This is a genomic window from Alcanivorax sp. DG881 (genome assembly GCF_000155615.1).
GTDB lineage: Bacteria > Pseudomonadota > Gammaproteobacteria > Pseudomonadales > Alcanivoracaceae > Alcanivorax.
Genome location: NZ_DS989915.1, coordinates 408,495 through 465,814, shown reverse-complemented (window position 1 = coordinate 465,814; position 57,320 = coordinate 408,495). Strand labels below are relative to the sequence as shown.

Sequence of the window (57,320 nt, the reverse complement as noted above, 5' to 3'; positions counted from 1 at the left end):
TAGAGTACGCGCTCTCCGGGGTAGGTGGCTGCCAGCCCGTGCCGGTCGGCAATGCCGCCGTCCCAGTAGTAGCGCCCGCCAATCCGGGCCGGCTGAAACAGCAAGGGGACGGCGCAGGAGGCATATACCGCTTCCACCAAATTGCCTTGTTGTAACACCTGCGTACGCCGGCTTTTCGCCTGCCAGGCAGAGACCGCCAGCGGGGTGCGGGCATCTTCCACGCGCTGGGTGGGTAGCAGGCCTGCCAGCATTCGGCGAAAAGCCTGACCGGATAACAAACCCAGCCCGGGGGAGGGGTCCCAGAACTGGGATCGATCCAGACCGAGCAGCATGTCTTCGATGGCATTGATGCTGGCGCCAGAGGCCACGCAGGCGCCCACTAGCGCGCCGGCGCTGGAGCCACAGAAACGAGCAGGTGCCAGACCGTGCTCAAGCAGGGCGCGCAGGGTGCCGAAATGGGCAAAAAAACCGAAAAACCCGGATGACATGGCGAGGGTAAAAGGCGCCTCGGCCAGCCAGTCCGCCAGCACCCTCTGATGCGATGCGCCCCGCAGCGGTGCGCAATCTGCCACACCTTGAACCGGAATCTGTAATGTCACAGCTTGACCCTTCCACCGAAATCGCTGGCAAGCCTACCTCGCGGGCCTTCAGTCACACAATGCTGTTGGCGGCTGTGGCGGTGACAGCACTGGGGCAGACGCTGGTTTTTACCCTGCTGCCGTCATTGGGGCGGGCCACTGGTATGACGGAAATGCAGGTAGGGCTGATCATCAGTTGTTCGTCACTGGTGTTCGCCCTGGCCAGCCCAGTGTGGGGCACCTTGAGTGAATCGCTGGGTCGCAAGCGGGTCATGGTGATTGGGCTGTCGGGGTATTCGCTGGGTACGCTGTCGTTCGCCGTGGTGTTTGATCTGGGCCTGCGCGGGGCATTGGTGGGGGGCGGGCTGGTGGCGGCTCTGGTGCTCAGCCGTATGCTTCAGGCCGCCATCATGGCGGCAACCCCGGCAGCGGCCGCTGCGTATACCGCTGACATTACCACGCCGGAGCAACGCACCCAGGGCATGGGCCGCATCGGGGCTGCCAACAATATTGGTACCGTGGTCGGCCCGGTGTCCGGCGGTATTCTGGCCGCCATTGCGCTGGTGTTCCCGCTTTACGGCGTGGCGGTACTGACCGCCCTTATGGCGATCGGCGTGGCCCTGTGGCTACCACCGTCACCACACCGCCCCACGGCACGCACGGTGCCGCTGCGTTCCGTGCTGCGTCACGGGTTGGCCGCCTATGCAGACCCGCGCTTGCGCGACCTGTTGCTGACCGGGGTGATGCTGTTCATGAGCTTTGCATTGATTCAGCAAACCCTGGGTTTTCTGTTTCAGGACCAGTTCCTGATGAGTCCTGCCGAAGCGGCAAGGGCGCTGGGGCTGACCATGATGATGGCCGCACTGACATCGCTGTCGGGACAGTTGATTGTGGTGCAGTGGCTAAAAGCCCCGGCGACCCTGTTGATCGCGCTGGCCGTGCCCAGTATCGGGGCCGGTGCCGTTATTCTCTGGCTGGCGGACACGGAGGCCTTGATGAGCGGGGCGGTGCTGCTGGTCGGGCTGGGGCTGGGGTTTGGCATGCCGGCAATCATGTCCCTGGCCAGCCTGCGGGTGCCCACGGAGGAGCAGGGGCGAGTGGCGGGCCTGGCCAGTGCCTGTCCGGCCTTGGGGTTTATTGTCGGGCCACTGGTGGGAACCGGCCTCTACACCCTGGATCACCGCTGGCCCTATCTGTTGGTGATCGCGTTGCTGTTGCCCATGTCTATTCTGGCCTGGCGCCTTGCCCGCAAGGCTTGAAACGCCTCAGGCTTGCACCTGTAACGACTGCCACAGATGCGCCGCCACCAGCGCCCGCCATGGCGTGAATGCGGCCAGCCAATCCTGGGTCGCTTTCGCAGTCGGTCGCGCCTTCATGGCCAACAACTGTTGCAGTGCTTTCTGCACCGCCACATCGCCGTGCAGGCTGCCATCCAGGTAGCCATACCCTCGTAACAGGGTGTAATTCACACTCCAGGGCCCCAGCCCGCGAATGCCAAGCAGGGCCTGCTCCGTGCTCTGTGCGTCGGCCACTGAGTGTAATGCGTCGGGAAGCAGGGCGTGCTCACAGCAGCACAGTGACACCGTCAATAACGTCTCTGCCTTGCTGGCTGAAAAGCCGACACTGCGCAGTGCGCTGGCATCCAGCTGGTTCACCGCGGCGGCGTCAGGGTAGCAGTGCAGGCCGCTTATTCTCGTTTGCCCCGCCAGCTGAATAAACCGTCGTCGGATTGCGGTGGCCGCGCTGACACTGATCTGTTGCCCGATGATGGCCCAGCTCAATGCCTCGAACGGGGTCGCCGATTGCGGCACACGCAGCCCGCGTTGCCTGTCCACCAGCTGGCCGAGTGGTGTCGCCTGGCCTGTAACCGCTTGTTCGAACGTGTGCACAGCTTGGTCGAGGCCAAGCATGGCGCGAGTCTGTCGGGATAATGCGGTACGGGTGAGTGTCCTGGCCGTGGCGCGGACCTGCCCGGGCTGATTGAAATCCAGAGCCAGCAAGCAGGGGCGGCCATCAAGGGTCACGGCTTTGCGAAGCACATTACTTTCTACCTGCTCGGAAATGGCGTGCTGGTCACGGCCGTGGAAATCGAGGAAAGCAGGCACACTAAAGTGAGGCGGCAAGGCAAGGGTGAGGCTGCTCACGCCTTTTTATTTCCCTGTTCCCGGGCGAGCAAGGCGGCCTTGCGTTCAACCCCCCAACGGTAGCCAGACAGACCGCCGTCGGCGCGGACAATACGGTGGCAGGGCACCAGTACCGCCAGCCTGTTACTGGCGCAAGCCCTGGCCACGGCGCGGGCGGCAGTGGGTCGCCCCAGCGTTTCCGCCAACGCTTGATAGGACAGGGTTTGTCCTGCCGGAATAGCCCGGAGCGCGGCCCACACCTGTTCTTGAAAAGCTGTGCCGCGTATATCCACAGGCAGGGCATCCGGCAGCGGAGTCTGTGTGCCAAGGGGGGCATCAATCAGCGTAATGACCATGGCGACACGCTTCTCGAATGCCTTGTTGCCGGGTAACAGTTCTGCACCGCTGAATTCCTGTTCGAAATCGCCCAGCAGGGCATCCGGATCATCGCCCATGGCAACGGCACAGATACCGTTTTCGCTTTCTGCCACCAGCACGGCGCCCAGTGAGCTGTCAGCAATGGCGACGCGTAGCGCCAGGCCCTGGCCTGCCTGACGATACTGTCCCGGTTTCATGCCCAGGGTTTGCCCGGCGGAGCCATGGAGATGGCTACTGGAATCAAAGCCGGCGTGATGTGCGGCGCGGGTCAGCGGCTGGTCGTCGCGTAACTGTTGGCGGACCCGGCGGCGACGGACGGCAACACCGTATTGATGCGGGGAAATTCCGGTAATGGCCTTGAACTGGCGCTGAAGGTGGGAGGGACTCCAGCCGGATTGCACGGATAATTCCGCCAGTGTGGGTTTGTGTTCCGCCGTGTCTATGGTGCGGCACAGGGCAATCACTGTGGTCACGATGGGCGACGGGGAATCCCCCAGAGGGTGACAGCGACGACAGGGACGATAACCGCTCTGCAGGGCTGCCCTGGCATTATCGAACAGACGAACATTCTCACTGCGTGGACGACGCGAAGGGCAGGTGGGCAGGCAGAAAATGCCGGTTGTAACGACTCCATACACAAAGGCATCACCCGGGATGCACCGGTGTTCATTGATAGCTTGCTGCCGTTGCTGGTCTGCATTCATCGTTGTGCGTTGGCCTGTTCGCATGGGCCCTGCCCCCGTAGTTACGAAGTGAAGTATGAAGGGAAATGAAGCTAACGGGGAGCATGGCGAAAAGGGCGCGGGCGTACATTCGAAATGTTGCGGTTGTATTGGAAAAAGTTGCAGTGGAAAAAACGGGGGCTTAAAACAACGGGGAGGGCGTAAAACAATGGCGGCGAGCCAGGCTCGCCGCCATGCGGGAATCGCTGCTGTGCTTACTTGGTGTAAGGCAGCAGTGTCAGTTCCACGCGACGGTTCTGTTCCCGGCCGCTGGCCGTATTGTTGCTGGCAATCGGCTGGGTTTCACCAAAGCCCACGGTGTCCAGGCGAACCTGCTCAACGCCGTAGCCAGACAGCTTGTTGGATACCGCCTGGGCCCGTTGCTGGGACAGCAGCAGGTTGTAACGGTCGCCGCCAGTGCTGTCTGTGTGGCCGGCCACCTGAATCATGGTGGACTTGTATTCATTAAGCACTTCGGACACCGCATCCAGCACTGGATCGAAAGAAGACTTCACATTGGTGCTGTCGGTGGCAAAGGTCAGGTTGCCCGGCATGTTGAGGATGATGTTCTCGCCATCACGGGTAACGGAAACACCGGCGCCTTCGAGCTTCTGGCGCAGCTTGGCTTCCTGAACGTCCATGTAATAGCCCACACCACCACCGGTAACCGCACCGATGCCAGCCCCGGCCAGCGCACGCTCTTTACGTTCTTTGGCGCTGTCTGAGGTGGCGATACCGATCAGGGCACCCGCTACCGCACCAATTGCCGCACCGGATGTGGCTTTGGAGGTCTGTTTTTCACCCGTATAGGGATTAACCGTGCTGCAGCCCGTAACGGCAATCGCACTCGCCAGCGCAAGTGACCCGGCAAATCGTTTCATGAAAGCTCCTTGGGATTCGATAACATATTGGTTTTTTTACTGGTTTAGGCCTGAATGAACCATAGCGGTAGTGTAAAAGCTGGTAAAGTGCCGGCGTCACGACTGCACCCAATTTGATCAAATCATTACAGGATATCGCTTGGCTATTCAGGATTTTTCTCCACCATCGCTGGCGACCATGGACCGGCTGCTGGCTGTGTCCCGGCACTATTTTGCTCCCCGGTTATTGGGTGCCGACAATGTAGACCCACAGCGCCCGGCGCTGTTTGTGGGCAACCATGGCCTGTACGGCCTGATTGATTCCCCGCTTTTCGTACTGGAGCTGTACCGGCAAACCGGCGTTTTTCCCAGGGCCCTTGGAGACCGGGTGCATTTCCGCGTGCCGGGCTGGGGGCCATTGCTGAAACGCTGGGGGGCAGTGGAAGGCAATCCTGACAATTGCACACAACTGATGCAGGCCGGACAGCCGGTGCTGGTCTTTCCCGGCGGCGCCCGGGAAGTGGCCATGCGCAAGGATGAAGTGCACAAGCTGGTGTGGAAGCAACGTACGGGATTTGCACGCATGGCCATTGAGCACGGCTACCACATTATTCCGTTTGCCTCGGCCGGTTGTGACGAAGCTTACCGCGTACTGGTTGACGGTAACGATTTCCAGCAATCCTGGCTGGGCCGCACTTTGCTGAAGCGCCCACGGCTCGACAAGCTATTACGTGGCGGGGACATGTTCATGCCATTGAGCCGGGGCGTGGGGCCGACCCTGATTCCCAAGCCGGAGCCGCTCTGGTTCCAGATCGGGGAGCCCATTTCTACCGCTCCCTGGGCCGGCAGAGAAGGGGATGCAGAGGCCTGCTGGGCGGTGCGTGAAACCGTCGCGGCCTCGATTGACGGCATGCTGGATTCTCTGAATCAGGAGCGCGCGATGGCTCGCAAGCAAGGCTGGCGCCGCTGGTTGCTGTGACCTGCCCCTGACCGTTGTTGCTCCCCCCAAACCTCCTTTGTCACAAATAGTCCATGCAATGTCCTGCCACGCCAGTGAAAGCCCGGCGTGTCAGGACTACTATGGGGAAAAATAAGGAGTGTATGCATGCGACGCTGGAATGGCTGGGGTGACAGTAACAATCACTATCCGTTGAAACCGTCAGGGCTGGCCTTTATTCAGTCCCGCCTGGGCCGGGCGGAGCCGCTACCGGACGCGGAAATGGCAGCCGTGATTGCCCAGGTGCCGGCGTCCCGGTTGCCGGACCATCCGGGCGTGAAGACAGACCCGGAAACCCGTCTGCGCCATGCACGCGGGCAAAGCCTGCCAGACTGGCTGGCCATGCGCTCCGGCGAGTTCGAGCGATTCCCGGATGGGGTTGCCACACCCTCCAGCAGCGAGGAAGTTCGCGAACTGCTCGATTGGGCTCTGGCCCAGGGCATTACCGTGATTGCCTATGGCGGCGGCACGTCCGTGGCAGGGCATATCAATCCCCCGGATGGCGATGCACCGGTTCTGACCTTGAGCCTGGCGGCCATGGACCAGCTGATGGATCTGGATACGCAAAGCCAGATCGCCACGTTTGGTGCGGGAACACCGGGCCCCAAGGTCGAGCAGCAGCTCCGTGAGCGGGGCTACATGCTGGGGCACTTTCCCCAGTCCTGGGAGCTGTCCACCATTGGCGGCTGGGTGGCCAGTCGTTCCAGCGGCCAGCAATCCATGCGTTATGGCCGCATCGAGCAAATGTTTGCCGGTGGTCGAGTGGAAACGCCCAAAGGTACATTGACGATTCCTACCATTCCGGCCTCATCAGCTGGGCCTGACCTGCGGGAAATCATCCTTGGCTCGGAAGGGCGCATGGGGGTGATCACCGAAGTGAAAGTGCGGGTCACGCCCTTGCCGGAAACGGAAACGTTTCAGGTGGCCTTCGCCCCCGACTGGGATACCGGCAAAGAGCTGGTGCGGCAGATGACCCAGGCGAAGATACCGCTTTCCATGCTGCGCCTGTCCAATGCAGAAGAAACCCGTACACACCTGATGTTGGCCGGCCACGAAAAATTGGTCGGTATTTTGCATCGTTATCTGAATGTGCGTGGCTGTGGTGACGGCAAATGCATGATCACGTTCGGCGTAACCGGCGACAAGGCCCAGGCGCGTCACGTGCTTGCTCAGGCTCGCAAGCGGATCCGTCAGGCTGGTGGCGTCATGGTGGGTACCCTGCTGGGGAAAAAGTGGGAAGAGTCCCGTTTCCGCTCACCGTACCTGCGCCACGGTTTGTGGGAGCATGGTTATGTGGTCGATACCTTTGAAACCGCCGTGGACTGGAACCGCGTGACCCCGGCCATGGTTGCCATGGAACAGGCGGTGCGTGATAACGCGGGAGACGGCGAGCAAGTGCATGTCTTTACGCACCTGTCACATTTGTACTCGCAAGGTTCCAGTATCTATACCACTTACGTGTTTCGCTGCGCGGACAGTTACGAAACCACGCTGGCTCGCTGGCGGGTGCTGAAGCAGGCAGCCTGTGAGGCCATTGTGGCGAACGGTGGCACCATCAGTCACCAGCATGGCGTAGGTCGTGATCACGCGCCCTGGTTGCACCATGAAAAAGGTGAGCAGGGAATGGCGGTGCTGAACCGGCTGGTCGATCACTTCGACCCCCAGCATCGCCTGAATCCCGGCTGCTTGATCGACGACTGATACAGGCACGATTCGCTTACGACCAACAGGAAAAATTTTATGCTCGGCCAACGCCGCACGCTGACAGAACTGGCCACACCCGCCACACAGGGCAAGCCGCAATGGGACCTGATCGTCATCGGTGGCGGCATCACGGGCGCCGGTGTCATGCTTGAAGCGGCCCGTCGCGGGCAGCGGGTGTTGCTACTGGAACAAACCGATTTCGCCTGGGGTACCTCCAGTCGTTCCTCCAAAATGGTGCACGGCGGCTTGCGCTACATTGCCCAGGGCGACATTGCCCTGACACGCCATTCCCTGCTGGAGCGTGAACGGTTGCTCAATGAGTTGCCGGGCCTGGTAGAGCGGGCGACCTATCTTTTCCCGTTGCGCAAGGGGGTATTCCCCGGGCGCTGGCCCATGAAGGCGGTGTTGTGGCTGTATGATTTTCTGGCCGGTATTCGCGACCACCGTTACCTCAACCGGGCGCAATTGTTAGAGCGGGTGCCCGGGCTGCGGGATCAGGATCTCACCGGGGCCATGTGCTATACCGACGCACTCACCGACGATTGCCGCCTGGTCATGCGCACGCTGCTGGAGGGCGCGCGCCATGGCGGGGTGGCACAGAATTACGCTCGTGTCGTTCAGGCAGAGCGGAGCGAAAAGGGGGAACAGGGCTTCTCTGTTACTGTTGAAGACCGGGTCAGTGGTGAACTGTCCACCCTCAAGGCGACTGCGGTGGTGAGTGCCACCGGGGCCTGGGCGGATCGTTTTTCCGGTACCGAGGCCAGGGTGCGGCCATTGCGTGGCAGCCACCTGTTTATCGACCCCGCCGTATTACCGGTCAACGATTGCCTTACGGTGATGCATCCCGAGGATGGCCGGCCGGTGTTTGTCTTTCCCTGGGAAGGGGTGACCTGTGTGGGCACCACGGACCTGGATCACCCCCAGGACATGGATATTGAGGCCGCGGCCAGTGATCGGGAGGTGGTCTACCTGCTCAAGCTGATCAATACCCAGTTCCCCGGCCGAAACGTAACCCGTGAACACATCTATTCGACCATCGCTGGCGTGCGCCCGGTTATCGCCTCAGGCAAGGGTGTGGATCCGTCCAAGGAGCGTCGGGACCATGCGGTTTGGGGGGAGAATGGCATTGTCACCGTCAGCGGCGGCAAGCTCACTACCTTTCGGTTGATTGCACTGGATGCGCTGTTGGCCACCGGTTTGATTGACGATAAAGAGCACCGGCGCAGCCAGAAAAGCAAAGCGCGGGGTTTTGAGCCCATCGAGAATGCCCCCGAAGCGGTGGAGGCGTTTCTGCATGCAGACCAGACGAATCCAGCCTTTATTGAGTGGATTCTGGCCCATGAATCGGTGGTGCATCTGGATGATCTGATGTTGCGTCGCACCCGCCTTGGGCTGCTTAAGCCCGCCGCAGGGATCGCGGTGCTGGCGACATTGCGTGCGCAAATCCAGCAGGCCCTGGGCTGGGATGACACCCGCTGGGACAAGGAGCTGATCCGCTACCGGCAGATTCATCAGCGCTACTATGGCGTGCCCACACCTGCTGGTGCCGCTGCTGAGCCGAACGTTTCGGCCGAGATCCGGGAGAAGCAGGCAGGATGATGGATGAGCCGCTGGTACTGGCGCTGGATCAGGGCACGCAAAGCGTGCGTGCCATGCTATTCAATCGCGACGGCGAGCTGATCGCCCGTTACCAGCAGCATATCGAGCCTTATTTCTCCCACGAGCCGGGCCAGGCAGAACAACATGCCAGCTATTTCTGGGAACAGCTCGGACTCGCTTGCCAGGGGCTATGGGAGCAGCACGGCGCACTCAAACATCAGGTTAAAGCGGTGGCACTGACCACGCAGCGGGCTTCGGTGGTGTGTCTTAATGAACACAAGCAACCGATGCGCCCGGCGATTATCTGGCTGGACCAGCGTCGCACGGATTCCATCCCCCGGCTGCCCTGGTGGCTGGCCGCCCCGGTGACAGTGATGGGGCAGGGGGAAACCCTGCGGCAGTTCCAGGCCAAGGCCGAATGCAACTGGCTGGCCGTGGATGAGCCTGCGCTGTGGCAGAAAACCCGACACTTTTTGCTGCTGTCGGGCTACCTGACCTATCAGCTTACCGGCCAGCTGCGTGACTGCACTGCGTCGCAGGTGGGCTACATTCCTTTCGATTACAAAGGGCGCTGCTGGGCGCCGGCCCATGACCTTAAATGGCAGGCCTTGCGGGTTCAGCGTGAACAGTTGCCGGAGCTGGTGGTGCCCGGCAAACCACTGGGGGCGATCACCGAACAGGCCAGCCAGGCCACAGGCATCCCCGAGGGGCTGCCCCTGATTGCCTGCGGCGCCGACAAAGCTTGCGAAGTGCTGGGGGCGGGCGCGTTCACCCCGGAAATCGGCAACCTGAGTTACGGTACCACCGCCACGTTCAACACCTGCAACGCGCGCTACGTGGAGCCGATCACCTTTGTCCCGGCCTACGGTGCCGCCGTGCCCGATCGCTATAATTCCGAAATCATCGTTCAGCGCGGTTACTGGATGGTCAACTGGTTCAAACGCGAATTCGGGCAACAGGAAGTGCAGCAGGCCGAGACACTTGGCGTGGCACCGGAAACGCTCTTTGAAGCCTTGCTGGAAGAGTCTTCGCCGGGCGCCATGGGGTTAATGCTGCAGCCATTCTGGAACCCGGGCGTGCGCATTCCCGGTCCAGAGGCCAAGGGGGCCATTATCGGGTTTGGCGATGTACACACCCGCGCTCACATGTACCGGGCGATTATCGAAGGCATTGCCTATGCCCTGCGCGAGGGGAAAGAGCGGCTGGAAAAACGTAACCGCATTCCGGTCACCTCCCTGCGCGTGTCCGGCGGTGGCTCGCAAAGTGATGCGATCATGCAGATCACCGCGAACATCTTCAATTTGCCTGCAGTGAGGCCCCACACCACGGAAACATCCGGTCTGGGAGCTGCGATCAATGCGGCTGTCGCTTTGGGCCTGCACCCGGACTATCCCTCTGCGGTGGCAGCAATGACACGCCCGGGCGACACCTTCCTGCCAGAGGCGGCCCCGGCACGCCACTACGACGCCCTGTACCGGGACGTCTACCGCAAGTTATATCCCCGGCTGGCGCCGTTATATCGTTCCATTCGCCGCATTACCGGCTATCCGGCTCGGGTTTAATCACGCCCGGGCTGTCCCCTGTGGTAGGGTCTTCCCTCCATTGTCTTCACGGTTTATGTTCATGTTCCGCTGGTGCTCAACGCTGTCTCTGCTTGCCTCTTTGCTGCTGCCTTTGCCTGCGCACAGTGACGATACCAGTAACACCCTGAGCCAATTACGGGCCGATCTCTCGCAGGGCCAACTGGATGTGCTGCTACAGCGCCAGGATATCGTGCCGCTACCGGCGTCGACCATCAAACCCTGGGTACAGGCGCAGCCCATCGACCGTTTTGCGATCACTGGCTTCAATGAAAGCGACAGTCGTTTTGCGGCACGGGTACGGCTGCATTTTCCCGGTGGCGGAATCAGCTTTCTCCGCCTGGAAGGCACCCCGGCTACGCCTTACACCTTGACCGATTGGTACGACTATAGCTCCGGGCTGCGGCTAACGGCGTTGCTGAAAGAAGGGCGCTGGTTGCAGAGTGAGGGTGGCAAGGCGTTTCTGGAGGCACTCGGCGAATCGCCAAACGAGGCTCGGGTGGCCAATTTGGCTGAAGGGCGCTCCGCAGCCCTGACCTTGTGGCTGACCCAGTGCCTGGGCAAACCCTGTGAGCGCATCGCGGCCACCCATCAGCTTGAATCCGAACAGCCGATGATCTGGTTGTTGCGCCGGGCCATCGCCAGTGGCGACACGGATCAGTACCGGCAACAGCATGATGCGTTGCTGGGCGCACTGGGCGATGATGCTTATCTGTGGTGGCTGGAAGGGCAGTACGCGCTGGAATTTCAACAGTGTGGCTGGCTGGCCGCGCCATTGCGTGATGCCTGGCAGCGCCATGAGGATGAGCTGCTGCTGGCTGATGTGGCGCTGCAATGCACACTGAATCACACGCCGGAACAGACCGCTTTTGGTACCGCGCTGACCCGGCAGCTGTCTGTCGCGACCATCATGGATTCTGTAAAGGCGTTTTTTGCCGCCCATAGCCGGCCGGTGCCACAAAGCTGGCAGCTGTGGGGGCAGACCTCTCTATCACCCATCCTGCCCGCTGATCAGGAGTAACCGCATGCGTGTATCGGAACTGGCAAAACAGGGGAATACCACCGCTGAAACCGTTCGCCATTACACGGATATTGGTTTGCTGTCACCGAGGCGTGACAGCCATAACGGATACCGCTATTACGGGGCAGAAGATTTACGGTTGTTGCGCTTCGCCCTGAAAGCACGCTCTTTGGGATTCACGTTGGGCGACATCCAGTCCCTGACCCAGGCATCCCGTGAAGGGGAAACGCCTTGCGGCCAGGTCCGCACCTTGATTGAAAACCGGTTAACGCAGGTAGAGGCCCGCATTGCCGAGCTGCAGGCGTTGAGCACGCGTATGCGTGATGCGATGAATGAATGGCAGGGCGCGCCTGATTGCCGACTGGATGATGGCCGGGTATGCGGCCTGATTGATTCGTTTGTGGGTGATGATGCCGAGCAACAGCGCAACACAGGCTGAGCCTTGCCGCCTGTCTGGAAACGCCTGATCCCGTTGAGGCGCGAGTGGTAGAAAGAGTCGCAAGCACGCGCCTGTCGCCGCTCTTTTTGGCGACAGGCACACGCTTGCAAAGGGCGTTATGCGCTTGGCGTTTTCTGTGGGTTTCCTTTCTCTTTCCCCGTGGTGGCTGACCCGGACTTGTCCTTGTTGGATTTGTCGTCAGCTTTCCCGGCTTTTCCTTCGGCTTTGCTGTCCGCTTTGTTTTCCGCGGCGGTCTTCTCGGCAGCGGCTTCTGCACGGGCTTCGGCTTTCTTTTCTTCCTTGCCGGCGTCTTCTTTCACCAGCCCAAGAATATGCCAGCCGGCCTTGGGATCGGGCTGTTCTTCTGCGGAGAACACATGGATGCGCTCGCGGGCATCAATAGCAAATAGCGGCCAGACCTGGCGCCCCGGCGCTTCCTTGTAGGCTTGGAAACTGAACTCTTCGGTGAGGCGTGTTTTACGGATTTCCGCCCCCTGGCTGAGCAGGCTGGCCAGCCGTGCATAGGTCATATCCGGCGCAAACAGGGTGGCACCACGGTGCTCCGGCGCCACTTCATGCTTCACTTCCTTTTCCGTCTTCTGGGTGGGCAGGCTGAAAATGTTCTGCTCCCCGAATTCCAGCCGATAGCGCATGGTCGCCATGGTATTAAGTTCACGGCGGGGGCTGAGGCCCAACAACTTGCCATAGCCCACCAGATCCAGATATTGATCCGCATGCTGTGATACCGGGTTGCCGTAGAACGTCCCCAGCCCCTCCATCCGGGCAGAGCGAATGGATTCCCAGCTGGAATCGGTGACGACCACCGGGTATTGGTTTTTCTGCAAGGCCGCACCAATGGCCCGGGCCACCGGGTTGGCGCCAATGATCAGGAAGCCACGTGCGGCAGGTTCCGCCACTTTCAGCAGGCGGGCTAGAGGCCGAGCCGTGAGGCTCTGCAACGCTACCGTGCCGATAATCACCATAAAGGTGAGCGGCACCAGTTTTTCTGCTCCGGGCACACCGTTTTGCTGCAAGCGTTCGGCAAACAGGGCGGAGATTGCCGCGGCAACAATACCGCGCGGAGCAATCCAGGCGAGCAGGGACTTCTCTCGCCAGTTTAGCGATGAGCCCAATGTGGATACCCAAACCGACAGGGGGCGCGCCACGAACTGGATGATCGCCAGTACCGCCAGAGCGGTGAGCCCAAGCTGACTCAGTTCACTCATTTCCAGCCGGGCTGCCAGCACGATAAAGAGGCCGGAAATCAGCATGACGGACAGGTTCTCCTTGAAGTGGAGAATGTCGTCGGTACGCACGCCTTTGCGGTTGGCGAGCACGATACCCGTGACGGTAACCGCAACCAGCCCGGATTCCTCACTCAGGCCGTTGGCCAGAACGAATTCACCGATGATCGATGACAGCACCAGAAAACTGCGCAGATATTCGGGGATCAGGTGGCGACGTAACAGCTCAGCAAGCCCGAACGCCACCACAGCACCAATTGCGGCGCCCACACCAATGGTCTGAATGAACAGCCAGAGCGTATGAAGCACCGCACCATCCTGACCGCTCGCCACCACCAGCTCGTAGGCCAGTACCGCGAAAATCGCCCCCAGCGGGTCGATCACGATCCCTTCCCAGCGCAGCAGTCGCGCCACGCTGCTTACCGGTCGCACGCTGCGCAACAGGGGAACAATTACGGTAGGGCCGGTCACCACCACCAGGGCACCGAACAGCAAAGCCAGCCCGAGCGGCAGCTTCAGCACCCACCAGGCGGAAACCGTCACGATACTCCAGGTCACCAGGGCGCCCCAGGTGACCAGCCGGCGCACCGTTTTTTCCAGCCCACGAATTTCATCGAAGCGCAGGGTCATCGCGCCTTCGAACAGGATAATGGATACCGCCAGAGAGACACCGGGAAGCAGCAGGTCGCCGAACAACTCCTTGGGTTGCAGTACGTCGAAAAACGGGCCAAGGGCAAGGCCGGTAAGCAGCAACGGCAAAATGGCGGGGAGCTTGATTCTCCAGGATAGCCACTGGCAGGCGAACGCAACCACGGTGATGATGGCTAACTGGAAAGGGACGCTTAAATCCATGAAGTTCCTAGGTGATGAAACGAAATCCACATCTGGCGAGCGCTTATCCATGGGCCGGCGAGACGGGGTATTGACGGTGCCAACAGGGCAGGCGCATATCGCTGCCGGCCATGCTGCCACGAGGTAAGCCGCATTATGCATGATTGCCGGTGTCGGTAAACGTGTATTCCGGCACGGTGCGTCGGGCGGGCTACCTGCTGAGCCGGGTAATAGTCACAGCCCACCAGCTGCGCCGCAACTCGTTTTTTCGGCTTTTCATTCAAAGAAAATGAATTGGATTCATAAAGTAACTGAAAGGGGCTGGGCATTGCGGTACCATTCCGGGCGATTGCGCTCCTGGGGGTGTAATTCCCCGGCATCGTTGATGCTGCCCTGGGGCCCCCAGCCACCCTGTGCATCATTCCCAATCCGGTCGCGCGAGGTGAGACAACCTGCACTCGCGGACCAGCACCAGGATCTTCCATGCAAAATCTGTCTCCCGGCCGTTTGGCATTGCTGCTCGCCACGCTGGTGGCATTGGGGCCGCTAGCCATCGATACCTACCTTCCCGCCTTGTTGGCCATGTCCGGCCATTTCTCCGTTGAAATCCATGCGGTTGAAGTGTCGGTGAGTGTCTATGTGCTGGGGGTGGCGGCAGGCCAATGGCTGGGCGGGCCACTGTCAGACCAGTTCGGGCGCAAGCCGGTGGCCTATGTGGGCCTGACCCTGTTTATCCTCGGCTGCCTGAGCATCCCGTTGTCTTCGACTATCGATATGCTCTACATGCTGCGGTTTTTGCAGGCCCTGGGCGGGGGCGCCACGGTGGTTATCGCGGCGGCATCGGTGCGGGACCACTTTACCGGCAAGGAAGCCGCCAGGGTGATGACCACCATTGGCCTGGTGATGCTGGTGGCGCCTCTGGTTGCGCCGGCAGTCGGTGCACTGCTGCTCAAGCTGTTTGGCTGGCAAAGCATTTTCTACATGCTGGCGATGTACGGGTTCATGCTGTTCGGTATTGTGCGTTTTTTGCTGCCCACCGTGGCGGTGAAACCGAGTAGCGAACCGCTGCGCCAGCGCATGTTCCTGGCCTACGGCCGGGTGCTGCGAAACCGTCAGGCCATGGGGTTTATTCTGGCTAACGCCCTGGCATTTGCCGCCATGTTCACCTTTATTACCGATGCGGCGTTTCTCTACATGGAATACTTCGGTATCAGCCCGGAACAGTTCCCGCTGTATTTCGGCGCCAACGTGGTGACTATGCTGGGCATGAACCGTTTGAACGTCTTGCTGCTGCGCCGGTATTCCAGTGCCGCGATCATGCAGGTGGCGCTGACGCTGCAGGTGATGGCCTGCGCGGCCATGCTGGGACTGACCCTCGCCGGGATGCTGACCCTGTGGCGGGTAGTGCCGCTGATCATGATCGCGGCGGGCATGGTGGCGCTGATCATGCCCAATGGCATCGCCAGCTTTCTCAACCTGTTTGATCGGGACAGCGGTGCCGCCACCGGCCTGAACGGGGCGTTGCAGTTCCTGCTGGCGGGGCTGATCGGGACCGTGTTGGGCATGCTCCACGACGGCAGCACGCTGCCCATGACGGGTTTGATGGCCGCCAGCAGCGTGGCGGCCTGGGTGGCATTTTCCCTATTGGCTCGCCGACAGGCCTGAGCCTTTCGGCATCAACGGTGGCGCCAACAGGGCGGCCACCGTGACCAGTCCGGCCACGGCCCACGGCAGTAACAGCCAGCCGCTCAATGGCAACTGACTGTCGAACAGGCGCGCCCCAAGCGGGATCAGCGCTGCCAGATGGATCAGATTGGCCAGCAGTGCGGCTCCGCCGAACAGATAGAACGCCTGCAAGGCCGCGGTTTTGCGCAGCAAGGCACGGCGCCCGCCGATAACGATCAGCAAGCGGTTGTCTCGGCGCAGGGCGTCGGTCATGGCCAGCAGCGCGGCCATCAGCACCAGCAGGGCCGCGAGTAATAACAGGACACCGACCACAAAGGCCGCTCGGCTCGCCTGGGCGATAATGTCCTGCAGCGTGGCCAGGATGGCGTTCACGTCCAGCAGGCTGATTTGCGGAAATTGTTGCACCAGTTCGCCCAGCTCGGCCTGCTGGTTTTCGGGCAGGAAAAAGCTGGTGATCCAGGTCCGCCCCTGGCTCTTCAGGGTGTCGGGGGAGAAGATAAAATAAAAATTGGGAGCAAAGCTTTCCCAGTCCACCTCTCGCAATCCGACCACGGTGGCACTGATTGCCGGGCCAGCACCGGTGAAGGTAAGCGAGTCCCCAAGCTTGAGTCCCAGCGAGTCCGCCAGTTTGCTTTCCACAGTAACTTCCTGAGGGCCGCTGGCCCAGCGACCCTCGGTGAGGATGTTGCTGTCCGGCAGGGCATCCGCTTCGGTGAGAGACAGGTCCCGGTTCAGGGCGCGCTCCGCTCGGTCTTCTTCCTTGGTAACGGCGCTGCGCACGGGTTCGTCGTTAATCGCGGTGAGCCGGGCCCGGACCACCGGATAGAGCGGTTGCGACTCGCTATTGTGTGCAGCAAGCCAGTCGTTGAAGGCGTCCAGATCCTGATCAAAAAGATTGATCACAAAATAGTTGGGCGCTTGTTCCGGGAGTGTTGCCCGCCAGTCGCCCAGCAACTCCCGGCCGGTTTGCACCGACAGGGAAAGCACCGTCAGGGAAATGATCAGCGCCGCCAACAAGGGCAGGGTGGTTGCCTTGCGGCGACTCAGGCGGCGCAGGGCCAGCCGGGCAGGGAGGCTCAGGCGCGTACTGAAACGATCCAGCAGCTGCACCAGCGGCCACAAAATCATCGGCAGCCCCAGGGAGACCGCCAGGGTGAGCAGCAATAGCGGCCACAGCGCGGCCAGTGAGCCGGTCATGATGGCGGCCAGGGGAATAGGGGTAATAATGGCGATGAGCAAAACCCGCCGCCCCAGCCGGGTCGGCGCTTCACGCCCACTGAGTAGTGCGGTGGCGGGCAGCGACAGGCTGACCCACAGCGTGGGTGCGGCAAAGCCCAGCCAGAGCAGAATCGGCCCCGCTAGCCCCCAGATCATCGGCGCCAGGAATAGCTGTTCCGCACCGAGCAGCGCGGAGAGTTGCCAGCCCACCAACACCGCAAGCGCAACACCGGCAACAATCGGCAATAACAGCGCAAGCACATCACCACCCAGCAATCGCCTGACGATCTGTTGCTGCCGGGCGCCCACGGTTTTCATCACGGCACATAATGTTTGCTGTTGCCGTGCACGATGGCTGGCGGTGAGGTAAATGGCTGCGGCGCACAGTAGCACGACCAGCATGACTGCCAATTGCGACCACAGGAACATTTGCTCCACCGGGCCACGGCTACGCAAGTCGGTGGTGGCGACGGTTTCGATGGACTGGTCCGGACGCAGGGTGGCGCCAAGCAGTTCATCCAGATGGCTGCGCTGCTCTGCATTCGCGGCGACCATAAGGTGGTGCCGATAGCGGCTCCCTGGGCCAAGGACGCCAGTGCTCTCCAGGTCAGAGAGATGAATAAGGGCGCGGGGATTCATGCTGTAGAAACCCGCCTGCTGGTCCGGCTCCTGCACCAGCACCTTGTCGATCAGCAAGCTACGCTCCCCGAGCGTGATGAATTCGCCGGTTTTCAGACCCAGCCGGTCCAGCGCCTGACCGGCCAGCCAGACCGTTCCCGATGCGGGGCCATGGTCCACGGCGTAAGGGTCGCTGAAACGGGAGTCGCTGACCGATAGCTCACCATAAAGCGGGTAGCCGCCGGACAACGCACGAATGCTGGCCAGCAAAAACTGGTCTTCATTGATCAGCACGCTGGCAAAGCTGGCTGCCTCGGCATGGGATAAATCGGCAACGGCCTGTTGCTGAGCGGCTTCCGGGAAGCGGGTGCCTTCCAGAATCCAGTCAGCCCCCAAGGCCACGGCGGTGCGTTGATTAAATCGCTGGTCCACGCTGTCACGCAGAATCAGCATGGCAGTCATGGCAAAGGCAGCCACCAGCAAGGCCAGGGCCTGAACCCGAAACGCGGGGGATCGCCAGGGTTTAAACACTGAGGCGGCCCTCCGTCAGAGAGACGGAGCGCTGACAGCGACCGGCCAGCTGCGGGTCATGGGTGACCAGCACCAGCGCGGTTTTTTGCTCCGCGTTCAGCGAGAACAGCAGGTCGGCCACGTGTTCACCGTTAGCGAAATCCAGGCTGCCGGTGGGCTCATCAGCAAACAGCAGGGCGGGTGACACCACAAAGGCCCGCGCAAGGGCAACGCGCTGCTGCTCGCCACCGGACAGCTGTGCCGGGAAGTGATGCTGTCGACGCCCCAGGCCCACCTGTTCCAGCCAGTGCATGGCCTGCTCCCGGCGCTTCTCCCGGTTGAGAATTTCCAGCGGCAGCATGACATTTTCCAGGGCGGTGAGATCGTTGATCAGCTGGAAGTGCTGAAACACAAAGCCGCACTGTTCGCCGCGCAACCGCGCCCGTTCATCTTCATTGGCCTGGCTGAACGAAGCCCCATTCAGCTTCACGTCGCCGGCGGTGGGCACATCAAGACCGGCCAGCAGTGACAACAAGGTGGATTTGCCGGAACCGGAGGGGCCGGTAATGGCCAGGCTGTCACCGGCATTCACTTCAAGCGTGATATCCTGCAGCAAATCGAGCCCACCCTCCGGGCCTTGAACGCGCTTACTGACATTGTGGGCAAGCAAAACGGGAGACGCTGTATTCATGGCAAGATATCTTCTACTGGTTCAATTGTTGTGCCTGACGGTATCGGTTCACGCCAGCGGTGTGCTGATACTGGGCGATAGTATCAGTGCTGCCTACGGCATTGAAAAGTCAGCCGGCTGGGTTGCACTTATGGACCAGCAGTTGCAAGAAAGGTGCCCGGATTATCCCGTCATCAATGCATCGGTTAGCGGTGAAACCACCGCTGGCGGCAAAACACGTTTGCCGGCGCTGTTGTCACGCCATCAGCCGGAGCTGGTGGTCATCGAACTTGGCGGCAACGATGGTTTGCGCGGCCTCTCGCCCATGGCCATGGCCAGCAATCTGAAGCAAATGGTCATGCTGTCCCGGGAAGCGGGGGCCACCACGGTGCTGCTGGGCATGCGCATTCCACCCAATTACGGTCAGCAGTACACGGCCTTGTTCGAGCAACAATTTCGTGACGTTGCGCAATCCACATCCGCCCCCTGGGTGCCGTTTTTTCTGGATGGCGTGATTGAGCAAGGCTGGGTGCAGGATGACGGCATTCACCCCACCATTGATGCCCAGCCGCTGTTGCTGGATACCGCCTTGTCAGTGATAGAGCCGCAACTGCCGGAGCGCTGTGAGGCCAAGGGCGATCAGTAAATAAAACCGAGTGAAAGTCGATGTTTGATTTAGGCCCGTCGTGGCAGGAAATACTGGATTACTGGTTTAAGGATGGCATGGCGCAGGGTTGGCCATCGGACAATATGGCCAAGCGGTGGTTTGCGGCTACGGCTGGAGACGACGCGGACATTGAGCATCGCTTCGGTGTGCTGGTGGATGCGGCGCTGCAACAGGAGCTGGTGGATTGGGAGAGAACCCCCCAGGGTCGGCTGGCGTTGATACTGTTGCTGGACCAGTTCACTCGCAACATCTACCGCGGACAGGCGCAGGCTTTCAGTGGCGATCACCGAGCGGCTACGTTGGCCATCGAAGGGCTGTCACGGCAGATGCACAGCAAGCTGCCGCTATGCGGGCAGGTTTTCTTTGTGATGCCGTTAATGCATGCCGAAGACGAGGATTTGCAGCAGCAATGTCTGTCTGCACTGGAAGTGATCAAAGCCGAGGCACCGGACGCATTGGCCGGTCATGTGGACAGCTCTCTGAAATCTGCGCGGGAACACCTGCAGATCATTCAGCAATTCGGTCGCTTCCCTCATCGCAATCGCGCACTGGGTCGGGACAGCACCGCGGAAGAGCTTCGTTTCCTGGAAAACAGCTCCGGGTTCGGGCAGTAATGAAGCCAGTTTTGCGCTAGAGAGGGCGCTACGTGGGCTTGCGGCGGATGTAGAGCGTCTTGTTGACCACCGCAACGCGGTTGCCATCGCCATCCACGATGTCGACTGGCCAGCACGGCAGGTATTTTTCACCCCCATCGGTATTCGTGCGGATGTCGTCGATCATGGCATCGGTGAGCTGAAAATGGGCGAAGACCCGGCCCTTGCCGGGGCGGACAAATTCGATATCCGCCGCCTTGTCCCACACCACGTAGTCGCGACCGAGAACGGTCATCACCATCAGCATGTAGAACGGGTCCACCATGGAATAGAGGCTGCCACCGAAATGGGTGCCTACATAGTTCCGGTTGTACCAGTGCAGCCCCATGGAGACATTCAGTTCGCGAAAGTCTTCTGCCAGATAGTCCACGCGAACACCGGCGCCCAGATAGGGCCCGTACAGGTTCAGGAACCATTGCAGGCCTTTCGGCGAGCGCGTAAAGCGCGAGAGCAGATTACGCATTGCCGGGCTCTAGAACCGCGATGGCGCTGTCCAGTCGCGCTTTGACCGCGGCGGACACGGGGGTTGGGTGCTGTTTGAGAAGCCGCTGCATTTCTTCACGGGCATCAAACTGCTGCTGCTTCATGGCACTGGGGAGTTGCTCTAGCTGCCATTGCAGGCGGCGCTGGCGCTCCGGTTCCGGGCTGGGCACGCCGGCGAGGGCTTCAAAGGCCACGGCCAGGGTCAGGGCGGCGTCAGCATTTGTGTCACTGTCTGGCTCGTCTGGCGATCCGGCACTTTCTGGCAGGGCAGCAACCGCGTCACGGAGCTGCTGCCACTGTTGCCAGCGACTGAGTTGTTGGAGCCGCTCGCTGGCACGCCGCTTCAGCTGCTGCGCTTTGCGAGCCAGCGGCTGGGGCTGATTGCCATCCAGGTGTTCGTCCACTGTAGCTGCTGCATTGCGCAGGCTGTTAGCCGTGTCATCGCTGAACGGCTGCGCCAGAGACGCCTCCAGCGCCTCAATGTGTGTCGCTAGCCTCTGGCTGGCTTCAGCCTGCTGCTCGCGCCGGGCAGCGATATCCCGATTGCGGGCATCGAACAGCGCATCCATGGTTTTGCGGAACGGTTTCTGAAGCGCACGGTGCTGACCCGGCGGCAGCCAGGCGGATTGCCGCCAGCGCTTCTGGATCGCCTGTGCTTCGCGTGTGGCGTGCTGGGCATCGTCCAGTTCCGTTAGGGCACGGGCCTGGTCCAGCAATTGCTGGCGCTCGCTCTCGGCTTTTTCAATATAACCATTCAATTGTTCGTCGAGCTGGGTGAGCAGGGATGAGAAGTGTTTCTGCACATCCCGCCCGTCGGTGAACCGGATCGGGTGCAGGGCTTTCCAGTCTTTCGGGGCCTGTTGACGAATTTGCCAGACACCGTGCCAGTCAGCCGTTTCCCAGTTTTGGGCGGCGATAAAGCCTTCCAGTTGCTGGCACAGCGCCCGGCGCTTTTCCAGGTTGCGGGCCTTGATGGCGTCCAGTTCGGCAAAGTGTGCATGGCAAGGCTCATAGGCCTGATCGGAAGCCTCCTTGAAGCGTGCCCATAGAGCCTGATCCTCGCCCTGGTCCGAACTCATCAGGGCGCGCCATTCGTCATGGAGCGCCTGGATGGCCGTGGCCAATTCCGGCGCGTCCATGCTGGTGTCCTTAAGCGCCTCCATGCTTTCGCACAACGCCACTTTTTTGGGCTCCGCAGCAAAACGGTGCCAGTCCTGCAGTTCAGCGCGGCGCGGCGCAAGCTTGGCCAGTTCGGCGTCGAGGAGGGCATCACCGTCGCTCTCGATGATGGATTGAGCCTTGTGCCAAAGGCGATTGGCATGGCGCAGATTGCCCTGGCGCAGCTCTCGCTTCAGGGCAACCAGTAGCCCCCGATGGGGTTGGGCAGGTTGTGACGGTCGGGTTTCTTTGGTCGTGTTTGCATCAACGGCTTCTGCCTTTTGGCTACGTAGCGCCAACAACGCCGAGGGGGGCTGATATTCGTCGGGCCAGCGCTCGGCCAGCTCGGCGAGCACGTCCGGTGACTCTGCCGCATTGATATCGGCCGCCAGGGCCAGCAGCTGCTCAAAGGCTGTTACCAGGTCGCTGAAAGCCAGTCGGTCTTCATCCAAGGCCTGCGACTGCTCATCGGCGCTATCCCAGCGGCGGCGTTGGGTGGCCAGGGCGGAGCGCATTTCACCCAGCTGATGATCCCAGGTTTCCGGTGTCGCCTGACTCAAAAGCTGATACAGGCTGTGCGCTGCTGCTTCTCGTTCGGCTTTTGCGGTTTCTGCCAATGCTTGCTGCCGTGTCTGTTCCTGCAACTCGGTCAGCTGATTGCGGCACTGGTGAAGTGCTTGCTGCACACGGGAGGCCAGATCCGGTGTTGCCTGGCGTGTCAGTTGTTGCCACTGCTGCTCCAGCTGCTCCAGCTGCGGGCCGTACAGAGCGTCCACGCGGCGGCGCGCGTGCTGTTCGAGGCGGTCCGCGAGATGGTAGACCTTGGCGGTTTCCTGTTCATTCTGTTGCTGCTGTTGCTGTAGCGCTCGGGCCTGGTCACGTGCCAGGCGGGTGACGCGCTTGTCGCGACCTTCCTTTCCTAAACGCTTCAGCAGGGAAAGGGAGGTGATATTTTGTACCGAGGCGACACGCAGCGCTTCAGTGGGGGCATCCAGTGCCAGCTGATAAAGCACGCCCTCATCCTTGAGACGCTCAATGGCGGCCATGCGGCTGTGCATATCCGGGCTGTGGCTGGCCACATGGGCAAGTGCGTTTTCGTTACCCGTGAGTCGAATCAGGCGCAGGCGGGTGTCGCTATTGGGAGCGTCATCGGTGGTGCCGGCCAGCAGGGCCATGATGCGCATGGAGGCGGCTTCGCGAACGGAGGGTGCTTCATCGCGCTGGTGGACTTCGTCCAGCGCAGCAAAGTCGGTGAGGCGCCCGGTGGCAGCGGCGCGTACCAACGCGCTGGCATCCCCCCGCGCCAGCTGATTCAGCAGGGTCGCGTCCTCACAGAGATCCAGTTGCTCAACGGCTTTGAGGCGAATATCGGGGTTGGCGTGTTGCCAGCGGGGTTTCAGGAATCGGCCAAACATAACAAGGTTCCAAATGCGTCCGCACGCAACACGACTCACGCCTGCATGCGGGTGAACGAAACCCGGGTGGCAGTAAAGTTAGCGTGTGCCGTGCTGCGTGTTGCGTGTTGCGTTCTTTTTGTCGAGTAATGCGTCCTTGTCTGCCCAGAGTTCGCCAATCCATTGCTGAAAACGGGCGCGGAACTCCGCGTCGTCTTCGTAGTTGCCCTCTGAGGCCCAGGCCGGAATAACACGTTGCTGCACAACGATTTCCACCTCGTCCATGGCACCACCAAGAAAGGCCATCAGTGAGCGAGGTGTGCCCGGGGGATAGATAATGGTCACATCAAGCAGATTTCGCAAATGCCCGGACATGGCATTCAGGGTAAAGGCGGCACCACCAGCCTTGGGTTTCAGCAGATGCTTATACGGTGAGCCTTGTTTGGCGTGCTTTTGCGCGTCAAAGCGGGTGCCTTCAAAGAAATTCATCACAGAGGTCGGAAAGTAGGCAAATTTCTCACAGGCCTTGCGGGTGGTTTCCAGATCCTTGCCCTTCAGCGAAGGGGTCTTTTCCAGTTCGGCCTTGGTGTAGCGCTTCATGAAGGGGAAATCCAGCGCCCACCAGGCCAGCCCCAGCAGCGGCACCTTGATCAGCTCCTGTTTCAGGAAAAACTTGAGGAACGGGATGCGGCGGTTGGAGATGCGCTGCAGCACCAGAATGTCTGCCCAGGATTGGTGATTGCAGGTCACCAGGTACCATTGGTCTTTGCTCAGTGTGTCCATGCCGCTGATGCGCCATTTGATCTGGCTGGTCAGGGCAATGATGGCGTTGTTATTGCCAATCCAGGTTTCCGCAATGACGACCAGGATTCGGGACAGAACGACTTGCGCCTTCTCAAATCGGAGCACCAGCCGCAGCAGGGCGAAGGCGTAAAGCGGCAGACAGAGGAGCAGGGTGTTGATCAGCATGCCTAGCAGGGCGAGGGCGCCCCGGATCTTGTGCCAAATGGTCATAGCGCGATTCGTTCAGTCAACGTAAACGGGCATGCTACCCAAAGGTAAACGCCTTGTCCCGTGTCCGTTTCGGTCAGATTGCCGTTTATCATTGCAGGATTCCGCAAATGATTTCATGCCGTTATGCTGCAGGGATGCACACTGTGGAACGATGTTTGTTGGGCTTATTACTTGTGTGTTCGGTATCCGGACTGCTGCTGCCGGGTTACGCCCGGAGCGCCCCGCAAACGCCCAGTGAAAATGACCGGGCGCCCAGTGCGACGGTTTCCGGTGAGCAAGCGGCGACCGCCACGGATCACGCCGTCGACACAGAGCTTGAAGGGCCGCCCAGGCCGTTTCATCCCAACCCCTGTGGACATCTTTCCGGTGAGGCCGGGTGGGTGGACAGGACCCATGACTGGATGTCCCGGACCGTGTGTGGCCCCACCCGCTGGGTCGATGGCTTCTTCATCGGCCCCAATGAGATTGATACAGAACAACCCGGCACCCAGCTTCGCATTATCGGCGCCAGCCGTTGGCAGGATAACGACGACGATGGCAGCGAGGTAAAGGTGCGCGCCAGAGTCGAGCTGCCTAACGCACAGGAACGGCTGAGCCTGCTTTTTCAGAATGACGATGATGTTGATGATGAGCTGCGTAATGATCTGGATAGTCGCCCGGAAGATGTGGGCAATGATTCCGGTGGTTTCCGCACCGCCTTACGCTGGGTGACCAAAATGCCAGACCGCATGAATCTGGATCTGGATGCCGGGGTGCGCTCTGAGTTCACGACCTTTCTGCGGGCCCGCTATCGCTGGTATACGCCCTTGCCGGGAGGCAAAAGCTATTTCCGGTTTACCCAGAAAGGCTATTGGGAGGACCCGGAAGGGTTTGGCATCAACTCCCTGTTCGAGCTGGATCGCCCGCTGACACAGCTCTCGACCATCCGTTTCAGCAGTGAATACGAGCTGACCGAAGAGAATAACGCGCTGAACCGGGATTGGTATTTCAATCAGACGGTCAGCCTTTATACCCGCCTGGGCAAGCAATCCGGGATAGGCTATTCGGTGGGCTTTGACGGCTTTACCGACCCTGTTGCAGCCATCGAAACCTGGCGAACCAGTGTGCGTTTTCGGCGCAGCGTCTGGCGCCCCTGGTTTTTTTATGAAATCGAACCCTATGTGTTCTGGCCTCGTTCACTGGGCTACGAGGGCATTACCGGGATTGTGCTGAGGCTGGAGGTTCAGGCAGGTTTGCCCGTGTGGGAGTATCCGGAATAGAGGAAGGCGGAAGCGGGGAGAGGGGTGGCGACCCGGGTCTGTGCCCGGGCCACACCGGATTAGTTGGCCCAGCCGCCTCGCTGGCGACGGCCTGAGCGTGAGCGCATCAGCACACCGGCAATCAGGCCGATGACCAGAATACCCACGCCGGTAATCCACTGCTGGGAAGTGTTGTTGTTGCGCAGCATCACGTTCTCGCCCTTGACCTGATCCAGCTCGGAACGCAGCAGGCTCAATTCTTCATTGAGGCGACGGTTGGCCTGGTCCAGGCGTATTGGATCAGAGGCAACTTCCTGAAGCTGCTCCAGCTCATTGCTGCGTGAGCTCAGGGAGTTTTTCAGCTCGCTGGATTGCTCGGACAGGGCATCTCGCTCACCTTTGACCTCAGCAAGCTGGGTGCGCAGTTTGGCCACTTCCGCCTTGGCCTTTTCGCTGGCCTGGGTGGCGCGCTCCAGGCGAATCTCGGCGGTAGGGCTCTGGCTCAGGTACTGCTTGCCAATATAGCCCTCGGTATCGCCATAGCGAATCTTCGCCCAGTCACCCTCGAAACCAAAAAATTCAATGCGGGTGCCACTTTTAATCCCGCGGTGCAGGATGCGGCCGCTGGGATTGGCGGCGGCACGAATCGGCACATAAATACTGTCATCTACCCATGCCGCAGCGGCAAGGGCGGTGCTGGATGCACTCAGCAATGCCAGTACACAGAATAATCTAGCGAGCATCAGTTACTCCTTGAAGTCAGGCCGCGCAGTCTAAAGAACTCATACCGGTAGGGGCGCTACCATAGTCACATTTCGCCGCGTGAGCCGTGGTGTCTTTGTAAAAAATGGCAAATTGCCATGATCGGCCGCCTGGCTTGGTCGACTATTTTCAGGGCAGTACGCGCTTGAACGGTTTCACCGTGACACTGGCGTACACGCCGGCATCCATATACGGATCCGCATCCGCCCAGGCCTGGGCGTCACTCAGGGATTCGAATTCGGCAATGACCAGTGAGCCGGTAAAGCCGGCGGGGCCGGGGTCGTCGCTATCAATCGCGGGATGTGGGCCAGCCAGTTGCAGGCGCCCCTGGTCACGGAGGGCTTCCAGCCGCGCCAGGTGCGCGGGGCGAGCCTGTTTGCGTAACGGCAGGGAGTCGGGGACATCTTCACTGATGATCGCGTACAGCATGGCCATCCTTTTTTTCGTTGTCGGTGGGGGTCTTTTCAGTGCCGGCCTCAGCGCTGTCCTGTTTCATGATGCGTTTGCGGTCTTCTTCAGGCATTTTCTTAAATACATACGCGAATACACTGATATAAAAGATCATTTGGAGGGCAGTGAAGCCAAAGAGTTTAAAGTTTACCCAGAAGTCAGTGCTGAAATTGAACGCAATGTAGAGGTTGAGCGCGCCGATGAAGGCAAAGTAGAGCACGAAAGCGATATTCAGCAGCGCCCAGTCCCGGCGCGACAGCGCCACCACAAACCCGAAGCCGGAAACCATCAGTGATTCGCACAGCCGTTGCAGCAGGTTGCGTTCGCGCAGAAAGTGGCCAAGCAGCAAAATGCCGCCAAGGGTGAAGCTGATAATGGAAGGGCGCCACTTGATAAAGACATCGTTCTGGAAAAACAGGGTCATGGAGCCGAAGATCAGGGTGATCACAAAGACGATCAGGTGCATTTTTTGCACCTTGCGCCAGATTAGCCAGCCCAGTGTGACCTGGGCAGTAGTGGCAATCAGGATGCCCCAAGTGGCCAGCATGATGTCCCGACCGCCAAGAAAGTAGAGGCCGAAAAATACAATTACCGGAAGGTAATCAAACAGTTGCTTCATTTGCAGCGCCTTATTCCGTGCCGGTCCAATAGCCTGAAAGGGGAGCGACGGCCGCACGGCCGACCATCCGCAGGGCAACGATGGTAACGGCATCAGGCGGGCAATTCACCCTGCCGCCCTGCATTATTTTTTGCTTCATTGTGGTAGCGTAATCGACCCGTTTTCATCGAGACGGTTCCTGCAATGGCGCTGCCGTCTGCGAAATAACCCGATAGCCACCCCTTATGACTGCGTGTTTTGACTTGCATAGCCACAGCCTCGCCTCCGATGGCGCGTTGTCGCCCACTGATTTGGTGGCGCGGGCGGCGGATTATGGCGTCACCCATCTGGCCTTGACCGACCACGACACCCTGCGCGGACTGGATGAAGCCCGCCAGGCCGCGCAAGCGCGCGGAATGACCCTGATCAACGGGATTGAGTTGTCGGTTCGCCACGATAACCGTGAATTCCATGTGCTGGGGCTGTGGGTCGATGTGGATGACCCGACCCTGCAGGCCCGGGTCAGCGCCCAAAATGAAGCCCGTATCAACCGCGCCCGGGAAATCGGCCGGCGCCTGGATCGGGCCGCCGGACTGGCAAACAGTTACGAGCGAGCCTGTGAGTTGGCCGACAACGACGCACCGGGTCGCCCCTGGTTTGCAAAGCTGCTGGAGCAGGCTGGGCGAGTCCGCAATCATCGCCACGCGTTCAACCGTTTTCTGAAACAGGGCCAGTCGGCATTTGTGGCCACCCCCTGGTGCTCCCTTGAAGAAGGCATTGCGGCGATCCACGCGGCCGGCGGCACCGCTGTTCTGGCCCACCCCCATGCCTATAACATGACCCGCAAGCGCTTGCGGCACTTTCTCGGGCAATTTAAAGCGGCTGGCGGCGATGGCCTGGAAGTGGCCATGCCCGGGCTGACACCCCATCAGCAGGCATTACTGGATGAATGTTGGCAGCATTTCGATCTGCAGGTGTCTGCGGGCTCTGATTTTCATTCTCCGGAACAGCGGTGGCTGGCACTGGGCCGGCTGCCACCGGTACCGGCCGGGGCGACCCCGGTATGGGAAGGCCGATACGCATCATTGAACAGTTGACAGTGAATGCGTAATCGCTTTAAAAACAAAGCACTGCATGATTTTTCTAATGTCGTTTATCCACTTTAATTGCTCGCTGCCTGATTATGACTGAAACGCTATACATACATCCGGAAACCCCTCAGCCGCGGCTAATTCGACAGGCCGTGGATGTCATCCGTAGTGGCGGGTTGATTGCTTACCCCACGGATACCACCTACGCCCTGGGATGCGGCATTGGTGAAAAGGCGGCTCTGGATCGTCTTATTCGCCTGCGCCAACTGGACAAGAAGCACGAGTTTACGTTGCTCTGCCACGACCTCTCTGCGCTGGCGATCTACGCCAAGGTAGACAACCCGGATTATCGCTTGCTCAAGGCCCACACCCCGGGGGCCTATACCTTCATTCTGCAGGGCACCACCGAAGTGCCACGCCGATTGATGCACCCCAAAAAGCGCACCATCGGTATTCGCGTTCCTGACCATGCCATCTGTCAGGCGCTGCTGGCCGAGCACGGCGAGCCAATAATGACGTCGACTTGCCACCTGCCTAACGACGAGTTTCCGCTCACCGATCCCCAGGACGTACGTGATTTTCTGGAAAATCACGTGGATCTGGTCATTGATGGGGGCTTTTGCGGCACCACCGAAACCACCGTAATCTCCTTGTCTGAAGGTGAGGGGCCGGTGGTGGTGCGCGAAGGGGCGGGCCCAATCGACGCCATCTATTAGCCAAATTGCAGGGATTTGCTCAGGGTTTGATCAGACACTGACAAGTCGCTGTCCCTCACGGCGCGGTTCACCGTATAATCGCGGGCTTTCCCCGCAGCATTCCCCGTGGAATGCCACTTATAGGGTATAAGGAGTTGGCTTTGAGTTCCGTGGTTCCCTCCCAGCGAGTTGTTTCCGGCATGCGCGCCACTGGCCGCCTGCATCTGGGGCACTACCATGGCGTGCTGAAAAACTGGGCGCGTCTGCAGCATGAGTTTGAGTGTTTCTTCTTTGTCGCAGACTGGCACGGACTCACCACCGAATACGAAAACCCACACAAGATCGAACAGCACGTCTGGGATCTGGTGATCGACTGGCTGGCCGCCGGTGTGAACCCGGGGTCTGCCACGCTGTTTATCCAAAGCCAGGTGCCGGAGCACGCGGAGCTACATCTGCTGCTATCGATGATGACGCCTCTGTCCTGGCTGGAGCGGGTGCCGACCTACAAGGATCAGCAGGAAAAGCTGCGCGAGAAAGACCTGAGCACCTATGGTTTTCTCGGTTATCCGCTGCTTCAGTCTGCTGACATTCTCGCCTACCGGGCCGGCCAGGTGCCGGTGGGGGCGGATCAGGTAGCCCATGTGGAGCTGACCCGGGAAGTCGCGCGTCGCTTCAACCACCTCTATGGCCGTGAACCGGGCTTTGAAGAAGCCGTGGATGCCGCCATCAAGAAGATGGGCAAGAAACAATCCAAGATTTACCTGAACCACCGTCGCCAGTACCAGGAAAAGGGCGACGAAGCGGCCCTGGAAACGGCACGCGCGCTGGTGGATGGGCAACAGAACATCACCCTGGGTGACAAGGAACGCCTGCTGGGCGATCTGGAAGGCGGCGGCAAGGTGATCCTCGCCGAGCCCCAGTCATTGCTTACCCAGGCCTCCAAGATGCCGGGGCTGGACGGTCAAAAAATGTCCAAGTCTTACGGCAACTTCATCAGCATGCGTGAAGAGCCTGCAGATGTGGACAACAAGATTCGCCGCATGCCAACAGACCCGGCACGGGTACGCCGCACCGACGCGGGCAACCCGGATAACTGCCCGGTATGGCAGTTTCACATGGTGTATTCTGACGACACTACCCGGCAGTGGGTGCGTGAAGGCTGCACCAGTGCCGGGATCGGCTGTCTGGATTGCAAGAAGCCAATCATCGAAGCGGTTCAGGAAGAGCTGGAGCCCATCCGCAAGCGTGCGGAAGAGCACCTGCGCAACCCGGACCTGGTGCGCACCATTGTGGCTGAAGGGTGCGAGGAAGCACGCGAAGCCGCCCGCGCCACACTGGAAGAAGTGCGCGCAGCCATGGGCCTGAATTACCGCTAGGCGGAGCAGAGCATGACGGAAACGGTAGAGCACACGGCAGAAGAGACTCCGGCACCCGAGCCACCCGCGGCCATGCTGGGGCCCTTGCATCCGAGCCAGTCAGAAATGCCGTTTGGCCTGGTGTATGGCAAGGCAATCACCAAGCTGCCTGATGACCTCTACATTCCGCCGGATGCGCTGGAAGTTTTTCTGGAGGCCTTTGAGGGCCCGCTGGATTTACTGCTCTACCTGATCAAACGCCAGAATCTCGACATCCTCGATATTCCGGTGGCCACCATCACCGTCCAGTACATGGAGTACGTGGAGTTGATGAAGGCCATGAACTTCGAGTTGGCGGCAGAATATCTGGTCATGGCGGCCATGCTCAGTGAGATCAAGTCACGCATGCTGCTGCCGCGCCCCAAGGACGATGAAGAAGAGGAAGGGGAGGACCCCCGTGCCGAGCTGATTCGTCGCTTGCAGGAATACGAACGCTTCAAGAAAGCGGCGGAAGATATTGATGAGCTGCCGCGCCTGGAGCGCGACGTGTTCCCCGCCGAAGCCAAACGCCCGGAATTCACCCGTGAGAAAGCGCAGCCGGATGTGGATATGCGCGAGTTGCTGCTGGCGCTCAAAGAAGTCATGCACCGGGCTGACATGTTCGAAAGCCATCAGATCTCCCGGGAAAAGCTGTCTACCCGTGAGCGCATGGCCAGCGTGCTGGACAAGCTGAAAGGTCGCGACTTTGTGCCTTTTATCGAGCTGTTCAACCCGGAAGAAGGCAAGCTTGGTGTGGTAGTGACCTTTCTCGCCACGCTGGAACTGGTGAAAGGGTCGCTGATCGAGCTGGTTCAGACTGAATCGTTTGCACCGATTCATGTGAAGGCCAAAACCCTGGTGCTGGAAGAGTCTGACCTGCTTGCCGGCCTCGAGCTCGACGATGAGCCTGATGCGGCTCCGGATGCCTATGAAAGTGATGCCGGCGCTGTTGATGCCGCGGATGACGACGCACACGATGGAACCAAGGGGTAAGCGTGGACGCTGAGCAAATAAAAAGAATTGTTGAAGCCGCCATTCTTGTAGCCGAAGGGCCGCTGGACCGTGACGGCATGCTGGCCTTGTTCGATGAAGAAGATCGGCCCAGCAAGCAGGACTTGTCCAAATACCTTGAACAGCTGGCTGACGAATACGAAGGCCGCGGCATTTTTCTCAAGGAAGTGGCATCCGGCTTTCGCTTTCAGGCGCGCTCGGAGCTGGGCTCCTGGGTCAGCCGCTTATGGCAGGAAAAGCCGCCGCGCTATAGCCGTGCCATCCTGGAGACCCTGGCCCTGATCGCCTATCGCCAGCCGATTACTCGTGGCGAAATCGAAGAAATTCGTGGCGTTTCGGTAAGCTCACATATCGTTAAGAGCTTGCTGGAGCGAAACTGGGTGCGTGTTGTCGGGCATCGCGATGTACCGGGCCGCCCGGCCATGTTCGCGACCACCAAGCAGTTTCTGGACTACTTTGATCTCAAGAGCCTGGAAGACTTGCCGTCGCTGGCAGAGATACGCGACCTGGACAAGCTCAATGAAGAGCTGGCCCTGACCGATGTGCCGCCCAGCAAGGCAGGCGAGGGCGATGCTGACGAAGCCTCGGAAGGTGACATTGACGATGATGGCCTGGGTGAGCACGAAGTACGCTTGCCGGGGGATCAGGGCAGCATTCCAGGCTTTGAGCCAGAACCCGAGATCGACGATTCCACGCAGATGAGCATGGACAAGGTTGACTCCGTGCTTGCCAGTTTTGAACAGGAATTTCGTCGCAAGCCCGGCGAAAACAATGACGCAGAGCCCGCCCCGAGCCGTAATGACGCGGCGGCGGACGATGCCTCCACAGAACCGGACGGCGCTGCAAACGATAGTGATGATGTCGCGGTAGAAGAGGCTTCTGATCAGGAGCAGGAACCGAACGACAGCGCAGAGGAAAGCCGAACGCCCCATGAGTGAGAAATTACAGAAAGTCCTGGCCCGTGCCGGGCTGGGCTCCCGCCGGGAGCTTGAAACCTGGATCAGCGACGGTCGCGTCTCGGTCAATGGGACTGTAGCGACCCTGGGTGACCGGGTTGGCAGTGAAGATACCCTACGTGTAGATGGCAGGATGATTAAAGTGAAGGCCGAAGAAGATACCGTTCAGCGGGTCATTATGTACCACAAGCCTCCGGGAGAAGTGTGCTCGCGCAACGACCCGGAAGGGCGCCCGACGGTGTTCGATAACCTGCCGCGCCTGCAGGGGATGCGCTGGGTCCAGGTCGGCCGGCTGGATATCAACACCACCGGCATGATGCTGTTCACCACCGATGGTGAGCTGGCCCACCGGTTGATGCACCCCTCCAACGGTTTTGTCCGTGAATATGCCGTGCGCGTGCGTGGCGGCATGACCCAGGAAAAGCGCCAGGCCATGCTGGATGGTGTCCTGCTGGAAGACGGCGTTTCCAAGTTCGACAGCATCGAAGATGCCGGTGGCGCCGAAGAAGGCGCCAATCACTGGTACAAGGTAACGCTGACCGGCGGCAAGTACCGGGAAGTGCGTCGCCTGTTTCAGTCACAGGATCTGGAAGTGGCGCGTCTGATGCGGATCCGCTTTGGGGACCTGAATCTGCCCCCGCAATTGCGTCAGGGCCGCTGGATGGAACTGGAGCCGGAACAGATGAAGGCGCTGATCGACAAGGTGGAGCTCAAGGGCAAGAAATACACCGGCCTCTATGGCCGCGCGCGCTTGCGCCACCAACGCAGTGGCAGCAAGCCACCGCGTAAGGCCCGCCGCGGGCCTTACCGCCGCTAGGCTGACGCCGAACTGGAAGAGTATCGAGTTGCGAGAAACGCGTTTCGAAAACCAGAGACCTGCGCTCTGCTTTCGCTTTTCGTAACTCGATACTCATGTCACGCAACCGGTTGCCGGCGGCTTTGCAGCTCAAGTGCTACTTCTACGGCAGTCGCATTATGCGCCCGACCAGTGCCGGCAATGCGGTTTCCACCCTTAGAATTCTCGCCCCAAAGCTGTGACAGGCAAAGCCCTGTCGTTGCAGCATATCCACTTCGTACGGTGTCCATCCCCCTTCAGGACCCACTGCCAGAGTGACTGGCTCGGTCAGGTTACAGGGCAGGGTGGGGTAATCGCCCGGGTGAGCCAGGATGCGCTGCCCGCTACCGGCCCATTCATCCAGTGAGTCTTCCACAAAAGGCTTGAAGCGCGGGGCAAGAATCAATTCTGGCAGGCAGGTGTCTCGTGCCTGTTCCAGCCCCAGAATCATCTTCTCGCGAAGCAGGTCGGCTTTCAGGTTGGGGGTTTGCCAGTAGCTCTTGTCCACCTTCCAGCTGTTGATCAGCACAATGCGTTTGATGCCCAGGCTGGTGGCGTCGATCAGGATGCGCTTGAGCATTTTGGGGCGAGGCAGCGCCATCAGCAGGGAAAGCGGCAAGGCGGCTTCCGGGTGAGACAAAGGTTTAAATTCAACCGTTACCTCATTGTTTTCTATAGATTTTACTGTGGCCATTCCTGTGCTTCCGCCTAACAGCCCGGCCCGGCACTGTTGCTCTTCGGCCAGGTTAAGCACGGTGCGCACGTGGACACACTGGCGGGTATTCAGGCGCCAGAGAGCGTCGTGCAGGTGTTGGTCGGGATGCAGCAGCAGCAGATTCATGGCGCGGATTATGGCACACCACGTGGCGCACCAGAACACGGGTCGATGGCGGCAGTGCGCTGCGCCGTTCAAGGGACTGCCGGCGATCTGTTGACGCAAATCACTGTTTTCTTGGCTATTATAGCCCTTTGCCCGGCGCCACTGGATTGCTAGAGTGTGCCGCCTGATCACCCGTTCGATTAACTGTTCAGTTTGGAGAATTTCATGCAGTTTCAGGGTACTGACCAATATGTGGCCACAGATGACCTGAAAATGGCCGTGAACGCAGCCATTGCCCTCAAGCGCCCGCTGCTTATCAAGGGCGAGCCCGGTACCGGCAAAACGCTGCTGGCCGAACAGGTCGCTGAATCCCTGGGTCTGCCACTGCTGTCGTGGAACGTGAAATCCACCACCAAGGCACAGCAGGGCCTGTATGAATACGATGCGGTATCCCGCCTGCGTGATTCCCAGCTCGGCGCCGAAGGGGTCGAAGATGTGGCCAACTACCTGAAGAAGGGCAAGCTCTGGGAAGCCTTTACCCATGAAGGTCAGGTAGTGCTGCTGATCGACGAAGTCGACAAGGCCGACATCGAATTCCCCAACGACCTGCTCCAGGAGCTGGATCGGATGGAATTCTTCGTTTATGAAACCGGCGAATTGATCAAGGCGGAACAGCGCCCGATCGTGATCATTACGTCCAACAATGAGAAAGAGCTGCCGGACGCCTTCCTGCGCCGCTGCTTCTTCCATTACATCAACTTCCCCGATGCGACGACCATGCAGGCCATCGTGGATGTGCATTTCCCCGAGATCAAAAAGAACCTGGTGAGTGAAGCGCTGGAAATCTTCTTTGACTTGCGCAAGGTGCCGGGCCTGAAGAAGAAGCCTTCCACCAGTGAGCTGATCGATTGGCTCAAGCTGTTGATGGCGGACGATATCCCGGAAGACATCCTGCGTAGCCGCGACACCAAAAGTGCAGTACCTCCCCTGTACGGCGCGCTGCTCAAGAACGAATCAGATGTGCAGCTTCTCGAGCGTCTGGCGTTCATGAATCGCCGCGAAAGCTAACCGGTCCACGGGCAAACTATGCTTATTGGTTTTTTCGAAAATCTGCGTCGCTATCGGGTGCCTGTCACCCTTCGCGAACTGCTGGATTTATTCGATGCACTGCATGCGCATGTGGCGTTTGGCTCCATTGAGGATTTCTACCTCCTGAGCCGGGCGGTCATGGTGAAAGACGAAAAATACTACGACCGCTTTGATCAGGCGTTTGCCAACTACTTTGAGGGCCTGGAAAACCTGGAGCCGGACTGGCTCAGCAAGGTAATCCCGGACGAGTGGTTGCGCAAAGAGCTGGAAAAGAACCTGAGCCCGGAGGAGTTCGAGAAACTCAAGGGGCTCGGCAGCCTGGAAAAAATCATGGACGAGTTGCGCAAGCGGCTCGAAGAGCAGGAAAAGCGTCACCAGGGCGGCAACAAGTGGGTTGGCACCGGTGGTACCAGCCCGTTCGGTGGTTACGGCGAAAACCCCGAAGGGGTGCGTATGACCGGGCCTTCACGGAACAAGAAAGCCGTGAAAGTCTGGGAGAAACGGGAATTCCGCAATCTGGATGATTCAGTGGAACTGGGCACCCGCAACATCAAGCTGGCCATGCGCCGGCTGCGAAAGTTTGCCCGCACCGGCCGCGATGAAGAGCTGGACATGGACGACACCATTTCGTCCACTGCCCGCAATGCGGGGCTGCTCGATATCAAGATGCGCCCGGAAAAGGAAAACCGCGTCAAAGTACTTATCTTCTTTGATATCGGTGGCTCCATGGACCCCTATGTGAAGCTGTGCGAAGAGCTATTCTCCGCTGCCCGGGCAGAGTTCAAGCACATGGAGTATTTCTACTTCCACAACTTCATCTATGAGTACGTCTGGAAAGATAATCGCCGTCGCTGGGATGAGAAAATCTCCACCTGGGACGTGTTGCACAAGTATGGCAGTGACTACAAGGTGATTTTCGTGGGCGATGCCGCCATGAGCCCCTATGAGGTCAACTCGGTAGGCGGCAGTGTGGAACACTGGAACGAAGAAGCCGGCGCTGTCTGGTTTCAGCGAGTCACCGATACCTACGAGAAAGTGGTGTGGCTAAACCCGGAGCCAGAACGCGCCTGGCAGATGACCACCTCTACACAATGGATCAAACAGCTCTGCGAACACCATATGTTCCCGCTGACCATCGAAGGGCTTGAGAAAGCCATGCGGCAACTGAGCAAATAAAGACTTAATGATGCCCCCGGGTGGCGAAAGGCCACCCCGGGGCCTCCCCTCCAATTCTCCTGCCAGCTTGTTGCCGCCCTTGGCGACATCCAATGCAGTTAGTTTCATTCCGCCGGTCAATTTTTTACTTTTTATGCACCAATAAACAGCACGTTTAGTGGCTGCCGCCCTGACAGTTCCGTATCCTGCGCGCCTTCCACGCATCGCCATACCGATTTACCCCGCCCACAAGGCAGGGCAGCGGGAAAGGTGCTGCCACATTGAGCGCCCACCGTGATCCGGTGGACCTTCAGGAGATCTTCATGTCCAGGGTGAAAACCACCGTCTGGATGACTGCTTTCAGCCTTGCCGCACTGACCAGCGCCACCCATGGGGATAGCACCCAGGCTGAAATTCGTCGTCTGCAATCCGAGTTAGATCAGCTCAAATCCCGTCTCGGCGATGAGCCGACTGATCCCGCGCTGAACTGGCCCAGCTTGAAAGTATTCGGCAGCGTCAGCGTCGATGCCATCTATGATGACAAGGATGCCGGCTTCGACGAACTACTGATCCCCAGTACTATTCCCGGTGGCGACACGGATCAGCAGAATTTCGTCATGAGTGCCAAGAACAGCCGCTTTGGGTTTCAGGTGGGCGAGGGCAGTGGCCCACACATGGTGTTTGCCATGGACCTGTTCGGCAGCCTGGACCGGTATGAGCTGCGTATACGCGATTTCTATTTTGAAAACGGGCCGCTGCGTGCAGGTTACGGCTTCACCGCCTTGCTGGATGGCGCGGCCTGGCCGCTGACGCTGGATGCTCAGGGCCCCAACAGTGCCATCTTTGCGCGGCAAACCGGTGTGCGCTGGCAGGGAGAGCACCTCACCCTGGCCCTGGAAGATCCGAACAGTGAAGTCTACGATCCCACCAACGCGACCAGCGCTGCGGGTCGCAGACCCGATGCCATCGCTACCTGGAAACAGGGTTTACCCGCCGGGCACATCAAGCTGGGTGTGGTGAACCGTGAAATCGGTGTGGAATTCGCGGATGGCGACCAGCAATTTGCCAACGCAACGGGCGGTGTGGCCAGTGCGGCCATAAACGTCACCGACAGCGTGAAACTGCTTGCCAATGGCAGTTACGGTCAGGGCATGGCGCATTACTACAATGACCTGTCCGGCTTTGGCGACAGTGGCATGGACGGCTATGTCTACGCCGGGCGCGACCTGCAACCCCTGCTGGCGCAAGGCGGTTATCTGGGCTCTCAGTGGCAACTCAACCCCGCATGGACCCTGGCCATGGTCGCCGGGGAAGTCACTATCGAGTCCGACACCGCCTTGCCGGCCGAAGCGCTGCGGCGCACCCGCTACGGGACACTGACGGCGGTACATCAATACACGCCAGCCTTGAGCTATGGTGCGGAGCTGTCATACGGCCTGCGTGACAACCAGGGTGGCGACCGCAGTGAAGCACCACGGGTGCAGTTCAACATGACGTACCGGTTTGCGCACACCAGCCGTCCGGTTCAATAAGATGCAGCAGAGAACCCAAGACTGGCTCAGCCCCCATTGGTATCCATTACTGTGTCGGTGGGGTACTGAGCCACCCGGGTTTCTGCAGGGGTTCTTCCCACCAGATTCTTCTGCTTCCAGGTCCCGCGTTTAAACCATAACCAGGCAACCAGCGCCGACAGAAAGGCTTGAACCGGATAGGAAATCCATACTCCGGCCACGCCCAGTTGCGTGCGCTCTGTGAGTAACCAGGCAATCGGGAACTGCAGCACCCAAAGGGAAATCAAGGCGATGGCCATGGCGGCGAGCGTGTTGCCCGAGCCGCGAAAGGCCCCGGTGACCACAATCTGGGCGCCGAGCAGGCCGTAGGAGAGGGCGGTGATGCGAACAAAACGGGCGCCTTCTTCGATAACCGCCGTCTCGCCGGGCACGAAAAGCTCAACCAGCGGCGCGGCAAGGAAGAAACTGACCACCCCGACCAGCGTCAAACTCACCAGCGCCAGGGCACCACTGAGGTAAGTGGTGTGTTCCGCGCGCTCCAGCTGCCCGGCGCCCACGTTTTGACCGACAACGGTAGAGGTCGCCTGAGACAGGCCGAGCGCCGGAATAATCACAAAACTCAGCATCCGGGATCCAATACCGTACGCCGCCAGCGCAACGGTACCGAATCCGGCCACCAAAATGGTCATCAGCATCAGGCCCAGTGCCCGAGTTGCTTGCTCAACGGCGGCGGGCAGGCCCAGTCGAAATAACTGCCACAACATGGGCAAATCCGGGCGCATGTGCAGACGGGCAAGCTGAATGCCGTAGCGCCCCGAGAACAGCATAAACAAACCGATCACTGCGGCCAGCCCCTGGGTCGCCAATGTGGCAGCAGCGGCGCCGCTGACCCCTAAAGCGGGCACCGGGCCATAACCAAGAATCAGCAACGGGTCGAGCCCGAAATTCAGCAGCACCGTCCCCGCAACGATCAGCAGAGGTGTCTTTACATCACCGACACCACGCATCAGCGACTGAAAAATTACATAGGCAAACATGAACGGCAGCCCGAGAAAGGACACCTGTAGATAAGACGTGGCGTGGGGCTGCACGGATGCCGATGCACCGAGAAATGCCACCAGCGGTGCCGCAATAAAATAGCCGATGGCAGCGAGCAGCAAGGAGAGGGCGATAACGCCCATCAACGCCTGGGCGGCCACATGATTGACCGCATCCAGATCACCGCGGCCCTTGTTCTGGGCAACCAGAATTGTTCCGGCAACAGCAAGGCCAATGCCCAACGAGATAAGGAAAAACAAAACGGGGAAGCTGAGCGACACCGCAGCAACGGCATCCGCCCCCAGTCGGCCGACCCAGAAAGTGTCGGTAAGCTGGTAGGCCGTCTGCAAAAGATTGGCGAAGACAATCGGAATCGCCAGGGTCAGCAATGCGCGGGTAATGGAGCCCTGGATTAGGTTGGGGGTGTCTTGAGCCACGAGATCTCCAAGCATACGCGCGTTGAAAAGGGGGGGGGTTATTCTCCATCGTCGATCGTACCGGATTTACCCAATACAGAAACAACAAGAAAGGTGAGACGTGGCATATGGGATGAGGGCCTGGCCCTGGTTTTAGCGGCCTTCTTCCTTGTCGCCTTTTTTGAGTTCCGCATACATGCCCAGCTGCTCCCAGCTTGGCAAACCGGACTCTAGCCGTCGAACAGAAGAACCCTTTCCTCTCGTGCTACGTTTTTCTAATTGATTGGCAGGCATTGCACCCAGCGTGACTTGGCGCTGTATCAGCAAACGATTATTTTCCGGCAGATGTTCCGACGGAATCGTACCCAGGCAGGGATTGGGGTGACCCAGCCCTTTGCTAAGTGCAAGGGCAAGCTGGAGCTGAAGCGAGTAGTCCAGAGGATACACAGGAGGCGTCGGCCGCGGTGGATTCGTTAGCCCACAGAAACCCGTGTTTTGAGTAGTAATACCAAAGGGTTCGCTACCTTGAATATTCCTGAACCAGTTCATTTTTTCTTGCTCTGAGCATGAACTGCCTGGAATAAACCCGGCGCCTTTGTAAGGCATGAATACTCCCGTACCCGCAAGCTCCTCGTTCACTTGGGCTGTTGAATGGCAACTGATGCAGGAAGATTCCGGATTGTCGACGGGGCCATTCAAGCGCCCATGCTTGCCCGTCATGCCGGCAAAGGGTGAGGGCACGGATGGGTTGATCCAGTTTTCATCAAGATCAGGATCACCATTGCTGGTTACATCCGGGTCATTGCCCCAGGCAAGCCCTATGGGCGTTAGGTTATACCATCGGTCTCCAGGACTGGCAGCCGGGAGGGATTCGTCATAAACATAAGTCGCAAACACCCAGCCGGTTTCCGCAGACCGGGGATCTTTAACCGCCACATCCATCTGCAGTAGGCGCACCTCAAAGGTGTCTCCCGATGAATCATCGGGTGCCTGAATCTGCCAGGCAGGGGAGTGCAACAATGGGTCCGGGCCAACGATTGAGCTCGGGTCATACTCAGCAAAAAGGACCTTCACAACGACGGTGCCATCAATGAATTGGCCTTTACCCGGTTCTGCCTGCATAGGGTCAGGGTGACGAAACACCTGCCCAACGGTGTACCCTCCAAGCTTGTTGTATAGGCCGATTCCGTATGCCCCGGCATCAGCAGACAGCCAGCTTTGTTCGCTGGCCCTTAAGCCGCGCTCTTCGGTCAGTCCATGTCTTGGTTCTCTTGGGAAGAAACCCGACGTCATCATTGGAACGTGATACCAGTGCGTTTTACCTGATAGCGCCTCATTCTGTGGAACAAAGTCATAAGGCGCGAGGTCCTCGAGCACGTATTGCTTCAGGGCCTCCAGATAATCCAATCGCTGCGCTTCCTGCCTGAAATCATGGTTTAGCCAAGACGCTGAGGTTGTAGCCTCAAACGGCTCCCAACCGGTAATTTCTCCTCCTTCAGCAACAGGAATGCCCAGCGGATAGCCCTGTGCCAGCTGAAAAGATTGCTCTCCTTCCGGTGGAGCGCTTCTCGCTATCCAGTCCGGGAACCAGCCCGAGCACTGTACGGTATAGCCGGCACCAGGTTCTCCGCCTTCACCTGTCGTGTCGCGCACAGGCTCATCGAACGTGGGACGACACCCGGTCCATAGAAGCGCCACACCACAGAACGTTGCCCCGAGAACGGCTTTTTTTAGTCCTTGATGTTCCTTCATCGTCGTTTCCTCCCTGACATCATGTCGGTTGAATCAGCTTACGAGGTTGTAAAATCGACGAATAGCCAGCCGAATAGAGAGACTTGGGATGCCGTATCGCAGCGTTATAGAAAACAACGCCTTAGGGGGAGCACGGAAATATAATGGTCAATCTCCTAAGCGAAATTAAGATATCGGCCATGCCACAAACCTCATTTGCGTCACGAGGTGTGGGCAGAGTTAGTGCTTGTGGTGCTTGGCAGAGAAGAGGTTGCTTGGAGGTGCGGGAATTACGCCAAGCATTCAATTTAACATAATATACATTATGCGTAGTTATCTATGGGTCATTCTAATCCAGCCACGGCGGATGATTGCCAATACGCTCAATCAGGAAATCGATAAACACCCTGACCTTGGCCGTCAGCACGTTGGATTTGGGATAGACCAGCCATAACGCAGGTTCTGCATCCATTCGATATTCTGGCAGCACCTGAACCAGGCTACCTTCGGCCAGCTCCTTATGAACGCTCCACAGTGAATGAATGGCAATGCCGGCACCGCAGCGTGTGGCAATCTTATAGCTTAGGCCGTCGTCAATGGTGAGCCGGTGTCCAGCCACGCGAGTATTAAACTCGCCACTCTCTCCGTCGGGGTCAGTCAGCTTGATGCTGGATGCAGTTTTGAACGCGATCAGTTGGTGATTCAGCAGGCCATCAGGGCTTTCGGGGGTGCCGTGGGTGGCGAGATAATCCGGTGAAGCGCAAAGTATCCGTTTATCTTCTGCAAGCTTGCGCGCATGGAGATTGCTTTCTGGCAAAACGGCATTGCGTAATGCCAGGTCAAAGCTCCCCTGTATCAGGTCCAGCTCCATGTCAGACAACCGCAAATCCAGGCTAATTCCCGGGTGTAATGCCAGAAATTCGGGAATTAACGAAACAATGAATTGCTGTGCGAAGGTGCTGGATGCGGTGAATCGCAGGTTGCCGGAAACCGTTTCATTGCCGTAGCCCAGTGCCGCCAGTGCGGCGTTTTCCTGTGCCAGGATTTCGCGGGCATAAGGCAGGAACTCTGCACCTTCCACAGACAGCGCCACCTTGCGCGTGGTCCGCTTCAACAAGTCTGCGCCAACGCCCTTTTCGAGCTTAGCCAGCTTCGCACTGGCGACCGCCGGTGGCATGCCCAGCTCGCGGCCTGCAGCACTGATATTGAGCTTCTCAGCGGCAAGGACAAACAGCTTTATCCCTTCTGTGTCCATCTTTATATCCGAAATGCGAATACTGAAACCCAATACTGCCCATTTATTCGTGCAAAGCGAAGCAATATGGTTGCTCCAACGAAATAATTTCCGTCCCACACAGCTGGAGCAAGTCATGAAAGCGATGGTTCTCAATCAATATGGTCCCGATGCCAAGTTTGAGCAGGCAGAAATCAACACCCCGCACGCGCAAGCGGGACAGGTGATTGTCCGTGTGGCAGCAATCAGCGTTAATACCGTGGATACAATGATTCGACAGATGGGCGCGGATCTCCTCCCCCTTTCCCCTGAGCTACCTGCTGTTCTGGGCATGGACTTTGCCGGGACTATTGAGTCGGTGGGAGATGGCGTAACCAATTTTTCCCCGGGTGATGATGTCTACGGTTGTGCCGGTGGTCTGGCAGATTTGCAGGGTGCCTTGGCCGAATACATACCGGCTGATGCCCGCTTGATTGCTCACAAGCCCAAAAGCCTGTCCATGCGTGAAGCCGCCGCCCTCCCCCTTGTAGGCATTACTGCCTACGAAGGTCTGCAACGTGCAGGCGCCGGTGTCGGGCAGAATGTCCTTGTTCACGGTGGCACCGGCGGTGTCGGGCATGTGGCCGTGCAACTGGCCGGGCATCTGGGTGCCAGGGTGTTCACAACGGTATCCGGCGACCAGCCATTTGAGATTGTCCGTGGCTACGGCGCGACCCCTATTGATTACAAGAAAGGCAGCGTGGCTGACTATGTCACCGCACACACCGACGGAGCCGGTTTTGATGTGGTTTTCGATTCCGTGGGTGGCGCCAATATGACGAACAGTTTTGAAGCGGCCGCATTGAATGGTCAGGTTGTCACCACCGTTGCCATGCTGGAGCTGGATCTGAATCCGGCCCATTTCAAGGGCCTCTCGATTCATGTGGTGTTCATGCTTATCCCGATGCTGCACAACCATCAACGTGAGGACCATGGCCGGATTCTGGCTAATCTGGCGACAATCGTTGACGAAGGTGCGCTCTCTCCTCTTCTTGATGAGCAACGATTCAGCTTCGACGAGGTGGGACTTGCCTACGAACGCCTCACCAGTGGCCAAGCCACCGGAAAGGTGGTGGTGGAGCGCTGAGCCACCGCTCTGTCAGTTCACCATTATTTAGGCGGGCTCGGCCCCGCCACAGATAATAAAGGAGCAACCTCATGTTCCAGGAGATGACGTTTCCATCAATTAACCGCGGTTATAACCGCGTTTTCCAGCCTGGTCGCTTGAGTATTGGGCTGGTTGCGCCTTTGGAGAATTACCCTTCTGGACCTGTCCCCTCGATGGAGCGCCATCTGGAAAGAGCGCAGTTAGCCGAGCGGGCGGGCTTCTCGGCATTGTGGTTAAGGGATGTGCCGTTCAACGTGCCGTCCTTTGGTGATGCCGGACAGGTGTACGATCCCTTTGTTTATCTTGGTTTCCTTGCGGCGCACACCAACAGCATTGCTCTTGGTGTGGCCAGCCTGGTTTTGCCACTGCGACATCCCGCCCATGTTGCCAAGGCGGCGGCCAGTGTTGATCATTTGTCTAATGGAAGACTGATTCTTGGTATCGCTTCTGGTGATCGTCCGGATGAGTATCCTGCGTTCAGACAGAATCATGCCAACCGCGGTCAGCGGTTTCGCGAAAGTGTCGATTACATTCGCAGTATGGCGGAATCATCGCCCTTTACTAACAGCACTTTCGGGCACACCAATGGTGATATGGACCTGTTGCCAAAACCGCTGTCTGGGAAGATTCCCCTGTTAATTACCGGCAGCAGCCAGCAGCATCCCCAGTGGGCGGCCAATAATGGCGATGGCTGGATCACCTACCCCCGGGACGTTGATGCACAACAGACAGCCGTAACACAGTGGCGTGCATCGATTGCTTCTGAGGAGACACTCTCCAGGCCGGTCATGCAATCTCTGTATGTTGATCTTGAAGATGACCCTAATGTTGGGCCGGTACCCATTCATTTGGGTTTCCGGTCTGGCATTAACGCCCTGAAGAAATACCTGCAGTCACTGGAAAACATTGGCGTCAATCATGTGGCACTCAACCTGCGTTTCAACCGGGCAGGTACGGAATCGACCATCAAACAATTGGCGGATGAGCTCCTTCCGTATTTCCCGTCTTCAGAGCGGCCGCCCTGTTCATTTTCAGCTGCATCCATAAGCACGAGGTAAGCCCATGACAAAGCGTGTTCTCATTACCGGCGCCACAGACGGCATCGGCCTTGAAACGGCAAAGCGTCTAGTCGGTGAAGGTCATCAGGTAATAATCCATGGTCGCAATCCGGAAAAAATTGCCGCTGCTAAACAACAGCTCCTTGCGACACAAAGCGATGGCTGGGTTGAAACCTGCCAGGCGGACTTGTCCCGGCTCAACGAAGTGGAAGCGCTAGCGAAACAGCTGCGTGCCAGGCATTCCCCCCTGGACGTTATCATTAACAACGCCGGCATCCTGCGCTCCCCCACTCCAGTTACTCCTGAAGGGCTGGATATTCGGTTTGTCGTTAACACGCTGGCCCCCTACTTGCTGGCCAGGCAACTGGCTGCTGGCCTGCCCCCAAAAGCACGCATCATTAATCTCTCCTCCGCCGCTCAGGCGCCTGTGGAATTCGAAGCCCTGAAAGGTGAAAAGCCGCTGGATGACATGCAGGCCTATGCCCAGAGCAAGCTGGCGCTAACCATGTGGACCCGCGCCCTTTCCCAGCGAGAAGAAAACCGGGACGTTGTAATTGTCGCGGTCAACCCCGGCTCATTGCTTGCGTCGAAAATGGTCAAGGAGGGGTTCGGGGTGGCAGGAAAGAGCCTGGCAATTGGTGCTGGCATCCTGGTAAAAGCGGCCTTGTCTGGCGAGTTCACTGACGCGTCAGGGCGCTATTTTGATAATGACGAGGGGCGTTTTGCCTCCCCTCATCAAGATGCCCTGGACGACGACAAATGTGCGGAGCTGGTCGCCATGCTGGAAGCCTTGTTAAAGGGTGTTGGTTAACGACGAGTTTTATCGTTTCCCTTCACGATATACGGACCATCCGTACGCACATACAAGGTAACTGGATCATCCGTTTGATTGTGAACCTCATGCTCAATGGTGCCACTGGATTCGATATAGCTACCGGCCTTCAATGAAGAGGATGAGGAAACGGCTTTCACTGCCCCTGTCGAGCTGTAATCAATTTCACCTGCTATCAACACGGCTCGAAACTCATTGGCCTGTGTCTTGATGAAACCGGAGAACCCGGCAGGCAAACGTATCATGGCACCATTCACGCCTGTGTCACTTTGCCAAAGCGGGGCCGCTTCCACGTCGTCAGCTTGCAGGGAATATAGCTCACCACCGTCCTGCCAGACCAGGTTGTCTGCATGAACATTCAGCGGATGTTCGCCATTATCATAGGCCTTGCTTGAAGGCTGAACCCGATAAGGGCCCGCATCAATTTCCAGGTATATCTGGTTGTCTGCTGCAGCGGCTGCGGTAATGTGGTCTGCCCCGGCAGGTTGGGTCCAGAATGAAGTCGCCGGCATCCACATGGGTTGTGCATCGGGGTCATCGTTATGCATCTGCCCTTTAATCACTATGCCGCGGTAGGTGATGTTGTGGATATGGGGTGGAGACTGGAAGCCCTTATCGAAACGCACCAGCATCCCTGTTGCTGTATCGACCGCTCGGTCCCCCCAAAGGTTCGCGGCGCCCGGGCTTAACTCGCCCCTCGCAGGGTTAAGGTAGCCCCAGTCCACATTCCCGGCAGGTACTACCGTGAGACGAGCTTGGGTTTGCGGGCTTTCAGCGTATATCGCGCTTGCAGCAGCGAACAGCACCAGTGCCGCTGCTTTATTGAAGGGGGTCATCGCCATGCGCTCTTTCAGATTAAGGGGCTGTAACGCTAACTCGCTTCGTTATTCATAAAAACGGGCCATTCGGGAATTCAGTTATCGTCAAATAGGAGCAATTGCCTCAACCCAGGCGTAGAGCGGCTGTCACCTATCATCAGTATCATTCAGTGCCGTGGTGACGGATACCCCACAGGGGAAATAAGGCCATATGGGCGTAAACGATTCGGATTTGCATCTCAGCCGCCAGAAACGTTAAATCCCTCTGTTCGGATCGTTCATTCTGCCTGGGTTGCTCATTGTACTTTTGGGGTCACACCGTCCTATGCCTGCTTTACGCCTTTGCCTGCTCTCCATTCTTACCCTCCCCTTGCTGGCTCAAGCAGCAACACCTGTCACCGTTGCCACCGTTGAGATGAAGCAGCCCGTTCGTGAGCTGCTGATTAACGGGACGCTTTCTGCCGATCAGGCTGCGCGCTTATCGGCGTCCGTATCAGGCCTGGTGAATCGTGTCGGCGTGGATATTGGTGATGCGGTTGGGGCTGGTGATGTGCTGCTGGAACTCGATGCAGAGCTCAATCAGTTGGCGCTCAGGCAGGCACAGGCCAGTTATCGACAGCAGGCCGCCACCCTGAACGACGCAAAGCGACGGCTCACGGAAGCCAACTCGTTAAGCCGCAGTATTGCAGCCAGTGAAATACGCAGCCTGGAAGCGGAAGTGGAAACCAGCAAAGCCTCCCTTGCGGCCAGCCAGGCGGAGGTTTTACGGCAAAAGGCGCTTCTCAAACGCCACACCTTGTCTGCGCCTTTTGCCGGCGTCATCAGCGCCAAACTCACCGAAGTCGGTGAGTGGGTCACACCGGGAACGCCGGTGCTTGAGTTGGTTGGCAGCAATACCCTGCATGCGGATTTTGCCGTTCCACAGCGCTACTTTTCGCAAATCAGCCGGGAGACGCCGCTGACCATTCGCCTGGAGAGCGCGTCAACCAGCCGGACAGACAGCGCGCCACAATCTGAAATCCCGGCCGAAATTACCGCCATCGTCCCGGTTAATGACCCCTCGGCACGCACCTTTGTGCTGCGTGCCAGCCTGCCTTCCCAGGGGCTGACACCCGGTATGGCCGTGTTCGGCAACCTGTCCATCCAGTCTTCCAGCGCTGAACCGGTCGTGCCCCGAGATGCACTGCTCCGTGATGTTCAGGGCAATGTGTCGGTCTGGCTGGCTGTAGTTAATGCTGATGGAAATGCGGATTGAGATGAATTAGTGGCACGTCGGCGCGCCATCAAGGTGCGCCCCGGGCAATCGGATCCAGTGATTGTTCTGGAGGGGCTACGCAAGGGGGACAAGGTGGTGGTCCGTGGCAATGAGGGCTTGCGAGATGGCGACCGGATCCAGGTAACCCGCTGATGTTTGAACGGATTGTTCGTAACGGCACCCTGATGACGGTGATCGTCCTGATCATCACCCTGCTCGGTGTGCTTGCCGCGCTGCGCATCCCGGTGCAAATGATTCCTGATCTGGAAGTGCGTACCATCAGCGTACTGACGCGCTGGTCCGGCGCCACGCCCCAGGATGTGGAAAAGGAAATTCTGATTGAGCAGGAAGAATACCTGCGCAACCTGCCCAATCTGCGACGGCTAACCGCTACGGCCTACAGCGGCGAAGCGGAAATCGAGCTGGAATTCCCCTTTGGCGTAGATATTACCGATGCGTTGATCCGGGTGAACAACGCGCTCAGCCAGGTCCCCGCCTACCCGGATACGGTGGACCAGCCACAGATTCTCTCCTCTTCGTTCTCCAGCAATTCCTTCATGTATTTCAGTGTCTACCCGCAGGCCGGCAATCCCCGCGGCCTGGACATGGACATGATGCGTGACTTTATTGACGACGAGGTCCGCCCACGCATGGAGAGCGTGCAAGGCGTCTCCATGGTGGAAATGCGTGGCGGCGCTGAACGGCAGATTCAGGTGCTGTTGGATGCTCAGGCCCTGGCCCAGTTCGGACTGACGGTGGTTGGAGTGCGCGATGCGCTGCGCGAACGCAATCAGGATGTGTCCGGCGGTGAAGTGGATAGCGGCAAGCGGCGCTACCTGCTTCGCACCGTGGGCCGTTTCGAGAATCTGGATGATCTCAACGATTTGATTTTGCAGCGCCAGGGCGACTCACTGGTGCGCTTGCGGGATGTGGCCACCGTGGTCATGGATCATTTCCCCGTGCGGCAGATCTCCCGCTTTAACGGCAATCCGGTGATCATGCTGGCAGTCCGCCGGGAAACCGGCTCCAACGTAATCGACATCAAGCAGGGAATGCTCGAGCAGGTCGACCTGGTTAAAAAGGAGGTGCTGGAACCGGCCGGCATGGACATGTCGCTAATGTCCGATGACGTGCGTTACGTGGAAGCCTCGGTGGCGAACGTGTGGATCAACCTGGGCATCGGTGCGGTATTTGCCACCTTGGTGATGTTTCTTTTCTTGCGCTCAGTACGCATTACCGCTGTGGGCGTCATTGGTATTCCCATCTGTACCATTGCCGCCTTCCTGGGGCTGCTGCTGGCCGGGCGGACCATCAATGTCATCTCCATGGCTGGCATTGCTTTCGCTATCGGTATGACCCTGGATAACTCCATTGTGGTGCTGGAAAGCATCGAGATGGAACGGCGCAAAGGGCTTGATCGAATTCGCTCAGCGGTGAGCGGGATCCAGAAAGTCTGGCCGGCGGTGTTTGCCTCCACCATGACCACGGTGCTGGTATTTCTTCCGGTGGTGTTTATTCAGGAAGAGGCCGGGCAACTGTACTCCGATATTGCCATCGCCGTTTCCGCTTCGATTCTGGTCTCCATGCTGGTGGCCATGACGGTCATCCCCACCCTCTCCGCCCGGCTGGATTTCTCCGCCGTGATGGATCATGACGGTGAACATAGCCGCTGGATGAAAGCGATCAATCGCTGGGCCACACAGTTATCGGCCACCCGCCCGCGCCAGCTTGCCACCTTGGGCATTACGCTGGCAATTGCCACCGCCATTGTGGTCTTCCTGACGCCACCAGCGGAATATCTGCCCGAGGGGGAAGAGCCCAAGACCTTTGCCAGCATGAACGCCCCGCCCGGCTACAATCTGGAGACCATGGCCGCGATTGCTGACGAAGTGGAAGCAGAACTGTTGCCGTTGGTAGGCCAGGACCCGCAGGCCTATGATCGCGGCGAACTGTTCATGCCACCACTCAAATACATGAACCTGGGCGTAAGCGCCGAGAACCTTCGCATCATCGCTGAACCCATGGACCCGGCCCATATGGAACCGATGATGGACGGGATTACCCAGGTTTACCGGCAATACCCTGGTATGCGTGCCTTCGCTGCACGCGGCTCGATCATTTCCAGCAACGATGGCGGCACCCGCAGCGTGACGCTGGATGTGGCGGGTAAAGATCTGGCTGAGATTTATGATGTGGCCAGAACGCTGTATCGGGAAGCGGAAACTGTCTTCGACAATCCGCGCATCCAGTCCCAGCCCGCCAGCCTGTCGCTGGCCCAGCCACTGATTGAAGTCCGCCCCATCTGGAGCCGCGCGGCCGAGGTGCGTTTCTCCACCCGGGATCTGGGGTATACCGTGGCAGCACTCACCGATGGCGCCTTCCTGGACGAGTTCTTCCTCGGCGACGACAAGGTGGATATCTACGCCTATAGCGACCGTACTGGCAGCTCGCCGTCGCTGACCACCCTGCCCGGCCTGCCGGTGCATACCCCTATTGGCGCCACTGTGCCGCTATCCTCTCTCGCTGACCTTCAGGAAACCGTAGATACCAGTGTGGTCCGCCGGGTTAATGGCCGCCGCACGGTGACGCTGAATATCATTCCGCCCCGCTCTGTGCCACTGGAAAGCGGCGTGGCCCAGGTACGGGACATGGTGCAGCAGCTGCGTGACAACGGGGTCATTCCGGACACCATCAGCATTAGCCTGTCCGGCGCCAGCGACCAGCTTCAGGCAACACAGCAATCGCTCAGCGGTAACTATGTGGTCGCCCTGCTGCTGGTGTATTTGCTGCTGGTCGCCATTTTCAAACACTGGGGCTACCCGCTGCTGATCATGACCACTATCCCGCTGGGGATTGCCAGCGGTTTGCTGGGGCTCGCGCTGATGAATGCCGCCGGCATCAGTCAGCCTTTCGACATGATTACCATGCTGGGCTTCCTGATCCTGATGGGTACGGTGGTGAACAACCCGATCCTGATTGTTCACGAAGCCACCCTGAACATGCGTGCCGGTAGCGCTGCTGCGCAGGCGGTCAGCGACGCGGTGGCATCGCGACTGAGGCCCATTGCCATGACCACTATCACCACGGTGTGCGGCCTTGCCCCGCTGGTGCTTATCCCTGGCGAAGGCACCGAACTGTATCGCGGCGTGGGAGCCATTGTGTTGTTCGGCTTGCTCGGCACCGCCATCGTTACCGTTACTTTCCTGGCTTGCCTGACGGCGCTGATTTTTGGCCTGTCCCGCAATTCTTCTGCGTAGATTCAAAAATATCCCCGCTTTCCGTTGACCTCACCCCATAAATTGCCCACAAAGAGAGTGTGCATTTAGACACAAAAGGGGTGGGGCAAAATGTCCTGCCTGGAAGTGTTATGTCGCTATCGCTATTTCCCTTAGTCCGAAATAGTATAGCGATATTCCCGTACGATATTTGCGGAGATTGTCCGTAGAGGGTGCGGGCGCCCAGGCTTGCCGGTTAAGTCGTGAGCAACAGTCAGCGCGACTTGATCTGCATCAAAAAGGACCGCGTTTGTGCCTGTTACAGTCAGCTCGCACAAAAATCGGAAGGAAACGCACATGGAAAATGCTGTTGCTTCGCCGGATTACAACTACAAGGTTGTTCGGCAATTCACAGTTATGTCTGTGGTTTGGGGGATCGTTGGCATGGCTGTGGGGGTGTTTATCGCCGCCCAGCTCGCCTGGCCTGCCCTGAACTTCAATATCCCCTGGTTGAGCTTCGGGCGTTTGCGGCCCCTGCACACCAATGCGGTCATTTTTGCCTTCGGCGGCTCAGCCCTCATGGGCACCTCCTACTATGTGGTTCAGCGCACCTGTAGCGCGGTCCTGGCGTTTCCCAAACTGGCGGCATTCAGCTTCTGGGGCTGGCAGGTGGTGATTGTTGCCGCTGCCATTACGCTTCCCATGGGCTTTACCTCCACCAAGGAATACGCCGAGCTGGAATGGCCCATCGACATCCTGATCACGCTGGTCTGGCTGGCCTACGCTGCGGTGTTTTTTGCCACCATCGCCAAGCGCAGGACCTCCCACATTTATGTGGCCAACTGGTTCTACGGCGCCTTTATCATTGCCATCGCGTTGCTGCATGTGGTGAACAACCTGGCGGTACCGGTTTCCCTGATGAAGTCCTATTCCGCCTATAGCGGCGCCATCGATGCCATGGTGCAGTGGTGGTACGGCCATAACGCGGTGGGCTTTTTCCTGACTGCCGGCTTCCTCGGCATGATGTACTACTACGTGCCCGTTCAGGCCCAACGGCCGGTGTATTCCTACCGCCTTTCCATTGTGCACTTCTGGGCGTTGATCGCGGTTTACATGTGGGCAGGGCCGCACCACCTGCACTACTCCTCCCTGCCCGACTGGGCTCAATCCCTGGGCATGGTGTTCTCCATCGTGCTGCTGGCCCCCAGCTGGGGCGGCATGATCAACGGCATGATGACCCTTTCCGGGGCCTGGCATAAGCTGCGCACCGACCCGATCATCCGCTTTATGATTGTGGCGTTGTCTTTCTATGGCATGAGCACGTTCGAAGGCCCGATGATGGCTATCAAGACGGTGAATGCACTCAGCCACAACACCGACTGGACCATCGGCCACGTACACGCCGGTGCCCTGGGTTGGGTTGCCATGATCACCATCGGGGCGACCTATGTGATGGTGCCGCGCCTGTTCGAGCGCAAGCAGATGTACTCCATTTCCTGGATCAACACCCACTTCTGGCTCAGCACCATTGGTACGGTTCTCTACATCGCCTCCATGTGGGTGTCCGGCATTATGCAGGGGCTCATGTGGCGCGCGGTGAACACCGATGGCACCCTCACCTACAACTTCGTGCAGGAGCTGGTCGAGCGGCACCCGTTCTACATCATTCGTTTGCTGGGCGGGATTATCTTCCTGAGCGGCATGATCCTGATGGCCGTCAATGTCTATAAAACCGTCCGTGCCGAACGCGACTGCCACGGTGAAGACAACGTGCAGCAGGCTGACTGAGGAGAACGACATGTCTAACGCTCATGAAGTAGTAGAAAAGAATGTCGGCCTCATGATTGTGCTGACACTGATCGCCGTCAGTTTCGGCGGGCTCGCAGAAATCGTGCCGCTGTTCTGGCAGAAAGCGACCACCGAGCCGCTGGAAACCCTGGAACCCTACACCGCGCTGGAGATGGAAGGCCGGGATATTTATATCCGCGAAGGTTGCCATGTATGCCACACCCAGATGGTGCGGCCGCTGCGCGCGGAAACGGAACGTTTCGGGGTGTATTCCGTAGCCGGCGAAGATGTGTGGGAGCATCCCTTCCTGTGGGGCTCCAAGCGCACCGGGCCAGATCTGGCCCGGGTGGGCCTGCGCCCGATCACCGAGCAATGGCACCGCGAGCACCTGCGCGATCCTCGCCAGGTGGTGCCCGAATCCAATATGCCCGCCTATCCCTGGCTGCAGGAAACCCCGGTGGATTGGGATCTGACCGAGCGCAAACTGTTGGTATTCAAGAATGCCTTTGGTGTTCCCTATACCGATGAAGACATCGCCGAGCAGATGAGCAAGGTCAACGGTGAGTGGGCCAACGCCACCGAAGAAGATGCACTGGTGGCCTACCTGCTGTCACTGGGTCAGGAACGCAAGGAGGCTGTGCAATGAGCTATCACGCCCTGTTTACCCTGGTGTTCTTCCTGGCATTTGTTGCCATGGCGGCGTGGGTGTATCGCCCCAGTCGCAAAAAGGATTACGAAAAGCTCGGCTATATCGCGCTGGATGCGGACGAGCGAACAGCCGGGAATCTGCACAAGGGGGACGAGCAATGAGTGACTTCTGGAGTTGGTTCATTATCGTCATCGTCGTTATTAACCTGCTGGGTTGCGGTGGCCTGCTGCTGTGGAATAACCAGATTTCTGCAGAGGAAGCCGCCAAGGAAACCACGGGCCACAGCTTCGACGGCATTCAGGAGCGCAACGCTCCCCTGCCCCGTTGGTGGCTGTTCCTGTTTATCGGCACACTGATTTTCTCTGCGGTATATCTGGTGCTGTACCCGGGCTTCGGGAAGTTCGACGGGGTGCTGGGCTGGACCAGTGACAACCAGTACCAGAAAGAAGTGGCCGTGATGGAAAAAAGCACCGGCCCGCTGTTCGAGCAATATGGGCAGGTGGCCATCGAGGAGCTGGTGGAATACCCGGAAGCGTTGGCAGTAGGCGGCCGGCTGTTCGCGAACAACTGCGCCATTTGTCATGGCTCCGATGCCCGTGGTGCCAAAGGCTACCCGAATCTGGCGGATGACGACTGGCTGTACGGTGGCGAGCCGGACCAGATTGTTACCAGCATCACCAAGGGGCGCAAGGCAGCCATGCCGCCCATGGCCGCTGCCATCGGCAACACCGACGAAGCCGTACGGGACATGGCGCTGTATGTGCAAAGCCTGAGCCGCCCGGACCTGGCCAAGGACAGCCAGAAAGCCGCAGCGATTGAGCGGGCCAAACCCAAGTTTGCCATGTGCGCAGCCTGTCACGGGCAGGACGCCAAGGGGAATATCATGATGGGGGCGCCCGATCTCACCGATACCACCTGGCTTTACGGCCCCCGCGTGGAAGATATCGAATACACCATTCGCCACGGCCGCTCGGGCCACATGCCGCCCCATGAAAACCTGCTCAGCAAAGAGCGCATTCATGTAATCGCAGCCTATGTGTACAGCCTGTCCCGGAACGCTGACACCGCGGAGTAATCCGCGGGTCAGCCCAGGTTTCGCCAGGCAAGGTGCCGCCGCCCATCATTCATAGCAGTGAAGGGATACCGGCGGCGCAAAGGTGTTAGCGGAGAGAAGTATGTCGGACCCCAAGCGCATCAAGGTCACGGATGCCACCGATGGCGGCAGCGTGAGCCTCTACAGCAAGCGCGAGCGCATTCAGGTCAAATCCGTTTCCGGGCGGTTTCAGTTTATCCGCGACGTCACCATTCTGGCGACCATGGGCCTTTACATGATCCTGCCCTGGGTGCGTTGGGACGGCCAGCAGGCGGTGCTGTTTGATTTGCCGGGCCGCCAGTTCCGTATTTTTGGTGCCAGCTTCTGGCCCCAGGATTTTCTGTTGCTGTCCTGGATCCTGATCCTGGCCGCGTTTGCCCTGTTCTTTGTCACGGTACTGGCGGGCCGCGTTTATTGTGGCTACGTCTGCCCGCAGACCACCTGGACCCGTTTCTTTCAGTGGATCGAGTTCTGGTGTGAAGGTGATCGCCACAGCCGCATCAAGATGGACCAGGCGCCCTGGACACCAACCAAGATCATGCGCCGCGGCAGCAAGCATGTGCTCTGGCTGATGCTGGCCTTGCTTACCGGCATTACCTTTGTCGGCTACTTCTCACCGATTACAGATTTGACCACCCGCTTGCTCAGCTTCGGCTGGGGTGGCTGGGAGCTGTTCTGGGTGGGCTTTTTTACCGTGGCCACCTACGGCAACGCCGGGTTTATGCGCGAACAGGTATGCCTGTACATGTGCCCCTACGCCCGTTTTCAGAGCGTCATGTTCGACCGCGACACCCTGATCGTGTCTTACGACGAACAACGCGGCGAACCCCGTGGCCGTGGCGCCAAAAAACGCCAACAGGAAGATACGGTGGTGGAAAAAGGCGACTGCATCGACTGCGGCATGTGCGTTCAGGTTTGCCCCACCGGCATCGATATCCGTGATGGGCTGCAGTATGAATGCATTACCTGTGCGGCCTGCGTGGATGCCTGTGACGACGTCATGGATCACATCGGCAAGCCGCCCGGGCTGATTCGTTACACCACCGAAAACGCCCTGGAAGGCTTGAAGTCGCGCATCCTGCGCCCCCGACTTATCGGCTATGGGGCCATCCTGATCATCATGGGCAGCCTGTTCATGGGCACCCTGTACAGCCGGGTGCCCTTGCAAGTTGATGTGATTCGCGATCGAAACCAGCTCTACCGCACCGCCAGCAGTGGCGAAGTGGAAAACATCTATCGGCTGGAGATCCAGAACAAGGGCCAGTACAGCCACCGGTACGTGCTTACCATGAAGGGCCCGGATGGCCTGCGTATGAAGAACCGCACTGAATTCACCCTCGAAGGCGGCAAGAAACTGTCTTTGCCGGTGACCGTGAGCTATGACCCTTATGAGGTGGAAATGGAATCCGCGCCGATCTGGTTTACGGTAACGGCACTGGATGATCCTGACCTGGAGAAACGCCATGAATCCCGATTCATTGCCCCAGGGCGATGAGCTTCCCTGGTACCGCTATCCTTTCCTGTGGCTGGCGATCCTGCTGCCAGCCACCTCGGTGGTCGGCGGCCTGACACTGCTGTATATCGCCATCGTGAATGCCGACACACCCGTGGTAGACGAATGGTACAAGGAGGGGCGAGCCATCAACCGCTCCGTGGAGCAGGAGCGTCTTGCGGCGCGCCTGGGTATTCGCCTTGAACTGGCCCAGGTGGGTGCCGGCATTCAGGCGCGCCTTAGTAGCGAGGCGGGCATTCCCATGCCCGACACCCTGAACGTATCGCTGCGCCACCCCACTCTCCCGGAACGGGATGTCACCCTTGCCCTGGAGCATATTGAAGGCGCGCTATACCGCAGTGATGGCACCCTCCCCCATGATGGTCGCCGTGCCGCTACGGTGACCGCCTCTGGTGATCACTGGCGTCTGTATCAGACCGTCATGGCGCAAGGCGATAACCTGACATTGGGGAAAACCGCCGCACCATGACCGCTGCCTGCTGGCATTGCAGTAACCCGGCCCCCACGGGCGCCTTCCCCGCGCAAACGCCTGACGGCCCCCGTGATGCCTGCTGTCCGGGGTGCGCCGCAGCCATAGAAACCATTTATGGCCTGGGGCTGGATGATTACTACCTGATGCGCCAGGATGCCGCGCCACAGCCAGACGATCAGCGCCAGGCGCTGGATTGCGCGCTTTTTTCTGTGCCGGAGTTAATCGACCCTCATCTCACCAGCCTTGCTGATGGCCAGCGCCTGAAACTGCAGCTGGGTGGACTCACCTGTGCAGCCTGCAGCTGGTTGATCGAAAAAACCGTCAGCCAGCAGCCCGGCGTACTGCGCAGCAGCGTCAACCTGGCTAGCATGACACTGAGCGTGGACTACCAGGGGCAAGCAGACGCCAGCCAGACAGCACAACGGATTCAGGCACTGGGCTACACGGTGACCCTGCCCGGTGACCCTCGCACCCAGGCCGACGAACAACGCGCGCACAAGCAATTGCTGGGCCGACTGGCACTGGCCGGGCTGGGCGCCATGCAGGCCATGATGTACTCCACCGCTCTCTATATCGGCGTTTTCGACGGCAAAGACGCGCTTTATGAATGGGTGTTCCGGCTGGCCAGTTTCGCCGTGGCCACGCCGGTCGTGTTCTACTCCGGTTGGGCGTTTTTCCAGGGAGCCTGGCGCGGCCTCAGGCAAGCGCGCCTGACCATGGATGCGCCCATCGCACTGGCATTGCTGCTGGCCTGGGCCGGCAGCCTGGTGATGATGGCCACGGGAGGCAGGCACGTCTATTTCGATTCCGCTGCCATGTTTGTGTTCTTCTTGCTGGCCAGTCGCTGGTTGGAGCAGCGTCAGCGCATGACGATCCAGCAAGCTTACCGGCGAGTCAGCAACACCCTGCCCCAGGCCGTTCGCCGCCTTGATGGGCAGCAGATAGCGCACTGGATCAGCGCCCGGCAGGTGGCCAAAGGAGATCGCCTGCAGCTGATTCAGGGCGACATTATCCCGGTGGATGGGACCCTCATCGAAGGCCGCGGTGCCTTCGACGAATCGGCGCTGAATGGCGAGCCTTTGCCGGTAAACCATGGCATCAATGACCCGGTACATGCCGGCAGCCGACTGGTGGAAGGCAATATCGTGCTGGAAGCCTCGGGACCCGCATCCTCCAGCCTGGTGGCAAAAATCGCTGAGCAAGTGGAGCACGCCCAGCACGAACGCGTGGAAGTGGTCAGGGACTGGCAACGCATCGCGCCGCTGTTTACCGGTGGCATCCTGTTGCTGGCCGCCATGACCTTTATCTG

The 57,320-nt window shown here is 59.1% G+C and carries 51 protein-coding genes (2 of these 51 cut by a window edge); 33 read left to right on the top strand and 18 right to left on the bottom strand.

Features of this window, described 5'->3' with window-relative positions; all coding sequences use genetic code 11:
* On the bottom strand, positions 1-599 hold the 5' portion of the coding sequence (locus ADG881_RS02080; protein ID WP_156790312.1) for a patatin-like phospholipase family protein. 235 nt of this gene lie to the left of the window's left edge; only the first 599 of its 834 coding nucleotides appear in the window; the start codon lies at positions 597-599; its stop codon lies off the left edge, out of view.
* On the opposite strand from ADG881_RS02080, the gene ADG881_RS02075 reads away from it, so the two are divergent.
* Positions 593-1,837, top strand: a complete 1,245-nt coding sequence (locus ADG881_RS02075) for an MFS transporter (RefSeq protein ID WP_156790311.1) — start codon at positions 593-595, stop codon at positions 1,835-1,837. The genes ADG881_RS02080 and ADG881_RS02075 overlap by 7 nt on opposite strands.
* A gap of 6 nt (positions 1,838-1,843) precedes the next feature.
* Here the strand turns inward: ADG881_RS02075 and ADG881_RS02070 are convergent, their stop codons facing one another.
* The 3 genes from ADG881_RS02070 to ADG881_RS02060 all read right to left on the bottom strand — a co-directional run bounded on the left by ADG881_RS02070 (position 1,844) and on the right by ADG881_RS02060 (position 4,682).
* Positions 1,844-2,722, bottom strand: coding sequence for a DNA-3-methyladenine glycosylase (locus ADG881_RS02070; RefSeq protein ID WP_007151238.1), 879 nt, complete (start codon positions 2,720-2,722; stop codon positions 1,844-1,846).
* A complete protein-coding gene (ada, locus tag ADG881_RS02065) occupies positions 2,719-3,807 on the bottom strand; it encodes a bifunctional DNA-binding transcriptional regulator/O6-methylguanine-DNA methyltransferase Ada (RefSeq protein WP_232211669.1) in 1,089 nt (362 codons plus the stop codon). Before ada ends, ADG881_RS02070 begins: the two co-directional genes overlap by 4 nt.
* 209 nt (positions 3,808-4,016) lie before the next feature.
* Positions 4,017-4,682, bottom strand: coding sequence for an OmpA family protein (locus ADG881_RS02060; RefSeq protein WP_007150371.1), 666 nt, complete (start codon positions 4,680-4,682; stop codon positions 4,017-4,019).
* 139 nt (positions 4,683-4,821) lie between these two features.
* Here ADG881_RS02060 and ADG881_RS02055 point away from each other — a divergent pair, with 139 nt between their 5' ends.
* From ADG881_RS02055 to ADG881_RS02030, 6 genes are all read left to right on the top strand, one after another.
* On the top strand, positions 4,822-5,640 hold the full coding sequence (locus ADG881_RS02055; protein ID WP_007150830.1) for a lysophospholipid acyltransferase family protein: 819 nt from the start codon (positions 4,822-4,824) through the stop codon (positions 5,638-5,640).
* Positions 5,641-5,766: 126 nt separating this feature from the next.
* Positions 5,767-7,359: an FAD-binding oxidoreductase gene (locus tag ADG881_RS02050; protein WP_007150473.1), complete on the top strand. Its 1,593-nt coding sequence runs from the start codon at positions 5,767-5,769 to the stop codon at positions 7,357-7,359.
* Positions 7,360-7,398: 39 nt separating this feature from the next.
* On the top strand, positions 7,399-8,961 hold the full coding sequence (locus ADG881_RS02045; protein WP_007150601.1) for a glycerol-3-phosphate dehydrogenase/oxidase: 1,563 nt from the start codon (positions 7,399-7,401) through the stop codon (positions 8,959-8,961).
* A complete protein-coding gene (locus tag ADG881_RS02040; protein WP_083787447.1) occupies positions 8,961-10,523 on the top strand; it encodes an FGGY-family carbohydrate kinase in 1,563 nt (520 codons plus the stop codon). The genes ADG881_RS02045 and ADG881_RS02040 overlap by 1 nt, the downstream gene beginning before the upstream one ends.
* 61 nt (positions 10,524-10,584) lie before the next feature.
* Entirely contained in the window at positions 10,585-11,562 is a 978-nt protein-coding gene (locus ADG881_RS02035) for a hypothetical protein (protein ID WP_198004984.1), read from the top strand.
* Positions 11,563-11,566: 4 nt separating this feature from the next.
* On the top strand, positions 11,567-12,001 hold the full coding sequence (locus ADG881_RS02030) for a MerR family transcriptional regulator (protein ID WP_007148943.1): 435 nt from the start codon (positions 11,567-11,569) through the stop codon (positions 11,999-12,001).
* Between the two features lie 116 nt (positions 12,002-12,117).
* Here ADG881_RS02030 and ADG881_RS02025 read toward each other — a convergent pair whose 3' ends face one another.
* Positions 12,118-14,097, bottom strand: coding sequence for a sodium:proton antiporter (locus ADG881_RS02025; RefSeq protein WP_007149284.1), 1,980 nt, complete (start codon positions 14,095-14,097; stop codon positions 12,118-12,120).
* Between the two features lie 462 nt (positions 14,098-14,559).
* On the opposite strand from ADG881_RS02025, the gene ADG881_RS02020 reads away from it, so the two are divergent.
* Positions 14,560-15,741 (top strand): multidrug effflux MFS transporter, encoded by a 1,182-nt coding sequence (locus ADG881_RS02020; RefSeq protein WP_039925954.1) that lies wholly within the window; start codon positions 14,560-14,562, stop codon positions 15,739-15,741.
* Here the strand turns inward: ADG881_RS02020 and ADG881_RS02015 are convergent.
* Together ADG881_RS02015 and ADG881_RS02010 are read right to left on the bottom strand one after the other, a co-directional pair.
* Positions 15,718-18,129, bottom strand: a complete 2,412-nt coding sequence (locus ADG881_RS02015) for an ABC transporter permease (protein WP_007149873.1) — start codon at positions 18,127-18,129, stop codon at positions 15,718-15,720. The genes ADG881_RS02020 and ADG881_RS02015 overlap by 24 nt on opposite strands.
* Positions 18,122-18,799, bottom strand: coding sequence for an ABC transporter ATP-binding protein (locus ADG881_RS02010; RefSeq protein ID WP_039925953.1), 678 nt, complete (start codon positions 18,797-18,799; stop codon positions 18,122-18,124). Before ADG881_RS02010 ends, ADG881_RS02015 begins: the two co-directional genes overlap by 8 nt.
* On the opposite strand from ADG881_RS02010, the gene ADG881_RS02005 reads away from it, so the two are divergent.
* Together ADG881_RS02005 and ADG881_RS02000 are read left to right on the top strand one after the other, a co-directional pair.
* A complete protein-coding gene (locus ADG881_RS02005; RefSeq protein WP_007150373.1) occupies positions 18,798-19,424 on the top strand; it encodes an arylesterase in 627 nt (208 codons plus the stop codon). The genes ADG881_RS02010 and ADG881_RS02005 overlap by 2 nt on opposite strands.
* Positions 19,425-19,444: 20 nt before the next feature.
* Positions 19,445-20,059 (top strand): DUF924 family protein, encoded by a 615-nt coding sequence (locus ADG881_RS02000; RefSeq protein WP_007150108.1) that lies wholly within the window; start codon positions 19,445-19,447, stop codon positions 20,057-20,059.
* A 28-nt stretch (positions 20,060-20,087) separates the two neighbouring features.
* Here the strand turns inward: ADG881_RS02000 and ADG881_RS01995 are convergent, their stop codons facing one another.
* From ADG881_RS01995 to ADG881_RS01985, 3 genes are all read right to left on the bottom strand, one after another.
* Positions 20,088-20,561 (bottom strand): DUF4442 domain-containing protein, encoded by a 474-nt coding sequence (locus tag ADG881_RS01995; RefSeq protein WP_007150861.1) that lies wholly within the window; start codon positions 20,559-20,561, stop codon positions 20,088-20,090.
* Positions 20,554-23,154: a DUF349 domain-containing protein gene (locus ADG881_RS01990; RefSeq protein ID WP_007148431.1), complete on the bottom strand. Its 2,601-nt coding sequence runs from the start codon at positions 23,152-23,154 to the stop codon at positions 20,554-20,556. The genes ADG881_RS01995 and ADG881_RS01990 overlap by 8 nt, the downstream gene beginning before the upstream one ends.
* A 78-nt stretch (positions 23,155-23,232) precedes the next feature.
* Positions 23,233-24,147: an acyltransferase gene (locus ADG881_RS01985; protein ID WP_007149130.1), complete on the bottom strand. Its 915-nt coding sequence runs from the start codon at positions 24,145-24,147 to the stop codon at positions 23,233-23,235.
* A gap of 158 nt (positions 24,148-24,305) precedes the next feature.
* Between ADG881_RS01985 and ADG881_RS01980 the strand changes: the two genes are divergently transcribed.
* The gene (locus ADG881_RS01980; protein ID WP_232211668.1) at positions 24,306-25,406 is read left to right on the top strand and encodes a hypothetical protein; all 1,101 of its coding nucleotides are present in this window, start codon (positions 24,306-24,308) and stop codon (positions 25,404-25,406) included.
* Positions 25,407-25,465: 59 nt separating this feature from the next.
* Here the strand turns inward: ADG881_RS01980 and ADG881_RS01975 are convergent, their stop codons facing one another.
* From ADG881_RS01975 to ADG881_RS01965, 3 genes are all read right to left on the bottom strand, one after another.
* The gene (locus tag ADG881_RS01975; protein WP_007150259.1) at positions 25,466-26,128 is read right to left on the bottom strand and encodes a TIGR04211 family SH3 domain-containing protein; all 663 of its coding nucleotides are present in this window, start codon (positions 26,126-26,128) and stop codon (positions 25,466-25,468) included.
* A gap of 148 nt (positions 26,129-26,276) precedes the next feature.
* A complete protein-coding gene (locus ADG881_RS01970; RefSeq protein WP_007151535.1) occupies positions 26,277-26,576 on the bottom strand; it encodes a YciI family protein in 300 nt (99 codons plus the stop codon).
* Positions 26,554-27,216: an inner membrane-spanning protein YciB gene (locus ADG881_RS01965; RefSeq protein WP_007149144.1), complete on the bottom strand. Its 663-nt coding sequence runs from the start codon at positions 27,214-27,216 to the stop codon at positions 26,554-26,556. The genes ADG881_RS01970 and ADG881_RS01965 overlap by 23 nt, the downstream gene beginning before the upstream one ends.
* 224 nt (positions 27,217-27,440) lie before the next feature.
* On the opposite strand from ADG881_RS01965, the gene ADG881_RS01960 reads away from it, so the two are divergent.
* The 6 genes from ADG881_RS01960 (at position 27,441) to rluB (ending at position 33,159) form a co-directional block, all read left to right on the top strand.
* A complete protein-coding gene (locus ADG881_RS01960; RefSeq protein WP_007148711.1) occupies positions 27,441-28,292 on the top strand; it encodes a PHP domain-containing protein in 852 nt (283 codons plus the stop codon).
* Positions 28,293-28,378: 86 nt separating this feature from the next.
* Positions 28,379-29,002 (top strand): L-threonylcarbamoyladenylate synthase, encoded by a 624-nt coding sequence (locus ADG881_RS01955; RefSeq protein ID WP_007149963.1) that lies wholly within the window; start codon positions 28,379-28,381, stop codon positions 29,000-29,002.
* Between the two features lie 140 nt (positions 29,003-29,142).
* Complete coding sequence (locus tag ADG881_RS01950; protein ID WP_198004983.1) at positions 29,143-30,357, top strand: tryptophan--tRNA ligase; 1,215 nt, start codon at positions 29,143-29,145, stop codon at positions 30,355-30,357.
* 12 nt (positions 30,358-30,369) lie between these two features.
* A complete protein-coding gene (locus tag ADG881_RS01945; protein WP_007151140.1) occupies positions 30,370-31,368 on the top strand; it encodes a ScpA family protein in 999 nt (332 codons plus the stop codon).
* A gap of 2 nt (positions 31,369-31,370) precedes the next feature.
* Positions 31,371-32,324, top strand: coding sequence for an SMC-Scp complex subunit ScpB (scpB, locus tag ADG881_RS01940; protein ID WP_007148469.1), 954 nt, complete (start codon positions 31,371-31,373; stop codon positions 32,322-32,324).
* Complete coding sequence (gene rluB, locus ADG881_RS01935; RefSeq protein WP_007149176.1) at positions 32,317-33,159, top strand: 23S rRNA pseudouridine(2605) synthase RluB; 843 nt, start codon at positions 32,317-32,319, stop codon at positions 33,157-33,159. The genes scpB and rluB overlap by 8 nt, the downstream gene beginning before the upstream one ends.
* Positions 33,160-33,301: 142 nt before the next feature.
* Here rluB and ADG881_RS01930 read toward each other — a convergent pair whose 3' ends face one another.
* Complete coding sequence (locus tag ADG881_RS01930; protein WP_007151318.1) at positions 33,302-34,018, bottom strand: 16S rRNA (uracil(1498)-N(3))-methyltransferase; 717 nt, start codon at positions 34,016-34,018, stop codon at positions 33,302-33,304.
* Between the two features lie 204 nt (positions 34,019-34,222).
* Here ADG881_RS01930 and ADG881_RS01925 point away from each other — a divergent pair, with 204 nt between their 5' ends.
* From ADG881_RS01925 to ADG881_RS01915, 3 genes are all read left to right on the top strand, one after another.
* Positions 34,223-35,065, top strand: a complete 843-nt coding sequence (locus ADG881_RS01925) for a MoxR family ATPase (protein WP_007150072.1) — start codon at positions 34,223-34,225, stop codon at positions 35,063-35,065.
* Positions 35,066-35,083: 18 nt separating this feature from the next.
* Positions 35,084-36,262 (top strand): VWA domain-containing protein, encoded by a 1,179-nt coding sequence (locus ADG881_RS01920; RefSeq protein ID WP_007149038.1) that lies wholly within the window; start codon positions 35,084-35,086, stop codon positions 36,260-36,262.
* Between the two features lie 302 nt (positions 36,263-36,564).
* Positions 36,565-37,773: a hypothetical protein gene (locus tag ADG881_RS01915; protein WP_039925952.1), complete on the top strand. Its 1,209-nt coding sequence runs from the start codon at positions 36,565-36,567 to the stop codon at positions 37,771-37,773.
* A gap of 26 nt (positions 37,774-37,799) precedes the next feature.
* Here the strand turns inward: ADG881_RS01915 and ADG881_RS01910 are convergent, their stop codons facing one another.
* The 3 genes from ADG881_RS01910 to ADG881_RS01900 all read right to left on the bottom strand — a co-directional run bounded on the left by ADG881_RS01910 (position 37,800) and on the right by ADG881_RS01900 (position 42,192).
* Positions 37,800-39,227, bottom strand: coding sequence for an MATE family efflux transporter (locus tag ADG881_RS01910; RefSeq protein WP_007149278.1), 1,428 nt, complete (start codon positions 39,225-39,227; stop codon positions 37,800-37,802).
* A gap of 132 nt (positions 39,228-39,359) precedes the next feature.
* A complete protein-coding gene (locus ADG881_RS01905; protein WP_007150914.1) occupies positions 39,360-40,958 on the bottom strand; it encodes a hypothetical protein in 1,599 nt (532 codons plus the stop codon).
* 328 nt (positions 40,959-41,286) lie between these two features.
* Positions 41,287-42,192: a LysR family transcriptional regulator gene (locus tag ADG881_RS01900; RefSeq protein WP_007149268.1), complete on the bottom strand. Its 906-nt coding sequence runs from the start codon at positions 42,190-42,192 to the stop codon at positions 41,287-41,289.
* 115 nt (positions 42,193-42,307) lie between these two features.
* Here ADG881_RS01900 and ADG881_RS01895 point away from each other — a divergent pair, with 115 nt between their 5' ends.
* The 3 genes from ADG881_RS01895 to ADG881_RS01885 all read left to right on the top strand — a co-directional run bounded on the left by ADG881_RS01895 (position 42,308) and on the right by ADG881_RS01885 (position 45,187).
* Positions 42,308-43,297, top strand: coding sequence for a zinc-dependent alcohol dehydrogenase family protein (locus ADG881_RS01895; protein WP_007150696.1), 990 nt, complete (start codon positions 42,308-42,310; stop codon positions 43,295-43,297).
* Between the two features lie 71 nt (positions 43,298-43,368).
* Positions 43,369-44,376 (top strand): LLM class oxidoreductase, encoded by a 1,008-nt coding sequence (locus tag ADG881_RS01890; protein ID WP_083787444.1) that lies wholly within the window; start codon positions 43,369-43,371, stop codon positions 44,374-44,376.
* 4 nt (positions 44,377-44,380) lie between these two features.
* Positions 44,381-45,187 (top strand): SDR family NAD(P)-dependent oxidoreductase, encoded by an 807-nt coding sequence (locus ADG881_RS01885; RefSeq protein WP_007150137.1) that lies wholly within the window; start codon positions 44,381-44,383, stop codon positions 45,185-45,187.
* Here ADG881_RS01885 and ADG881_RS01880 read toward each other — a convergent pair.
* Positions 45,184-46,050: a DUF4437 domain-containing protein gene (locus tag ADG881_RS01880; RefSeq protein WP_198004982.1), complete on the bottom strand. Its 867-nt coding sequence runs from the start codon at positions 46,048-46,050 to the stop codon at positions 45,184-45,186. The two genes, ADG881_RS01885 and ADG881_RS01880, sit on opposite strands and share 4 nt — an antisense overlap.
* Before the next feature lie 301 nt (positions 46,051-46,351).
* On the opposite strand from ADG881_RS01880, the gene ADG881_RS01875 reads away from it, so the two are divergent.
* From ADG881_RS01875 to ADG881_RS01835, 10 genes are all read left to right on the top strand, one after another.
* Positions 46,352-47,281 carry an efflux RND transporter periplasmic adaptor subunit gene (locus ADG881_RS01875; RefSeq protein WP_007151056.1) on the top strand — a complete coding sequence of 310 codons (930 nt, stop codon included), beginning with the start codon at positions 46,352-46,354 and terminating at the stop codon, positions 47,279-47,281.
* Positions 47,282-47,290: 9 nt separating this feature from the next.
* Positions 47,291-47,434, top strand: a complete 144-nt coding sequence (locus ADG881_RS17455) for a hypothetical protein (RefSeq protein ID WP_156790309.1) — start codon at positions 47,291-47,293, stop codon at positions 47,432-47,434.
* A complete protein-coding gene (locus ADG881_RS01870; RefSeq protein ID WP_007149356.1) occupies positions 47,434-50,538 on the top strand; it encodes an efflux RND transporter permease subunit in 3,105 nt (1,034 codons plus the stop codon). Before ADG881_RS17455 ends, ADG881_RS01870 begins: the two co-directional genes overlap by 1 nt.
* A gap of 315 nt (positions 50,539-50,853) precedes the next feature.
* Complete coding sequence (gene ccoN / locus ADG881_RS01865; RefSeq protein WP_007149792.1) at positions 50,854-52,284, top strand: cytochrome-c oxidase, cbb3-type subunit I; 1,431 nt, start codon at positions 50,854-50,856, stop codon at positions 52,282-52,284.
* 10 nt (positions 52,285-52,294) lie between these two features.
* Positions 52,295-52,930 carry a cytochrome-c oxidase, cbb3-type subunit II gene (ccoO, locus tag ADG881_RS01860; RefSeq protein ID WP_039925948.1) on the top strand — a complete coding sequence of 212 codons (636 nt, stop codon included), beginning with the start codon at positions 52,295-52,297 and terminating at the stop codon, positions 52,928-52,930.
* Positions 52,927-53,094 (top strand): CcoQ/FixQ family Cbb3-type cytochrome c oxidase assembly chaperone, encoded by a 168-nt coding sequence (locus ADG881_RS01855; protein ID WP_039925947.1) that lies wholly within the window; start codon positions 52,927-52,929, stop codon positions 53,092-53,094. Before ccoO ends, ADG881_RS01855 begins: the two co-directional genes overlap by 4 nt.
* Positions 53,091-54,008: a cytochrome-c oxidase, cbb3-type subunit III gene (ccoP, locus tag ADG881_RS01850; RefSeq protein WP_007151364.1), complete on the top strand. Its 918-nt coding sequence runs from the start codon at positions 53,091-53,093 to the stop codon at positions 54,006-54,008. Before ADG881_RS01855 ends, ccoP begins: the two co-directional genes overlap by 4 nt.
* 100 nt (positions 54,009-54,108) lie before the next feature.
* Complete coding sequence (ccoG, locus tag ADG881_RS01845) at positions 54,109-55,521, top strand: cytochrome c oxidase accessory protein CcoG (RefSeq protein ID WP_007149552.1); 1,413 nt, start codon at positions 54,109-54,111, stop codon at positions 55,519-55,521.
* Positions 55,490-56,008, top strand: a complete 519-nt coding sequence (locus tag ADG881_RS01840; protein ID WP_007151070.1) for a FixH family protein — start codon at positions 55,490-55,492, stop codon at positions 56,006-56,008. Before ccoG ends, ADG881_RS01840 begins: the two co-directional genes overlap by 32 nt.
* Positions 56,005-57,320: the 5' portion of a heavy metal translocating P-type ATPase gene (locus tag ADG881_RS01835; RefSeq protein WP_007149192.1), read on the top strand. The gene runs 1,051 nt beyond the window's last position; 1,316 of the gene's 2,367 nt are visible here — the first part of the coding sequence; its start codon is at positions 56,005-56,007; its stop codon lies off the right edge, out of view. The genes ADG881_RS01840 and ADG881_RS01835 overlap by 4 nt, the downstream gene beginning before the upstream one ends.

Excerpts from the sequence above, each read along its gene's own strand:
- ADG881_RS02075 (WP_156790311.1), top strand. The coding sequence starts at position 593 with ATGTCACAGCTTGACCCTTCCACCGAAATCGCTGGCAAGCCTACCTCG.
- ada (WP_232211669.1), bottom strand. The coding sequence starts at position 3,807 with ATGCGAACAGGCCAACGCACAACGATGAATGCAGACCAGCAACGGCAG.
- ADG881_RS02060 (WP_007150371.1), bottom strand. The coding sequence starts at position 4,682 with ATGAAACGATTTGCCGGGTCACTTGCGCTGGCGAGTGCGATTGCCGTT.
- ADG881_RS02050 (WP_007150473.1), top strand. The coding sequence starts at position 5,767 with ATGCGACGCTGGAATGGCTGGGGTGACAGTAACAATCACTATCCGTTG.
- ADG881_RS02045 (WP_007150601.1), top strand. The coding sequence starts at position 7,399 with ATGCTCGGCCAACGCCGCACGCTGACAGAACTGGCCACACCCGCCACA.
- ADG881_RS02040 (WP_083787447.1), top strand. The coding sequence starts at position 8,961 with ATGGATGAGCCGCTGGTACTGGCGCTGGATCAGGGCACGCAAAGCGTG.
- ADG881_RS02035 (WP_198004984.1), top strand. The coding sequence starts at position 10,585 with ATGTTCCGCTGGTGCTCAACGCTGTCTCTGCTTGCCTCTTTGCTGCTG.
- ADG881_RS02030 (WP_007148943.1), top strand. The coding sequence starts at position 11,567 with ATGCGTGTATCGGAACTGGCAAAACAGGGGAATACCACCGCTGAAACC.
- ADG881_RS02025 (WP_007149284.1), bottom strand. The coding sequence starts at position 14,097 with ATGGATTTAAGCGTCCCTTTCCAGTTAGCCATCATCACCGTGGTTGCG.
- ADG881_RS02020 (WP_039925954.1), top strand. The coding sequence starts at position 14,560 with ATGCAAAATCTGTCTCCCGGCCGTTTGGCATTGCTGCTCGCCACGCTG.
- ADG881_RS02005 (WP_007150373.1), top strand. The coding sequence starts at position 18,798 with ATGGCAAGATATCTTCTACTGGTTCAATTGTTGTGCCTGACGGTATCG.
- ADG881_RS02010 (WP_039925953.1), bottom strand. The coding sequence starts at position 18,799 with ATGAATACAGCGTCTCCCGTTTTGCTTGCCCACAATGTCAGTAAGCGC.
- ADG881_RS02000 (WP_007150108.1), top strand. The coding sequence starts at position 19,445 with ATGTTTGATTTAGGCCCGTCGTGGCAGGAAATACTGGATTACTGGTTT.
- ADG881_RS01995 (WP_007150861.1), bottom strand. The coding sequence starts at position 20,561 with ATGCGTAATCTGCTCTCGCGCTTTACGCGCTCGCCGAAAGGCCTGCAA.
- ADG881_RS01990 (WP_007148431.1), bottom strand. The coding sequence starts at position 23,154 with ATGTTTGGCCGATTCCTGAAACCCCGCTGGCAACACGCCAACCCCGAT.
- ADG881_RS01985 (WP_007149130.1), bottom strand. The coding sequence starts at position 24,147 with ATGACCATTTGGCACAAGATCCGGGGCGCCCTCGCCCTGCTAGGCATG.
- ADG881_RS01975 (WP_007150259.1), bottom strand. The coding sequence starts at position 26,128 with ATGCTCGCTAGATTATTCTGTGTACTGGCATTGCTGAGTGCATCCAGC.
- ADG881_RS01970 (WP_007151535.1), bottom strand. The coding sequence starts at position 26,576 with ATGCTGTACGCGATCATCAGTGAAGATGTCCCCGACTCCCTGCCGTTA.
- ADG881_RS01965 (WP_007149144.1), bottom strand. The coding sequence starts at position 27,216 with ATGAAGCAACTGTTTGATTACCTTCCGGTAATTGTATTTTTCGGCCTC.
- ADG881_RS01960 (WP_007148711.1), top strand. The coding sequence starts at position 27,441 with ATGACTGCGTGTTTTGACTTGCATAGCCACAGCCTCGCCTCCGATGGC.
- ADG881_RS01955 (WP_007149963.1), top strand. The coding sequence starts at position 28,379 with ATGACTGAAACGCTATACATACATCCGGAAACCCCTCAGCCGCGGCTA.
- ADG881_RS01945 (WP_007151140.1), top strand. The coding sequence starts at position 30,370 with ATGACGGAAACGGTAGAGCACACGGCAGAAGAGACTCCGGCACCCGAG.
- rluB (WP_007149176.1), top strand. The coding sequence starts at position 32,317 with ATGAGTGAGAAATTACAGAAAGTCCTGGCCCGTGCCGGGCTGGGCTCC.
- ADG881_RS01930 (WP_007151318.1), bottom strand. The coding sequence starts at position 34,018 with ATGAATCTGCTGCTGCTGCATCCCGACCAACACCTGCACGACGCTCTC.
- ADG881_RS01925 (WP_007150072.1), top strand. The coding sequence starts at position 34,223 with ATGCAGTTTCAGGGTACTGACCAATATGTGGCCACAGATGACCTGAAA.
- ADG881_RS01920 (WP_007149038.1), top strand. The coding sequence starts at position 35,084 with ATGCTTATTGGTTTTTTCGAAAATCTGCGTCGCTATCGGGTGCCTGTC.
- ADG881_RS01915 (WP_039925952.1), top strand. The coding sequence starts at position 36,565 with ATGTCCAGGGTGAAAACCACCGTCTGGATGACTGCTTTCAGCCTTGCC.
- ADG881_RS01905 (WP_007150914.1), bottom strand. The coding sequence starts at position 40,958 with ATGAAGGAACATCAAGGACTAAAAAAAGCCGTTCTCGGGGCAACGTTC.
- ADG881_RS01900 (WP_007149268.1), bottom strand. The coding sequence starts at position 42,192 with ATGGACACAGAAGGGATAAAGCTGTTTGTCCTTGCCGCTGAGAAGCTC.
- ADG881_RS01895 (WP_007150696.1), top strand. The coding sequence starts at position 42,308 with ATGAAAGCGATGGTTCTCAATCAATATGGTCCCGATGCCAAGTTTGAG.
- ADG881_RS01890 (WP_083787444.1), top strand. The coding sequence starts at position 43,369 with ATGTTCCAGGAGATGACGTTTCCATCAATTAACCGCGGTTATAACCGC.
- ADG881_RS01885 (WP_007150137.1), top strand. The coding sequence starts at position 44,381 with ATGACAAAGCGTGTTCTCATTACCGGCGCCACAGACGGCATCGGCCTT.
- ADG881_RS01880 (WP_198004982.1), bottom strand. The coding sequence starts at position 46,050 with ATGGCGATGACCCCCTTCAATAAAGCAGCGGCACTGGTGCTGTTCGCT.
- ADG881_RS01875 (WP_007151056.1), top strand. The coding sequence starts at position 46,352 with ATGCCTGCTTTACGCCTTTGCCTGCTCTCCATTCTTACCCTCCCCTTG.
- ADG881_RS01870 (WP_007149356.1), top strand. The coding sequence starts at position 47,434 with ATGTTTGAACGGATTGTTCGTAACGGCACCCTGATGACGGTGATCGTC.
- ccoN (WP_007149792.1), top strand. The coding sequence starts at position 50,854 with ATGGAAAATGCTGTTGCTTCGCCGGATTACAACTACAAGGTTGTTCGG.
- ccoO (WP_039925948.1), top strand. The coding sequence starts at position 52,295 with ATGTCTAACGCTCATGAAGTAGTAGAAAAGAATGTCGGCCTCATGATT.
- ADG881_RS01855 (WP_039925947.1), top strand. The coding sequence starts at position 52,927 with ATGAGCTATCACGCCCTGTTTACCCTGGTGTTCTTCCTGGCATTTGTT.
- ccoP (WP_007151364.1), top strand. The coding sequence starts at position 53,091 with ATGAGTGACTTCTGGAGTTGGTTCATTATCGTCATCGTCGTTATTAAC.
- ccoG (WP_007149552.1), top strand. The coding sequence starts at position 54,109 with ATGTCGGACCCCAAGCGCATCAAGGTCACGGATGCCACCGATGGCGGC.
- ADG881_RS01840 (WP_007151070.1), top strand. The coding sequence starts at position 55,490 with ATGAATCCCGATTCATTGCCCCAGGGCGATGAGCTTCCCTGGTACCGC.